The organism is Streptomyces sp. NPDC021020 (genome assembly GCF_044333285.1).
Classification (GTDB): domain Bacteria; phylum Actinomycetota; class Actinomycetes; order Streptomycetales; family Streptomycetaceae; genus Actinacidiphila.
Map to the genome: position 1 here is coordinate 563,954 of NZ_JBIRQQ010000005.1, position 52,238 is coordinate 616,191.

The 52,238-nt window shown below is 72.8% G+C and carries 45 protein-coding genes (1 of these 45 cut by a window edge); 25 read left to right on the forward strand and 20 right to left on the reverse strand.

The window, feature by feature from the left end:
• Positions 1-511 carry the 3' end of an NAD(P)H-quinone dehydrogenase gene (locus ACH4SL_RS17805; protein ID WP_398446353.1) on the forward strand. The gene continues 926 nt to the left of window position 1, outside the view, so 511 of the gene's 1,437 nt are visible here — the last part of the coding sequence; its start codon lies beyond the left edge, outside the window; its stop codon occupies positions 509-511.
• 107 nt (positions 512-618) lie between these two features.
• A complete protein-coding gene (locus ACH4SL_RS17810; protein ID WP_398446355.1) occupies positions 619-1,509 on the forward strand; it encodes a DeoR/GlpR family DNA-binding transcription regulator in 891 nt (296 codons plus the stop codon).
• A 40-nt stretch (positions 1,510-1,549) separates the two neighbouring features.
• Here ACH4SL_RS17810 and ACH4SL_RS17815 read toward each other — a convergent pair whose 3' ends face one another.
• Entirely contained in the window at positions 1,550-2,098 is a 549-nt protein-coding gene (locus tag ACH4SL_RS17815; protein ID WP_398446357.1) for a TetR/AcrR family transcriptional regulator, read from the reverse strand.
• A 165-nt stretch (positions 2,099-2,263) separates the two neighbouring features.
• Between ACH4SL_RS17815 and ACH4SL_RS17820 the strand changes: the two genes are divergently transcribed.
• The gene (locus ACH4SL_RS17820; protein ID WP_398446359.1) at positions 2,264-3,706 is read left to right on the forward strand and encodes an MFS transporter; all 1,443 of its coding nucleotides are present in this window, start codon (positions 2,264-2,266) and stop codon (positions 3,704-3,706) included.
• Positions 3,707-3,798: 92 nt separating this feature from the next.
• On the opposite strand, the gene ACH4SL_RS17825 is transcribed toward ACH4SL_RS17820, so the two are convergent.
• Positions 3,799-5,559, reverse strand: a complete 1,761-nt coding sequence (locus tag ACH4SL_RS17825) for an acetyl/propionyl/methylcrotonyl-CoA carboxylase subunit alpha (RefSeq protein WP_398446669.1) — start codon at positions 5,557-5,559, stop codon at positions 3,799-3,801.
• A gap of 456 nt (positions 5,560-6,015) precedes the next feature.
• On the opposite strand from ACH4SL_RS17825, the gene ACH4SL_RS17830 reads away from it, so the two are divergent.
• The gene (locus ACH4SL_RS17830) at positions 6,016-6,501 is read left to right on the forward strand and encodes a hypothetical protein (protein WP_398446361.1); all 486 of its coding nucleotides are present in this window, start codon (positions 6,016-6,018) and stop codon (positions 6,499-6,501) included.
• Positions 6,502-6,543: 42 nt separating this feature from the next.
• On the opposite strand, the gene ACH4SL_RS17835 is transcribed toward ACH4SL_RS17830, so the two are convergent.
• The 4 genes from ACH4SL_RS17835 to ACH4SL_RS17850 form a co-directional block, all read right to left on the reverse strand.
• Positions 6,544-7,182 (reverse strand): nucleoside triphosphate pyrophosphatase, encoded by a 639-nt coding sequence (locus ACH4SL_RS17835; RefSeq protein ID WP_398446364.1) that lies wholly within the window; start codon positions 7,180-7,182, stop codon positions 6,544-6,546.
• 117 nt (positions 7,183-7,299) lie between these two features.
• Entirely contained in the window at positions 7,300-7,437 is a 138-nt protein-coding gene (gene mmpB / locus ACH4SL_RS17840) for a morphogenic membrane protein MmpB (protein ID WP_398446366.1), read from the reverse strand.
• A gap of 152 nt (positions 7,438-7,589) precedes the next feature.
• Positions 7,590-7,805 carry an acyl-CoA carboxylase epsilon subunit gene (locus ACH4SL_RS17845; RefSeq protein WP_398446368.1) on the reverse strand — a complete coding sequence of 72 codons (216 nt, stop codon included), beginning with the start codon at positions 7,803-7,805 and terminating at the stop codon, positions 7,590-7,592.
• 48 nt (positions 7,806-7,853) lie between these two features.
• Positions 7,854-9,443 carry an acyl-CoA carboxylase subunit beta gene (locus ACH4SL_RS17850; RefSeq protein ID WP_398446370.1) on the reverse strand — a complete coding sequence of 530 codons (1,590 nt, stop codon included), beginning with the start codon at positions 9,441-9,443 and terminating at the stop codon, positions 7,854-7,856.
• 244 nt (positions 9,444-9,687) lie between these two features.
• On the opposite strand from ACH4SL_RS17850, the gene ACH4SL_RS17855 reads away from it, so the two are divergent.
• Both ACH4SL_RS17855 and ACH4SL_RS17860 read left to right on the forward strand, forming a co-directional pair.
• Positions 9,688-10,545: a biotin--[acetyl-CoA-carboxylase] ligase gene (locus ACH4SL_RS17855; RefSeq protein ID WP_398446372.1), complete on the forward strand. Its 858-nt coding sequence runs from the start codon at positions 9,688-9,690 to the stop codon at positions 10,543-10,545.
• 469 nt (positions 10,546-11,014) lie between these two features.
• On the forward strand, positions 11,015-12,076 hold the full coding sequence (locus tag ACH4SL_RS17860; RefSeq protein WP_398446671.1) for an adenylate/guanylate cyclase domain-containing protein: 1,062 nt from the start codon (positions 11,015-11,017) through the stop codon (positions 12,074-12,076).
• Between the two features lie 373 nt (positions 12,077-12,449).
• On the opposite strand, the gene ACH4SL_RS17865 is transcribed toward ACH4SL_RS17860, so the two are convergent.
• From ACH4SL_RS17865 to ACH4SL_RS17875, 3 genes are read right to left on the reverse strand one after another with little or no spacing between them, the layout of a single operon-like run.
• Positions 12,450-13,862, reverse strand: coding sequence for a condensation domain-containing protein (locus ACH4SL_RS17865; RefSeq protein WP_398446374.1), 1,413 nt, complete (start codon positions 13,860-13,862; stop codon positions 12,450-12,452).
• Positions 13,859-14,107, reverse strand: a complete 249-nt coding sequence (locus ACH4SL_RS17870; protein WP_398446376.1) for a phosphopantetheine-binding protein — start codon at positions 14,105-14,107, stop codon at positions 13,859-13,861. The genes ACH4SL_RS17865 and ACH4SL_RS17870 overlap by 4 nt, the downstream gene beginning before the upstream one ends.
• Positions 14,104-20,094 (reverse strand): amino acid adenylation domain-containing protein, encoded by a 5,991-nt coding sequence (locus ACH4SL_RS17875; protein ID WP_398446378.1) that lies wholly within the window; start codon positions 20,092-20,094, stop codon positions 14,104-14,106. Before ACH4SL_RS17875 ends, ACH4SL_RS17870 begins: the two co-directional genes overlap by 4 nt.
• 245 nt (positions 20,095-20,339) lie before the next feature.
• On the opposite strand from ACH4SL_RS17875, the gene ACH4SL_RS17880 reads away from it, so the two are divergent.
• From ACH4SL_RS17880 to ACH4SL_RS17915, 8 genes are all read left to right on the forward strand, one after another.
• Positions 20,340-21,824, forward strand: coding sequence for a class I adenylate-forming enzyme family protein (locus ACH4SL_RS17880; RefSeq protein WP_398446673.1), 1,485 nt, complete (start codon positions 20,340-20,342; stop codon positions 21,822-21,824).
• Positions 21,821-23,272: a condensation domain-containing protein gene (locus ACH4SL_RS17885; RefSeq protein ID WP_398446380.1), complete on the forward strand. Its 1,452-nt coding sequence runs from the start codon at positions 21,821-21,823 to the stop codon at positions 23,270-23,272. Before ACH4SL_RS17880 ends, ACH4SL_RS17885 begins: the two co-directional genes overlap by 4 nt.
• Positions 23,269-24,186, forward strand: coding sequence for a thiamine pyrophosphate-dependent dehydrogenase E1 component subunit alpha (locus ACH4SL_RS17890; protein WP_398446382.1), 918 nt, complete (start codon positions 23,269-23,271; stop codon positions 24,184-24,186). Before ACH4SL_RS17885 ends, ACH4SL_RS17890 begins: the two co-directional genes overlap by 4 nt.
• Complete coding sequence (locus ACH4SL_RS17895; RefSeq protein ID WP_398446384.1) at positions 24,183-25,163, forward strand: alpha-ketoacid dehydrogenase subunit beta; 981 nt, start codon at positions 24,183-24,185, stop codon at positions 25,161-25,163. The genes ACH4SL_RS17890 and ACH4SL_RS17895 overlap by 4 nt, the downstream gene beginning before the upstream one ends.
• Entirely contained in the window at positions 25,156-26,394 is a 1,239-nt protein-coding gene (locus tag ACH4SL_RS17900) for a 2-oxo acid dehydrogenase subunit E2 (protein ID WP_398446386.1), read from the forward strand. The genes ACH4SL_RS17895 and ACH4SL_RS17900 overlap by 8 nt, the downstream gene beginning before the upstream one ends.
• On the forward strand, positions 26,394-31,850 hold the full coding sequence (locus tag ACH4SL_RS17905; RefSeq protein ID WP_398446389.1) for an amino acid adenylation domain-containing protein: 5,457 nt from the start codon (positions 26,394-26,396) through the stop codon (positions 31,848-31,850). Before ACH4SL_RS17900 ends, ACH4SL_RS17905 begins: the two co-directional genes overlap by 1 nt.
• Positions 31,851-31,926: 76 nt before the next feature.
• Positions 31,927-32,739 carry an enoyl-CoA hydratase/isomerase family protein gene (locus tag ACH4SL_RS17910; RefSeq protein ID WP_398446391.1) on the forward strand — a complete coding sequence of 271 codons (813 nt, stop codon included), beginning with the start codon at positions 31,927-31,929 and terminating at the stop codon, positions 32,737-32,739.
• Between the two features lie 477 nt (positions 32,740-33,216).
• Positions 33,217-34,371, forward strand: coding sequence for a diguanylate cyclase domain-containing protein (locus tag ACH4SL_RS17915; protein WP_398446393.1), 1,155 nt, complete (start codon positions 33,217-33,219; stop codon positions 34,369-34,371).
• 4 nt (positions 34,372-34,375) lie between these two features.
• On the opposite strand, the gene ACH4SL_RS17920 is transcribed toward ACH4SL_RS17915, so the two are convergent.
• Entirely contained in the window at positions 34,376-34,984 is a 609-nt protein-coding gene (locus ACH4SL_RS17920; protein ID WP_398446396.1) for an NAD(P)-dependent oxidoreductase, read from the reverse strand.
• A gap of 78 nt (positions 34,985-35,062) precedes the next feature.
• Here ACH4SL_RS17920 and ACH4SL_RS17925 point away from each other — a divergent pair, with 78 nt between their 5' ends.
• The gene (locus tag ACH4SL_RS17925) at positions 35,063-35,395 is read left to right on the forward strand and encodes a winged helix-turn-helix transcriptional regulator (RefSeq protein ID WP_398446398.1); all 333 of its coding nucleotides are present in this window, start codon (positions 35,063-35,065) and stop codon (positions 35,393-35,395) included.
• A gap of 15 nt (positions 35,396-35,410) precedes the next feature.
• Here ACH4SL_RS17925 and ACH4SL_RS17930 read toward each other — a convergent pair whose 3' ends face one another.
• Complete coding sequence (locus tag ACH4SL_RS17930) at positions 35,411-35,962, reverse strand: hypothetical protein (protein WP_398446400.1); 552 nt, start codon at positions 35,960-35,962, stop codon at positions 35,411-35,413.
• Between the two features lie 101 nt (positions 35,963-36,063).
• Between ACH4SL_RS17930 and ACH4SL_RS17935 the strand changes: the two genes are divergently transcribed.
• Both ACH4SL_RS17935 and ACH4SL_RS17940 read left to right on the forward strand, forming a co-directional pair.
• A complete protein-coding gene (locus tag ACH4SL_RS17935; protein ID WP_398446402.1) occupies positions 36,064-36,720 on the forward strand; it encodes a TetR/AcrR family transcriptional regulator in 657 nt (218 codons plus the stop codon).
• A 109-nt stretch (positions 36,721-36,829) separates the two neighbouring features.
• Positions 36,830-37,726 carry a LysR family transcriptional regulator gene (locus ACH4SL_RS17940; protein ID WP_398446404.1) on the forward strand — a complete coding sequence of 299 codons (897 nt, stop codon included), beginning with the start codon at positions 36,830-36,832 and terminating at the stop codon, positions 37,724-37,726.
• 34 nt (positions 37,727-37,760) lie between these two features.
• On the opposite strand, the gene ACH4SL_RS17945 is transcribed toward ACH4SL_RS17940, so the two are convergent.
• Entirely contained in the window at positions 37,761-38,282 is a 522-nt protein-coding gene (locus tag ACH4SL_RS17945) for an RICIN domain-containing protein (RefSeq protein WP_398446406.1), read from the reverse strand.
• 349 nt (positions 38,283-38,631) lie between these two features.
• On the opposite strand from ACH4SL_RS17945, the gene ACH4SL_RS17950 reads away from it, so the two are divergent.
• Entirely contained in the window at positions 38,632-39,195 is a 564-nt protein-coding gene (locus ACH4SL_RS17950) for a Uma2 family endonuclease (protein WP_398446408.1), read from the forward strand.
• A 117-nt stretch (positions 39,196-39,312) separates the two neighbouring features.
• On the opposite strand, the gene ACH4SL_RS17955 is transcribed toward ACH4SL_RS17950, so the two are convergent.
• Positions 39,313-39,657 carry a putative quinol monooxygenase gene (locus ACH4SL_RS17955; RefSeq protein ID WP_398446410.1) on the reverse strand — a complete coding sequence of 115 codons (345 nt, stop codon included), beginning with the start codon at positions 39,655-39,657 and terminating at the stop codon, positions 39,313-39,315.
• 64 nt (positions 39,658-39,721) lie between these two features.
• Between ACH4SL_RS17955 and ACH4SL_RS17960 the strand changes: the two genes are divergently transcribed.
• Both ACH4SL_RS17960 and ACH4SL_RS17965 read left to right on the forward strand, forming a co-directional pair.
• Entirely contained in the window at positions 39,722-40,039 is a 318-nt protein-coding gene (locus tag ACH4SL_RS17960) for an ArsR/SmtB family transcription factor (protein ID WP_398446412.1), read from the forward strand.
• A gap of 233 nt (positions 40,040-40,272) precedes the next feature.
• Positions 40,273-41,532, forward strand: a complete 1,260-nt coding sequence (locus tag ACH4SL_RS17965) for an amidase (protein WP_398446414.1) — start codon at positions 40,273-40,275, stop codon at positions 41,530-41,532.
• A gap of 233 nt (positions 41,533-41,765) precedes the next feature.
• On the opposite strand, the gene ACH4SL_RS17970 is transcribed toward ACH4SL_RS17965, so the two are convergent.
• Positions 41,766-42,932: a methyltransferase domain-containing protein gene (locus ACH4SL_RS17970; RefSeq protein ID WP_398446416.1), complete on the reverse strand. Its 1,167-nt coding sequence runs from the start codon at positions 42,930-42,932 to the stop codon at positions 41,766-41,768.
• Between the two features lie 368 nt (positions 42,933-43,300).
• Positions 43,301-44,134, reverse strand: a complete 834-nt coding sequence (locus ACH4SL_RS17975; protein ID WP_398446418.1) for an MOSC domain-containing protein — start codon at positions 44,132-44,134, stop codon at positions 43,301-43,303.
• A gap of 272 nt (positions 44,135-44,406) precedes the next feature.
• Between ACH4SL_RS17975 and ACH4SL_RS17980 the strand changes: the two genes are divergently transcribed.
• On the forward strand, positions 44,407-45,663 hold the full coding sequence (locus ACH4SL_RS17980) for a hypothetical protein (protein WP_398446420.1): 1,257 nt from the start codon (positions 44,407-44,409) through the stop codon (positions 45,661-45,663).
• Positions 45,664-45,809: 146 nt separating this feature from the next.
• Here ACH4SL_RS17980 and ACH4SL_RS17985 read toward each other — a convergent pair whose 3' ends face one another.
• On the reverse strand, positions 45,810-46,022 hold the full coding sequence (locus ACH4SL_RS17985) for a DUF397 domain-containing protein (RefSeq protein ID WP_398446422.1): 213 nt from the start codon (positions 46,020-46,022) through the stop codon (positions 45,810-45,812).
• Between the two features lie 110 nt (positions 46,023-46,132).
• Between ACH4SL_RS17985 and ACH4SL_RS17990 the strand changes: the two genes are divergently transcribed.
• Positions 46,133-46,510, forward strand: coding sequence for a nuclear transport factor 2 family protein (locus ACH4SL_RS17990; protein WP_398446424.1), 378 nt, complete (start codon positions 46,133-46,135; stop codon positions 46,508-46,510).
• 37 nt (positions 46,511-46,547) lie between these two features.
• Here ACH4SL_RS17990 and ACH4SL_RS17995 read toward each other — a convergent pair whose 3' ends face one another.
• The 3 genes from ACH4SL_RS17995 to ACH4SL_RS18005 form a co-directional block, all read right to left on the reverse strand.
• Entirely contained in the window at positions 46,548-46,760 is a 213-nt protein-coding gene (locus tag ACH4SL_RS17995; protein WP_398446425.1) for a DUF397 domain-containing protein, read from the reverse strand.
• A gap of 62 nt (positions 46,761-46,822) precedes the next feature.
• Positions 46,823-47,035 carry a DUF397 domain-containing protein gene (locus ACH4SL_RS18000; protein ID WP_398446427.1) on the reverse strand — a complete coding sequence of 71 codons (213 nt, stop codon included), beginning with the start codon at positions 47,033-47,035 and terminating at the stop codon, positions 46,823-46,825.
• The gene (locus ACH4SL_RS18005) at positions 47,032-47,916 is read right to left on the reverse strand and encodes a helix-turn-helix domain-containing protein (RefSeq protein ID WP_398446429.1); all 885 of its coding nucleotides are present in this window, start codon (positions 47,914-47,916) and stop codon (positions 47,032-47,034) included. The genes ACH4SL_RS18000 and ACH4SL_RS18005 overlap by 4 nt, the downstream gene beginning before the upstream one ends.
• Before the next feature lie 216 nt (positions 47,917-48,132).
• Here ACH4SL_RS18005 and ACH4SL_RS18010 point away from each other — a divergent pair, with 216 nt between their 5' ends.
• The gene (locus ACH4SL_RS18010; RefSeq protein WP_398446431.1) at positions 48,133-48,447 is read left to right on the forward strand and encodes a hypothetical protein; all 315 of its coding nucleotides are present in this window, start codon (positions 48,133-48,135) and stop codon (positions 48,445-48,447) included.
• Complete coding sequence (locus tag ACH4SL_RS18015; protein ID WP_398446433.1) at positions 48,444-48,956, forward strand: ATP-binding protein; 513 nt, start codon at positions 48,444-48,446, stop codon at positions 48,954-48,956. Before ACH4SL_RS18010 ends, ACH4SL_RS18015 begins: the two co-directional genes overlap by 4 nt.
• Positions 48,957-49,092: 136 nt before the next feature.
• On the opposite strand, the gene xylA is transcribed toward ACH4SL_RS18015, so the two are convergent.
• Positions 49,093-50,271, reverse strand: a complete 1,179-nt coding sequence (xylA, locus tag ACH4SL_RS18020) for a xylose isomerase (RefSeq protein ID WP_398446435.1) — start codon at positions 50,269-50,271, stop codon at positions 49,093-49,095.
• Between the two features lie 102 nt (positions 50,272-50,373).
• Here xylA and xylB point away from each other — a divergent pair, with 102 nt between their 5' ends.
• The gene (gene xylB, locus ACH4SL_RS18025; RefSeq protein ID WP_398446437.1) at positions 50,374-51,813 is read left to right on the forward strand and encodes a xylulokinase; all 1,440 of its coding nucleotides are present in this window, start codon (positions 50,374-50,376) and stop codon (positions 51,811-51,813) included.
• The last annotated feature ends 425 nt before the right edge of the window (positions 51,814-52,238 follow it).

Sequence of the window (52,238 nt, forward strand, 5' to 3'; positions counted from 1 at the left end):
GACGGACAAGGTGTCGCGCACCAGCGCCTCGGGCGTGTACGCGGCCGGTGACGTCACGGGCGTCTTCGCGCTCGCGTCGGTCGCGGCGATGCAGGGCCGGATCGCGATGTACCACTTCCTCGGGGACGCGGTCGCGCCGCTGAACCTGAAGACCGTGTCGTCGAACGTCTTCACCGACCCGGAGATCGCGACCGTCGGCTACACGCAGGCGGACGTGGACTCCGGGCGGATCGACGCCCGGCTGGTGAAGCTGCCGCTGCTGCGCAACCCGCGGGCGAAGATGCAGGGCATCCGGGACGGCTTCGTGAAGATCTTCTGCCGTCCGGGCACGGGCATCGTGGTCGGCGGCGTGGTGGTCGCGCCCCGGGCCAGCGAGCTGATCCACCCGATCTCGCTCGCGGTGGACAACAACCTGACCGTCGAGCAGATCGCGAACGCCTTCACGGTCTACCCGTCGCTGTCCGGCTCGATCGCGGAGGTCGCCCGGCAGCTGCACAACCGCGGGAATTAGCGAACGTACGGTCGGTCCGTAGCACTTCGCGGTCTGTTTCGCGCGGAATATCGCGGTACTGGTGCAAAACGCTGAAAGCAGCGATCGAAGGGGTTACTGTCGGTTTCGTGTTCGCTGCAGAACGTCGCCAATTGATCCTGGAAATGGTGCGGGCCAACGGAGCGGTGTCGCTCCGGGAACTCGCCCGTGTCGTCCAGACCTCCGAAGTGACCGTGCGCCGTGATGTGCGGGCACTGGAGGCCGAAGGACTACTCGACCGCCGGCACGGCGGTGCGGTGCTGCCGGGGGGATTCACCCGCGAGTCCGGCTTCCCGCAGAAATCCCATCTAGCGACCGCGGAGAAGACGGCCATCGCCGATCTCGCGGCCTCGCTCGTGGACGAGGGCGAGGCCATCGTCGTCGGCGCGGGCACCACCACGCAGGAGCTCGCCCGGCGGCTCGCCCGGGTGCCGGGGCTCACCGTGGTGACCAACTCGCTGCTGGTCGCGCAGGCGCTCGCGCACGCCAACCGGGTCGAGGTCGTCATGACCGGCGGGACGCTGCGCGGCTCCAACTACGGGCTGGTCGGCAGCGGGGCGGAGCAGTCCCTGCAGGGGCTGCGGGTCTCCCGGGCGTTCCTGTCCGGCGCGGGCCTGACGGCCGAGCGCGGGCTCTCGACGTCCAACATGCTGGCCGCCAGCGTGGACCGGGCGCTCGTGCAGGCGGCGGCCGAGGTCGTCGTCCTGGCCGACCACACCAAGCTCGGCGCCGACACGATGTTCCAGACGGTGCCGACCGACATGATCACCCATCTGGTCACGGACGAGCCGCCGCCCGGCGAGGAGCGCGCGGCCACCGAGTTGCAGGCGCTCGCCGACCGCGGGGTGCAGCTCGTCGTCGCCCCGCCCCCCGGGGTGGCCCCGGAGGCGGCTCCGCGCGAGCCGCTGCCGGCGCCGCGCCGCCCGCACGGGCTGCGCCCGCCCGCCGTACCGCGGCTCGCGGACCTGCGGCCGCACTAGGGCCTGTCCCGGCCCCACCGGCCCTGTCGGTGGGGCCGGTTCAGGTGCCCCCGGAGGTCACGATGCCGCGCACCGCGAGGTCCATCAGGCGGCCGTAGGTGCCCCGGTCCTCCAGGTTCTGCTCGGCGATCGTGATGATGCCCGAGGTGAGCTTGAGCAGGTCGCTCATCGCGACGTCGGGCCGTACCTCGCCCGCGGCCTGGGCGCGGGTCAGCAGGGTGTGCCCCGCGTCGTGCAGCCGGGTCTTGCACTGGAGCAACTGCCCGTCGGAGTCGGCGAGGATCCGCGCGGACAGCCCCCGGTAGGCGGAGGCGTGCACCGCCACCGCCTTCAGCCACGCCAGCAGGGCGGGCAGCGGCTCCTCCTGCTCCAGCAGCTCCTGCGCGCGCGCGGCGAGCGCGTCCAGCTCGCGGACGAAGACCGCGTTCATGAGCGCCGACCGGTCGGGGAAGTGCCGGTAGAGCGTGCCGATGCCGACTCCGGCGTGCCGTGCGATGTCCTCCAGCGCCACATCCGTGCCGTGCACGACGAACGCCTGCCGTGCCTCCTCCAGCAGCCGGTCGTAGTTGCGCTGCGCGTCCGCCCGCATGCGGCCCTGCCTTCCGTCCCTGTGGGGTCGTTCCGGCGACGTCGTGTCGACCGCTGGGGGGATCTCCCCGAAAGCGATGGTAATTCCGGAGGTTGCCTCCGTATAGTTTCCGGAGGCAACCTCCGTTTTCCGCTGCCCGACCTCTCCGCTGGAGGCCACACAGCCATGCCCACGCCCGTCCTGAGCGACCAGGAGACGACCGGGCGCGCCCCGGCCCCCTCCGGGACGCACGCCTATCTGGCCCTCACCGTCATCGTCGGAACCCAGCTGATGCTGATGCTCGACCTCACCGTGGTGAACGTCGCGCTGCCCCGCATCGGCACCGGCCTCGACTTCTCGCCCACCGGCATGTCCTGGGTGCTCAACGTCTACTCCCTCGCCTTCGGCGGCCTGCTGCTGCTCGGCAGCCGTATCGGCGACCTCATCGGCAGGCGCCGGGCCCTGGTGTGGGGCGTCGCCGCCTTCACGCTCGCCTCGGTGCTCGGCGGCGTCGCGGGCAACGCGGCCACGCTGCTCACCGCCCGCGCCCTGCAGGGCGCCGCGGGGGCGCTCGCCGCGCCCAGCACCCTCGCCCTGATCGCCACCACCTTCCGCGAGGGCGCCGAGCGCAACCGCGCGCTCAGCGTCTTCTCGGCGATCGCGGGCGGCGCCACCGCGATCGGGCTCACCCTCGGCGGCATGCTCACCAGCTGGGGCTCGTGGCGCTGGGTCTTCTTCATCAACATCCCGATAGGCGCGGCCATCGTGCTGCTCGGCCCGCGCTGCGTCCCCGAGACCGCACGGCACCGCGGCGGCCGCTTCGACATCGCCGGGGCGCTCACCGGCACCCTCGGCACCACCTCGCTCGTCTACGCCTTCATCCGCGTCGGCGAGACGTCCTGGGGCGACGGCCGGGCGCTGGCCGCCTTCGCGGCCGCGGTCGCGCTGCTGGCGGCCTTCCTCGTCAACGAGACCCGGGTGGAGCACCCGCTCGTGGTGCTGCGGCTGTTCGCCGACCGCAACCGGCCGCTGGCGTACGCGGTGATGATGCTGGTGCCCGCCGCGATGGGCAGCATCTTCTACTTCTCCACCCAGTACCTCCAGCTCTACCTGCACTACAGCCCGATCAGGACGGGCCTGGCCTTCCTGGCGCTGGCCCTGCCGCTGCTGGTCGCCGCGCGGATCGCCCCCAGGGCGCTGGCCCGCGGCCGCAGCCCGCGGCTGCTCGCGACGACCGGGCTGACCCTGGCGCTGGCCGGGGCGGTCTGGAGCACCCGGCTCGGCGCGTCCGACGGCTACGCGCGCGGGGTGCTGCCGACGATGGTCGTCATGGGCTTCGGCATCGGCCTGACGATGATGCCGCTCAACACCGTCATCCTGTCCGGCGTGGCGCCCGCGGACGCGGGCTCGGCCTCCGGGCTGCTCCAGACGATGCAGCAGGTCGGCGCGAGCCTCGGCCTGTCGGTGCTGGTCACCGTCTACGGCACGGTCTCCCGGCACCACCGGCAGGAGCCGTTCATCCACGGCGTGGACGCCGCCTTCGTCCTCGCGGCCGCCTTCGTCGCGCTCGCGCTCGCGCTGGTGCTCGCCCTCCGGCTGCCGCAGCGCAAGCCGCTCACCGGCGGCTGAGCCGCTGACGGCCGGTCACGTACGGACGCGCGCGGCGCGGCACCCCCGGAGGGAGGCCGCGCCGCGCGCGTACACGTCAACCGGCTGCCGGGTCAGTCCTTGATCTCGCAGATGACCGCGCCCGACGACACCGAGGCGCCGACCTCGGCCTTGAGGCCGACGATCGTGCCGGAGCGGTGCGCGTTGAGCGGCTGCTCCATCTTCATGGCCTCCAGGACCACGATCAGGTCGCCCTCGGTGACCTGCTGGTTCTCCTCGACCGCGACCTTGACGATGGTGCCCTGCATGGGCGAGGGCAGCGAGTCGCCGGACACCGCCGCCGCCGCGCGCTGGGTGGCGCGCCGCTTGGGCTTGGCGCCCGCGGCCAGCCCCGTACGGGCCAGGGTCATGCCGAGCGACGCCGGGAGCGACACTTCGAGACGCTTGCCGCCGACCTCGACGACCACCGTCTCGCGCGGCCCCTGCGCCTCGTCGTCGTCCACGGCCCCGCCCGCGAAGGGCGCGATCGTGTTGACGAACTCGGTTTCGATCCACCGGGTGTGGACGGAGAAGGGGCCCTTCGGCGGCGCGAACGCCGGGTCCCTGACGACCACACGGTGGAAGGTCAGGGCCGTGGCCATGCCCTCCACCTGGAATTCGTCCAGCGCGCGGGCCGCCCGCTGGAGCGCCTGCTCGCGTGTCGCGCCGGTCACGACCAGCTTGGCCAGCAGCGAATCCCACGCCGGGCCGATGACGCTGCCGGACTCCACGCCCGCGTCCATCCGCACACCGGGTCCTGAGGGGGCGACGAACTTCGTCACCGTCCCCGGCGCGGGCAGGAAGCCGCGGCCCGGGTCCTCGCCGTTGATCCGGAACTCGAAGGAGTGCCCGCGCAGCGGCGGGTCGTCGTAGCCGAGCTCCTCGCCGTCCGCGATCCGGAACATCTCGCGCACCAGGTCGATCCCCGAGACCTCCTCGGTGACCGGGTGCTCGACCTGGAGCCGGGTGTTGACCTCCAGGAAGGAGATCGTGCCGTCCTGGCCGACGAGAAATTCGCAGGTTCCCGCACCTTCGTACTTCGCCTCGCGCAGGATCGCCTTCGAGGCCGCGTACAGCTGCGCGTTCTGCTCCGGCGTCAGGTACGGCGCCGGGGCCTCCTCGACGAGCTTCTGGTGGCGGCGCTGCAGCGAGCAGTCACGGGTGGAGACGACCACCACGTTGCCGTGCTTGTCGGCCAGGCACTGCGTCTCGACGTGCCGCGGCCGGTCCAGGTAGCGCTCCACGAAGCACTCGCCGCGCCCGAAGGCGGCGACCGCCTCGCGCACCGCCGAGTCGTACAGCTCCGGGACCTCCTCCAGCGTGCGGGCGACCTTCAGGCCGCGCCCGCCGCCGCCGAAGGCGGCCTTGATGGCGATCGGCAGGCCGTGCTCCTTCGCGAAGGCCACGACCTCCTCCGCGCCCGACACCGGGTCGGGCGTGCCCGCGACGAGCGGCGCACCGGCCCGCTGGGCGATGTGGCGTGCCGCGACCTTGTCGCCCAGGTCGCGGATGGCCTGCGGCGGCGGGCCGATCCAGTTCAGTCCGGCGTCCAGCACGGCCTGCGCGAACTCGGCGTTCTCCGACAGGAAGCCGTAGCCGGGGTGCACGGCGTCGGCCCCCGCTTCGGCCGCCGCCTTGAGCACCTTCGCGATGTCCAGATAGCTGGTGGCCGGTGTGTCGCCGCCCAGTGCGTACGCCTCGTCGGCCGCGCGGACATGCAGCGCGTCCCGGTCGGGGTCCGCGTAGACGGCTACGCTGGCGATCCCGGCATCCCGGCAGGCACGGGCGACGCGTACTGCGATTTCACCGCGGTTGGCGATGAGCACCTTGCGCACGATGGCTCCCTCCATGAAACAAGCCGAGTTTAGGTACTGGCCACACTCGATGCCGAGGCACCCCTGCACGTGAGGTTGCCCACACGGAGGGTGATCCGCGAACCACCGCACCCCGTGAACTCCAGCTCAGTCCACGGTACGGCCCTGCTCCCGCCCATGTCCCGCACTACCGGGCGCGGGTCGAATCTCGCTCGGAGTCGGTGCATGGAGTTGACGCTTCTTTGTGGGAACCCCACGAAGAGTCCGCGGAAAGTTTGCGGCCGGGTCCGTCCGGGCGGGTGAGGGCGCGCCGCCGGATCGCCGTCCCGGCGGCGGCCGCCGCGCGGCGCGCGGTCACGGTTGCGCATTGGTGGGCCGTCCGCCTGTCACGACCCTTGCCCGGCCTCTTACCCGTGAGTAGCCTGCGACCCCATGAGCGGGCGTCGGAGGGAGGACAGGGTGCGCAGAGGAATAGCCGTGGCCACAACGGTGGTCCTGGTGCTCGAAGCACTCGGGGTCGCCTTCGTGAACTGGGTGCTCGGCCTCGCCGTACGCCACCAGGACATGTCGCTCGGCGGTCTCGACCCGGACGCGATGGCGGTCGGCTCGTGGATCGCGGGCGGCGTCCTCGCGCTCTTCCTGCTGCTGTGCGCGTTCCTGACGGCCCGTGTCGCGGTGCGCCAGGAGCCCGCGTCCCTGGCCGGGCGGATCGTGCTCATCGTCTGCGCGGTCGTCCACGGGGTGCTCGGCGCGGTCGTCGTCGGCCTGGTGGGCTGGCTCGCCTTCGCCGCCCTGATGGTCGTCCTCGGGCTGCTCGTCGGCACCCTGCTGCTCTACGCGCCCGAGCCCGCCGAGGGCGCGCGGGGCGGCGCGGGAGGTACGGGGGGCAGCCCGACGCCGCCTCCGCCCGCCGCACCGCCCGCCGCACCGCCGGGCGCGCCGCTCCCGTCCGCGGGGCCCTGAGCCCCGGCTCCACCCGATCAGCCCCGGCGTCACCCGAACGGCCTACACCCACAGGTCGGTGACGCGCACGCCCAGCTCGCCCAGCAGGGAGCGCAGCAGCGGCAGGGACAGCCCGATGACGTTGCCCGGGTCGCCGTCGATGCCTTCGACGAAGGGCGCCGACCGCCCGTCGAGCGTGAAGGCGCCCGCGACGTGCAGCGGTTCGCCGCTCGCCACGTAGGCGGCGACCTCCGCGTCGTCCGGCCGGCCGAAGCGCACGGTCGTCGAGGCCGTCGCCGAGACCTGGCGGCCGGTGGCCCGGTCGATCACGCAGTGCCCCGTCTGCAGCACCCCCGCGCGGCCGCGCATCGCCTGCCAGCGGGCGGTGGCCTCCGCGGCGTCCGCGGGTTTGCCGAGCGCCTGGCCGTCCAGCTCCAGCACGGAGTCGCAACCGACCACCAGCTCGTCGCCGCCGTCGAGCATGCCGCCGCCCGCGACCGCCGCGGCCTTCGCCTCGGCCAGCACGCGCGCCAGTTCGGCGGGGCTGTCGGCCCGGATCGCCTTCTCGTCCACCCCGCTGACCACCACCCGCGGGTCGAAGCCCGCCTGCTTGAGCAGGCCGAGGCGGGCGGGGGAGGCGGACGCGAGGACGAGCACCCGGCGGGGCGCGGGCGGCGCGGCGGGGGAGGTCGGCGAGGTCATCGCACCATCGTAGGTGCGGCGCAGCGGCCGTACGGGCGGGCGGCGGCGGGACCGTACGGGCGGGCGGCGGCGCAACCGTACGGGCGCTGCGCCGCGTCCTCGCGGGGGAGGGGCCGCTCACACCCGCAGGGTCGCGATGACCATCAGCAGCGCCGCGACGAGCGCGGCCACCACCATCGCGCGGCGCAGCTTGCGCAGCGCCTCGCGGGCGTCCTCGGACGGTTCGTCACGTCGTTGATCGTCGGGCCAGAGCATGCCCACCAGGGTGCGCGCGGGGCGGGCGCGGCGCCTGAGTACGCGTACTCAAGCGGAATGGCCCGGTCGGCACTGCCCCACCCGGCCCATTCAGCCCATGAGCCCCGCGCGTGCGCCCGCCCTGCCCCTTACGTGCCCCGCGCGACTCTGCGTCAGAGGGACCGGGCCGACATCCGCCAGGCCCCCGCCGCCGGGCGCGGCATGGCCCGCGGCAGGTTGCGCTCCGGCGCCGACCAGCCCGAGGGCTGCGCCGCGGACGGCTCCGGCTCCTCCGCCCCGGCCGCCGCGGCCCGCGCCTGGACCAGCGCCACGACGGCCGCCAGCTCCTCCGGCGTCGGCCGGCCGCGCTCCACCTTGATCTCCACCACCGCTGAACCCCTTCTCCGGTCTCTCGGGTGACTCCGGCTCCGGCCCTGCTACAGCGGGATGTTGCCGTGCTTCTTCGGCGGCAGGCTCTCCCGCTTGTTGCGCAGCGTCCGCAGCGCCCTGACCAGCTGCACCCGGGTCTGCGAGGGCGCGATCACCGCGTCCAGGTAGCCGCGCTCGGCGGCGATGTACGGGTTGAGCAGCGTGTCCTCGTAGTCCGCGATCAGCCGGGCCCGCAACTCGTCGGCCTCCTCCGGCGTTTCGGCCTCCGCGAGGGTGCGCCGGTGCAGGATGTTGACCGCGCCCTGCGCGCCCATCACCGCGATCTGGGCCGTCGGCCAGGCCAGGTTGAGATCCGCGCCCAGGTGCTTGGAGCCCATGACGTCGTACGCGCCGCCGTACGCCTTGCGCGTGACGATGGTGATCAGCGGGACGGTGGCCTCGGCGTAGGCGTAGATGAGCTTGGCGCCGCGGCGGATGATGCCGTCCCACTCCTGGCTCGTGCCGGGCAGGAAGCCGGGGACGTCCACGAAGGTCAGCACCGGGATGTTGAACGCGTCGCAGGTGCGTACGAAGCGCGCGGCCTTCTCCGACGCCTTGATGTCCAGGCAACCGGCGAAGTGCAGCGGCTGGTTGGCGACCACGCCGACCGGGCGGCCCTCGACCCGGCCGAAGCCGGTCACGACGTTCTGGGCGTAGAGCGCCTGCGTCTCCAGGAACTCCCCGTCGTCCACGATGTGTTCGATGACCTTGTGCATGTCGTACGGCTGGTTGGCCGAATCCGGGATCAGCGTGTCCAGCTCCAGATCCTCGTCGGTGACGGCGAGTTCGGCCTGGGTGGCGAAGGCGGGCGGCTCCTCCAGGTTGTTGCCCGGCAGGTAGGACAGCAGCGCCTTGACGTACTCGAAGGCGTCCTTCTCGTCCGCTGCCAGGTGATGGGCGTTGCCGGACGTGGAGTTGTGGGTGCGCGCGCCGCCCAGCTCCTCCATGCCGACGTCCTCGCCGGTGACCGTCTTGATGACGTCGGGCCCGGTGATGAACATGTGCGAGGTCTGGTCGACCATCACCACGAAGTCGGTGATCGCGGGCGAATACACCGCGCCGCCCGCGCACGGCCCGGTGATCAGGCTGATCTGCGGAATCACCCCGGAGGCAAGGGTGTTGCGGCGGAAGATCTCGCCGTACAGGCCCAGCGAGACGACGCCCTCCTGGATGCGGGCGCCGCCGGAGTCGTTGATGCCGATGACCGGGCAGCCGGTCTTCAGCGCGAAGTCCATGACCTTCAGGATCTTCTCGCCGAACACCTCGCCGAGCGCGCCGCCGAAGACCGTGAAGTCCTGAGAGAAGACCGCGACCGGGCGGCCCTCGACGGTCCCGTAGCCCGCCACCACACCGTCCCCGTAAGGGCGGTTGGCCTCCAGGCCGAAATTCGTGGAGCGGTGCCGCGCCAGCTCGTCCAGCTCCGTGAACGAGTCGTCGTCCAGCAGGAGTTCGATCCGCTCGCGGGCGGTCAGCTTGCCCTTCGCGTGCTGCTTCTCGACCGCGCGCTGCGAGCCCGCGTGCGCCGCCGCCTCGATACGGTGGCGCAGGTCCGCGAGCTTGCCCGCGGTGGTGTGGATGTCGTAGTCCGGCTCGGCCATGCTCGGCGGGTCTCCTGCTCTGCGCTGTCTCGGCGGCTCACTGCGGTGCGGGCGGTCTTCTCGACGGGACGGTCTTCTTAACCGGTCAGTAACGCTGTGCTCGGTAGCGTAACGGCGACTCTCCGGTACGGGCACTGCGGCGTTCACCACACTGCACCACCATGGCCCGTACCGCCCGCCCCGCGGCACGGGTGGCGCGGGCGTGTCCCGGGTGCGCGCGCCCGCGGATCGTAGGGTGGGGCGCATGACGACAAGCCGCTGGTCCGACCTCGACCGACCGCCGCTCAACGAAGCCGCACTGCGCCGGGCCGTCGTCGGCTCACCGCTGTGGACCTCGCTCGACGTCGTCGAGGCCACCGGATCCACCAACAGCGACCTCGCCGCCCGCGCCGCCGCCGGGGCCGCCGAGGGCGCGGTGCTCGTCGCCGAGCAGCAGACCGCCGGGCGCGGCCGCCTCGACCGCCGGTGGAGCGCCCCGCCGCGCTCGGGGCTGTTCTTCTCCGTCCTGCTCCGGCCGGGCGACGCCGGGGCCTTCGGCGCGCCCGTGCCCGCGCACCGCTGGGGCTGGCTGCCGCTGCTCGCCGGGGTCGCCACCGCGACCGCGCTGTCGCGGACGGCGGGCGTCGACACGGCACTCAAGTGGCCCAACGACCTGCTGCTCACCGTCGACGACGAGGAGCGCAAGGCGGGCGGCATCCTCGCCGAGCGCACCGGCGAGAGCGGCGTCGTCATCGGTATCGGCCTCAACGTGTCGCTGCGCGAGGACGAGCTGCCCGTCCCCACCGCCGCCTCCCTCGCCCTCGCGGGCGCCGCCACCACCGACCGGGACCCGCTGCTGCGGGCCGTCCTGCGCTCCCTCGCCGACTGGTACGAGGCCTGGCGCTCGGCGTCCGGCGACCCCGACGCCTCCCGCCTGCGGCAGACCTACGCGGCGGGCTGCGCAACCCTCGGCCGCCAGGTCCGCGCCGAACTCCCCGGCGACCGCGAGCTGTCCGGCACGGCCGTCGGCATCGACGACGACGGCCGCCTCGTCATCGCCGGCCCGGACGCCGAGCAGGCGGTAGGAGCGGGAGACGTGGTGCACCTGCGCCCGTCCGCCTGAGCGCTGGCGCTGGCGAGGGCGGGGCGGGGGCGGTGGGTGCGCCGGTGCCGCCGGGTGCCGCCGGGTGCCGCCGGGCGGCCGGGTGCGCTGGGTGCGGCCGGGTGGCCGGTGAACTGGGGGCCGCCGGTGTGCGTCGGCGTAGCGGCGAGATCCGGCTGCCGGTGAGAGTGAGCTGCGGCACACCTGCCGTATCGTGGACTCGCTGCGTCGTCTCGATGATCGGAAGGGCTGTGCGCAGGGATTCCACAGGGGCCGTACGGTGAGCGCTGACGACCCAGGCCCCGCCCAGGAGCCGGGCCGCGCCGCGGGCTCCCGTGGCGACCGCGACACCGGGGAGCGCGCCGCCCGGGGCCGCGAGCCCGGACCGGACGAGGACGCCGAGGCCGCGGGCGAGCCGGAAGAGCCCTCCGGCACGCTCGCCGTCGAGTCCGCCGAGCCCGAGCCCGTACGCGCCCCCGGCGAGCACGGCATGCCCGCCGCGTACGGCAGGGCGGGCGAGGCCGCCGCGGAGGCGGGCGAGCACCCGCTCGCGCTGCGGCTCGAACAGCTCATCCTCGGCGCGCCCCGCCGCTACACGCCCTTCCAGGCCGCGCGCACCGCGGGCGTCTCCATGGACCTGGCCGCGCGCTTCTGGCGCGCCATGGGCTTCGCCGACATCGGCCAGGCCAAGGCGCTCACCGAGGCGGACGTCCTGGCGCTGCGGCGGCTCGCAGGCCTCGTCGAGGCGGGCCTGCTGAGCGAGTCGATGGCCATCCAGGTGGCCCGCTCCACCGGCCAGACCACCGCGCGGCTCGCCGACTGGCAGACGGACTCCTTCCTCGAAGGCCTCACCGAGCCGCCCGAGCCCGGCATGACCCGCGCGGAGGTCGCGTACCCGCTGGTCGAGCTGCTGCTGCCGGAGCTGGAGGAATTCCTCATCTACGTGTGGCGCCGCCAGGTCGCGGCCGCCACCAGCCGGGTCGTGCAGTCCGACGACGAGGAGGCCGTGGACCGTCGGCTCGCCGTCGGCTTCGCCGACCTCGTCGGCTTCACCCGGCTCACCCGGCGGCTGGAGGAGGAGGAGCTCGGCGAACTGGTCGAGGCCTTCGAGACCACAGCCGCGGACCAGGTCGCCGCGTACGGGGGGCGGCTCATCAAGACCCTCGGCGACGAGGTGCTCTTCGTCGCCGACGACCCCGGCACCGCGGCGGAGATCGGCATCCGGCTCATCGAGACGATGACGGGCGACGAGATGATGCCCGCGCTGCGCGTCGGCATGGCCTTCGGCACGGTCACCACCCGGATGGGCGATGTGTTCGGTACGACGGTCAACCTCGCCTCCCGGCTCACCTCGATAGCGCCGCGCGACTCCGTCCTCGTGGACGGCGACTTCGCGGAGGCGCTCGGCGAGGCGGGGGACGCGCCGCTGTCCGAGGCGGATGCCGCTGACGCGGCGGAGGGGGCGAAATATCGGTTCGCCCTTCAGCCGATGTGGCGGCGGCCCGTGCGTGGCCTTGGCGTCGTCGAGCCTTGGCTGCTCACGCGGCGCTAGCGGGAGCGTGCGCGTGCCGCGCGCTTTTAGGGGCGCGGGGAACTGCGCGGCCCGCCCCCACCGGCCGGTGGTCCGGAGCGGACCGGGTTGCCCCTTCGGGTCGGTGGCGACGCGCCGGGTGTGTTGTGGCTGGTCGCGCAGTTCCTCGCGCCCCCGGTGTCACCCGGCGTGGCATCGCGCGCCTGCGCGGTGGGTGGGGTCGGGGGCCACTCCGGGGGTACCTCCTCGGAATGCGCGTCTGACCTCATACGTATCCGCGACGGAGTCGCTGCGCATTCCTGCGGGGGCACCCCCGGATCGTCCCCCTCCCGGGGGGCGTGGGCGGCTGCCGGCCGGTGGGGGTGAGGGATAGCGCGCCCGGCGGGGCATGGGCTTAGGCGAGGCCCAGCGCTGGGGGGATCGCGGAGAGTGGCAAATTCGAGGTGGCCGCGTCGCACAGGGCGGATTCGAGTCCGGAGAGGAGTACCGGGATCGCCGGGGCCGGGAGGAGTCGGGTGTCGGCCAGGAGGGAGACCTGGCAGTCCGGGCCCTGCTGGGCGAGGACGAGGCAGAAGGCCATGTCGTTGACGTCGTAGCCGCGTACGAAGGCCGGACCGCGGTCCGAGCGGGCGTACGGGCCCGGGCCCGGGGGGAGCTGCCAGTCGCGGCTGAGGCGGGCGTCGTTGAAGTAGCCGGTCAGGTCGAGCGGGTGGGCGCGCGCGCCGTCCAGTTCGGCGGTGAGGGCGGCGAGGGAGGACGGGTCGAAGGAGGCCCGCAGGTAGGAGGTCGCCGAGCGGCGGTAGACCGTGCGGACGGCGTCGTCCAGGGTGCCGTCCGCGCCGGCGTCGTGGACGTACAGCCCGTCCTGCGCGGTCGCGGCCATGTAGCGCTGCTGCCGCTCGGTCACGCGGTTGCCGGTGATGAGCAGCAGCGGCACCGTGGGGCGGCCGCGCAGTGCCGCCAGCGCGGTCGCCGCGAGCGTGAGCATCACCGCGGAGCTGGACGTACGGGTCCGCTCGGCCACCGCGACGGAGGCCGCGGCCAGGGCGGTGGAGGTCAGCCACCACTGCTGGATCGGCGGGGAGGCGGGCGCGTGCGGTGGGAGCGGCGCGGTGTCGGGCACCTCCGCGAGCCGCGCCCGGAAGTGCCGCATCGCGCGGGCGTCGTCCCGCAGGCCCCGTTCGGAGCGTTCGTACGCGGCCTGGTCGAGCGGCTGCCACTCCGGCGCGGTGGCGCGCGCCCCGGCGAACAGGCCGCGCAGCGCCTTGCCGACCAGGTCGGCGGACCAGCCGTCGAAGGTGAGGTGCGAGCAGACGACGGCGACGGCCCGCACCTGCCCGCCGCGGCACACCAGGCTGAAGCGCACCGGCCACTCGTGGCTGTGCCGGAAGGGCTCGGCGGCGAGCTTGCGGGTCCGCCGCTCCGCGAAGGCCGCGAGCGTCCCGGCTCCCGCGTCCGCCCCCAGCTCGCAGACCTCGACCAGATGCGTGCCCTCGGCGGCCGCGGTCTGCCGCGGTTCCCCCGCGCGGTCGGCGAAGCGGGTGCGCAACACCTGGTGCGTTTCGACGAGTTGGCGGATCGCGGCCAGCGCCTGCGGCACGTCGGGGCCGGACGCGGGGAGGGCGATCACCTGGCGCAGGCTGAGCGTCGCGAAGGCCGCCTTGTAGCGCAGCATCGGGTGCCACATGTGGAACTGCCCCCAGGCGAGCGGCCCTTCGCCGCCCTCGGCAGTGAACGGTACGGGCTCCCACGTCACGTGCGGCGCCGTGGGTCGGCCCGCGGCGGGGGTGGGCGGCGCCTCGGTCACCGGGACTCCAGGTGCGCGGCGAGGGCGTCGAGGTTGTCGAGCAGGTCCCAGCCCGCGCCGTCGAGGTCGATCTCGACGTCGTACTCGTCCTCCACCGCGTCGACCAGGCGCATCCGGGACAGCGACGACAGGCCCAGGTCGGACAGCGGCACCGTGCTCGCGAGCGCCTGGCCCGCGGTGATCGCGCCGTCCGAGGACTCCGCGACGAGCTGGGCCAGACGTTCCTTGGTCACCGGGGTGGTCATGCTGTTCCGTCCATTCCGCCGAGCAGTTGGTCGGCTTCGGCGTCGGTGAGCTGGTCGAGTTCTTCGAGGAGGGCGTTTTCGAGGGCCTGGGCGAGGGCTTCGACGGTGGCGTGGTCGAAGAGGGTGCGGATGGGGAGGTCGATGTCGGTGGCGGTGCGCAGGCGGGCGACGGTCTTGACGGCGAGGAGGCTGTGGCCGCCGAGGGCGAAGAAGTCGTCGTGGGCGCCGACGGTGTCGGTGCCGAGGACGTCGGCGTAGACGGCGGCGACGAGGGTCTCGGCGTCGGTGCGCGGGGCGGTGGTGGTGCGGGTGCGGGTGGGGGCGGGGAGAGCCTTGCGGTCGAGTTTTCCGCCGGGGGTCAGGGGGAGGGCGTCCAGCTCGATCCAGAGGGTGGGGACGAGGTGGGGCGGGAGGTTCTTGTGGAGGGTGGCGGGGAGGTCGTCGGCGGGGCCCGCGGTGTAGGCGACGAGGGTCTCGTTGTGGATGGCGACGGCGCCGCGGCCCGCGAGGTGGGTTTCGATCTCGCCGGGTTCGATGCGGTAGCCGCGGAGTTTGACCTGGTCGTCGAGGCGGCCGAGGTATTCGAGGTGGCCGTCGGGGCGCAGGCGGGCGCGGTCGCCGGTGCGGTAGTGGCGGGTGCCGTGGTGGGTGGGGAAGCGCTGGGCGGTGAGGTCGGGGCGGTTGTGGTAGCCGGTGGCGAGTCCGGGCCCTGAGATGCACAGCTCGCCGGGGGTGCCGGGGGGTACGGGTTCGCCGTGGGGGCCGAGCAGGGTGACGCGGGTGCCCGCGAGGGGGCGGCCGATGGGGGGCAGGCCGGTTGCGCCGGGGGTGAGTTCCGCCGCGGTGGCGATGACGGTGGCTTCGGTGGGGCCGTAGGTGTTGATGAGGCGGACGCGGTCGCCGAAGTGCTCGTGCCAGCGGGTGAGGGCGGATTCGTGGGCCTGCTCGCCGCCGAGGATGACCAGGCGGAGGGTGTCGGGCCAGGGGGTGCGGTCGATGTCGTCGACGAGGTGGTGCCAGTAAGCGGTGGGCAGGTCGAGGACGGTGGTGCCGGTGAGGTGGTCGGTGAGGGTGAGGGGGCCGTCGGGGAGGAGGTCGACGCGGGCGCCGGAGGCCAGTGCGGGGAAGATCTCCTCGACGTGGGTGTCGAAGCTGTGGGAGGCGAACTGGACGATGCGGTCGCCGGGTTGGAGGCCGTACTCCTGGCGCATCCAGGCGGTGCGGGTCGCCAGCGCGCTGTGCGGGACGGTGACGCCCTTGGGGGTGCCGGTGGAGCCGGAGGTGTAGATGACGTAGGCGGCGTCGGTGGTGGTGGGCGTGGTCGCGGTGCCGGGGACCGGTCCGTCCGGGGTGAGGACGAGGGCCGCGCCGCTGTCGTCGGCCATGTAGTCCAGGCGGGCCTGGGGGTAGTCGGGGTCGAGGGGGAGGTAGGCGCTGCGGGCGTACCAGGCCGCGATCATGGCGGCGATCGCGTCGGTGGTGCGTCCCAGGCGGATCCCGACGACGCTGCGGTGGGGGAGGGCGCTGGCCAGTTCGCGGGCGCGGGCGTCGAGTTGGGCGTAGCTGAGGTGCTGGTCGCCGCAGGTGAGGGCGACGGCGTCCGGCCTGAGGCGTACCTGCTCGGCGAACTCGTCGAGGAAGGCGGGGGTTTCGGCGAGGGGCGGGCCGTCCAGCACGGTGGTGTCGTCAGGACCCAGGATCGGGACGGCCGCGAAGGGCGTGCCGGCGTGGCCGGGCAGCGCGCGCAGCAGGGTGCCGAAGCGGGCGGTGAGGCGTTCCATCGTGGCGGCGTCGAAGATCTCGGCGTCGTGCACGAGCGTCACGAGCAGCCCGTCCTCGTCCTGCCAGGCCTCCAGCATGAGGTCGAACTTCGCCTGCTCGAAGCCGCCGTCGTAGCCGGTGGTGCGCAGGCCCGCGAAGGCGTCGGCGGCGTGCTCGGCGTCCTCGGTGTGGAGGATGGCCATGGTCTGGAAGAGAGGTGTGCGGGCGGGGTCGCGGACGACGCGCAGGCGCGCGGCCAACTCCTCGAAGGGGATGCCCTGGTGGGCGAAGGCGGCCAGGACGTCGTCGCGGGTGCGGTCGAGGAGGTCGCCGAGGGTGGGGTTGTCGGTGAGGTCGGCGCGCAGGACGAGGACGTCGGTGAGGTAGCCGATGGCGGGTTCGAGTTCGAGGCGGTCGCGGCCCGCGGTGACGGTGCCGACGAGGATGTCGTTCTGGCCGGTGTGGCGGGCCAGCAGGGCCTGGTAGGCGGCCAGCAGCACCATGAACATCGTGCTGCCGTGCTCCCGGCCGACACGGGTGAGGGCCGCCGTCTCCCGCTCGTCGAGCCGCAGCGCGGTCAGGGCGCCGCTGCGCTTGGGCACGGCCGGGCGCGGGCGGTCCAGGGGCAGGCCCAGGGTGGTGGGGTCGGCGAGGCGCTGCTGCCAGTAGGCGAGTGCGTCGGTGGTGTCCTGCTGCCGCTGCCAGAGCGCGATGTCGCCGAACTGGACGGGCAGTGGCGGCAGTTCGCGGCCGGAGTAGAGCGCGGCCAGCTCGTCGTAGAGGATGTTGAGGGACCAGCCGTCACCCAGGATGTGGTGCATGACCAGCAGCAGTACGTGGTCGTCCGCGCCGACCCGGATCAGGCTCGCGCGCAGCGGCGGCGCGGAGCCGAGGTCCAGCGGCGTGTTGGTACGGGCCGACACCAGCTCCGCGGCCGCCTGTTCGTCCGCGGCCGTGAGCAGCTCGACGGGTACGGGTGACGGCGGCTCGACGAGGGCGGTGGGCTCGCCGTCGACCTCGGGGAATCGGGTGCGCAGGATCTCGTGCCGGGCGGTGACGGCGTCCAGCGCGCGGCGCAGCGCCGCCTCGTCGAGGGGGCCGCGCAGGCGCTTGGCCATCCACATGTTGTACGAGGCGTCGTGCGGGTCGAGCCGGTGCATGAACCACAGCCGTTCCTGCGCCGGCGACAGCGGCGGCTGCGTGCCCGCCGGGCGCGGCACGGGTGCGGAGACCGTACCGGGGGCGGCGGCCTCGACCAGCCGCGCGAGGTCGGCGACGACCGGGTGCCGGAAGACCTCGCCGATGGGGATCGCGGCGCCGCTGCGGGCGCTGAGGCGCGCGGTGAGCATGGCGGCGCGCAGGGAGTGGCCGCCGAGCGCGAAGAAGTCGTCGTCGGCGGCGACCCCGGCGGGGTCGCCGATGTCCAGGACCTCGGCGTAGATCTCCGCGACGAGCTGCTCGGCCGCGCTCTCGGGCGCCCGGCCCTGCCCGCTGGGGCGCTGCTCGGCGCCGGGGCGGGGGAGGGCCTTGCGGTCGACCTTGCCGTTGGGGGTGAGGGGGAGGGCGTCGAGTGCGACGTAGCCGGTGGGGACCATGTAGCCGGGCAGGCGCGCGGCGAGGTGGGCCTTCAACTCGGCCGGGTCCTGGTCGGGTTGGGCCGGGACGAAGTACGCGAGCAGGTTCTCGTCGTGGACGGTGACGACGGCCTGGCGTATGCGGGGGTGGGTTTCCAGGGCGGTGGCGATCTCGCCGGGTTCGATGCGGTGGCCGCGGAGCTTGACCTGGTCGTCGGTGCGGCCGTGGTAGTCGAGGGTGCCGTCCGGGAGGCGGCGGACGATGTCGCCGGTGCGGTAGAGGCGCTCGCCGCCGAGGGTCGTGAAGCGCTGGGCGGTGAGGTCGGGGCGGTGGTGGTAGCCGTCGGCGAGCCCGGCGCCGCCGATGAGGAGTTCGCCGGGGACGCCGACGGGGGCGGGGGCGTCGTGGGTGTCCAGGACGCGGACGGTGGTGTTGGCGAGGGGGGTGCCGATGGTGATCCGGTCGGGGTGCTCGGGGATGTCCGAGGCGGTGGACCAGATGGTGGTCTCGGTGGGGCCGTACATGTTGAGCAGGCGGCTGGTGCGGGCGCGCAGCTCGGACGCCAGGGCCAGGGGGAGGGGTTCGCCGCCGCACAGGGCGGTGACCTCGGGGAGGTCGCCGGTCAGGAGGAGGCGCCAGCCGGAGGGGGTGGCCTGGACGTGGGTGACGCCCTCGTCCCGGACCAGGGCCGCGAGGGCGGCGGCGTCGCGGCTGGTCCCGGTGTCGGCGATGACGACGCGGCCGCCGGTGACCAGGGGGAGGTAGAGCTCCAGGCCGGAGATGTCGAACGACAGCGAGGTCAGCGCGAGCCACCGGTCCTGCGCGGTGGAGCCGACCAGATCGCGCATGGCCAGCAGGAAGTTGGCCAGCGCGCGGTGCGGGACGACGACGCCCTTGGGGTTGCCGGTCGACCCGGAGGTGTAGAGGACGTACGCGGTGTCGGCGGGCTCGGGGCGCGGGAGGTCCGTCACGCCCGCACCGTCCAGGTCGTCGAGGACCCCGTCCAGGTCCGCGTCGGTCAGGACGAGCGCGGCCCCGCAGTCCTGGACGACGTAGTCGATCCGCGCCTTCGGGTATTCCGGGTCGACGGGCACGTACGCGGCCCCCGACATCGCCACCCCCAGCAGCGCGACCAGCATGTGCGCCCGCCGCGAACTGAGCACGGCCACCCGGCTGCCGGACCCGGCGCCCCGCCCTCGCAGCTCCGCCCCCAACCGGGAGGCGGCCGCGACGAGTTGGCGGTAGGTGAGCACGGTCGTGCCCGACACCGCCGCCACCGCGTCCGGCGACGCCTCCGCCCGCTCCCGCACCAGGTCCACGAGCGTCACCGGCGGCAGCTCCACCACCGGGCCGTCCCACGACGCCAGCAGCTCCCGCTCCGCCGCTGGCAGCAACTCCATCTCGCTGAGCGGCAGTTCGGGTGCGGTCGTGGCGGATGCGAGGAGGCGGAGGAAGCGGGCGGCCATGCGCTCGGCGGTCGCGCCGTCGAAGAGGTCGGTGCTGTGGATGAGGATGCCGACCGTGCTGCCGTCGGGCTGCTCGTAGAGGTCGAGGGTCAGGTCGGTGCGGGCGGAGTGCCAGCCGAGCGGGAAGGGTTCGGCGTCCAGGCCCGGGAGGGGTTCGGCCACGGTGCCGTGCGTGTGCAGTGCGAAGAGGGCCTGGTAGATCGGGGTCCGGCTCAGATCCCGGGCGACGCCGAGGGCGCCGACGAGCTGCTCGAAGGGCACCTCGGGGTGGGCGAGTCCGGACAGCACGCTGCGACGGGTGGCGCGGACGAGGTCGGTGAAGGCCGGATCCCCCGCCAGGTCGCAGCGGAGCACCATCGTCGTCGACAGGTAGCCGATGACGCCCTCCAGCTCGGGCCGCCCCCGCCCGGCGGCCGGGGTGCCCACGCAGAAGTCGCTCTGCCCGCTGTGCCGCGCGAGCAGCACCTCGTACGCCGCCAGCAGCACCATGTACGGCGTGCAGCGCAGCTGCCGGGCCAACGCCCGCACCGCGTCGGCCAGTTCCGTGTCGAGCGTGAAACGCACCTCGCCGCCCCCGGAGGTGCGCTCGGCGGGGCGCGGCCGGTCGGTGGGCAGCTCCAGGTCCGGGGCCCCGGCCAGTTGGGCGACCCACCAGGCGGGGTCGGCCTGGGTGTCGCCCGCGGCGGCGACCACGTCGGCGTACTGCAACGGCGGTGCGGGCAGGGGCTGTCCGGCGTAGTGGGCGGCGACCTCGTCGCGCAGCAGGTTGAAGGACCAGCCGTCGCTGTTGATGTGGTGCGTGACCGCGCACAGCACGTGGTCGTCCGGCCCGATGCGTACCAGGGTGACGCGCAGCGGGGGTTCCGCGGTGAGGTCGAAGGGCGCGTTGGCGCGGGTGGCGACGATGCGCTCGGCGTCCTCGGCCGACTCCGCCGGCGTGACCTCGACGCGCACCGGGCGCGGGTCCTCCACGACCGCCAGGGCCGTGCCCTCCGCGGCGGTGAAGCGGGTGCGCAGCGCCTCGTGCCGGGCGACCACGGCGGTGAAGGCCGCCTCCAGCGCGGGGACGTCCAGCGCGCCGCGCAGCCGGTAGGCGTAACCGGCGTTGTGCGAGGGGTCCTCGGGGTCGAACTGGTGCAGGAACCACAGTCTCTGCTGCCCGAACGAGAGCGGTCCGGTCTTCACAGGTCTCTCCCCGTGCTGTGCTGAGCGGTACGTGTGCGGGTACGCCCGAAAGGCGAATGCGGTGCGTGTCCGTGCGGAGCGGGCACAGCTGCGGGAGGTGACGCGGGGTGGCGGTCCCGGGGCAACTGTGACTGATGCGGCGGCGGTGAATTTCGTAAACTCGGCCGACACATTTTCGAGGGTTGACGGTTCTGGGTGACGATGCCAGGGTGAGGCCCGCTCAGTCAATGAGCGTATTTCGGGGGATGCGCTGCGCCGCGCTGCGGCGTCGATCCCCTCAATTGACCGGCTATTGCCCGGTTTTGGCACAGGGGGATCAGCACGTGAGTACGATCCTTTCCGAATTGCTGCGCGCTCGCGCGGTAGCGGAAGCCGATCGTCCGGCTGTGAAAGTTGCGGGGGCAGGAAACCTTACTTTCGAAAGCTGGTGGCGCCGCTCGGACGCTGTCGCCGCAGGTCTGCTGCGCCGCGGTGTCACTCCCGGCGACCGTGTAGGGCTCGTCTTCGGCAACGCCGACTGGATCGACTACGCGGTCGCCTTCCTCGGCACCCTCAAGGCCCGCGCCGTCGCCGTACCGCTGTCCGACCAGCTCGGCGCCGCCGACATCGACGCCCGGCTCGCGCACTGCGGCGCCGCGCTCGTCCTGCGCGCCGCCGAACTGCCCGCGGTGGAGGCGGAGGTGGTCGCGGACCTCGTCCCGCCCGCGCCCGGCGACCTGGCCCAGATCCTCTACACCTCGGGAACGACCGGCCGCCCCAAGGGCGTTGCCGCCACCCACGCCAACCTCGGCCACGGCTGGGGCGGCCGCCGCAAGCCCTTCACGCACTCCGAGACGCTCGCGCACGCCTTCCCGATCGGCACCCAGGCCGGACAGTGGATGCTCGCCAACGCCGTCGGCGCGCACCCCACCGTGGTCACCCTCGGCCGCTTCACGCCCGGCCGCTTCGCCCGCATGATCGAGGAGCACCGCGCGGGCACCGTCTTCCTCGTCCCCACCATGGCGATCGAACTGCTCAGCAGCGGGGCGCACCTGAAGGCGGACCTGTCCAGCGTGCTGCTGCTCGGCTCGGCCGCGGCGCCGCTGCCCGCGCGGATCGCCGGTGAACTCGCCACGGCCTTCCCGCGCGCGACGATCGCCAACTACTACACCTCGACCGAGGCCGCGCCCGCGCAGACCGTGATGCTCTACAACTCCGGCCGCCCCTCCAGCGTCGGCCGCCCGGCCTCCGCCGGGGACGTCCGGGTGGCGACCGCCGAGGGCGAGCCGCTGCCCGCGGGCGAGACCGGCGAGGTGTGGATGCGCTCGCCCACCGCGAGCCGCAGCTACTACGGCGACGCGGCCGCCTCCGCAGGCGTCTTCCGCGACGGCTGGGTGCGCATGGGCGACCTCGGCTACCTCGACCCGGACGGCTACCTCTACCTGGTCGACCGGGAGAGCGACGTCGTCAAGTCCGGTGCGCACAAGGTCTCCACGCTGCACGTCGAGGAGGCCGTCTACGAGCACCCGGACGTCGTGGAGGCCGCGGCCTTCGGGGTGCCGCACCCCGCGCTCGGCACCGCGGTCGCGGTCGCCGTCGTCGGCACCGCCGACCACACCGAACTGCGTGCCTTCCTCAAGACCCGGCTGGCGTCCCACGAACAGCCGCACCACCTGATCACGCTCGACGCCCTGCCGCGCAACCACGGCGGCAAGGTGGACAAACGCGCCCTGCGAGAGGTCGTCCGATGAAGCGCCAACTCTCCTTCAGCCAGCACGGAATGTGGATCGCCGCGCGCATGGGCGCCGCGACCGCCTACCACATGCCCGTCGTCATCGCCCTGGACGGCGACGTGGACCACGGCGCGCTCGCCAAGGCCTGCCACGCCGTCGTCGAGCGCCACCCGCTGCTCGGCTGCGCGCTCAGCGACGAGGACGGCGACCCCGTGCTCGTCCCCGCCCCGCGGCTGCCCGCGCTGGAGGAGGCCGGCACCGTCGCCGAGGCCGTCACCCGGCCCTTCGACCTGCACACCGGCCCGCTGGTGCGCTTCGTGCTGGTCGGCGGCACCACGCTGGTGGTCGTCGCGCACCACCTCGTCTTCGACGGCGCCTCCAAGGACCTGCTGGTCGCGGACCTCGCCACGTACTACGAGGGCGGCATCCCCGCCGAGCTGGAGCACGCCGACCACGCGGCCGCCCAGCGCGAGCGGGTCGCCGAACTCCTGCCGCAGGCCGCCGACTTCTGGGCCGGGCGATGGCACGAGCCCGCCGCCACCGCCGTGCCCGGCGGCTCGCTGCGCTCGCGCGGCGCCGCCGACGCCGACGTCCTGGAGATGCCGCTGCCGCTGCCCCGCCTCGACGGCCTGACCTCCTTCGAGGTGCTGGTCGCCGCGGTGCACGTGCTGCTCGCCTCGTACGGCAACGCCGAGGTCGTCACCGCCCTCGACCTCGCCACCAGGACCGAGGCGGAGGCCCCGCACATCGGCGCGTACGTCAACGAACTCCCGCTGTTCTCCCGGCCGTCCGCGCAGCAGCCCTTCGCCGACTTCGCCGCCGGGCTGCGCGCGGAGCTGCGCGAGACCTACCGCTACCGCGAGGTGCCGCTCGCCCGCGCGGTGCCGGGCCTGCGCCCGCACGCCGCGCTCGCCCCGGTGTCGATCAGCTACCGGCGGCTGCCGGACACCCGCAGCCCGCTCGGCGACGTCCAGTGGCTCGCCTTCAACCACAGCGTGCGCGGCGCCCTCCAGCTCCAGATCGCGCACGGCCCGTCGGGCGCGGTCGCGAGCCTGCGCTACGACCCGCTCGAACTCCCCGCAGCCGGACGCCTCGTGGACGACCTGACCCGGCTGCTCACCGCGGTCGGCCGCGACCCGCGGCAACGGCTCGCCGACCTGGTCGACTTCACCGCGCCGGTCGCCGAGCCGGAGGAGCCCGCGGACGAGGCCCCCGCGGCCGTACCGGCCGACGAGGCGCCCGCCGCCGGGGACCCGCTGGTCGCGCAGGTCCGGGAGATCTGGGAGCAGGTGCTCGGCATGGAGTCGATCGGCCTGCACGACGACATCTTCGACCTCGGCGGCCACTCGCTCACGATCACCCAGATCATCGCCCGCATGCAGCAGCAACTCGGCGTGGAGATAGGCCTGGACGACTTCTTCGACAACTCCACCGTCGCGGGCGTGGTCGCGGTGATCCGCCGATGACCGTGTCGAGCACACTCTGGGAGCGCTCCCACACGGTGGGCGACGTCCCGTCCGACGACGACCTGACGCAACTGCTCACCATCCGCGCCTTCGAGCTGAAACTCCTCGACCTCTTCGACCGCGGCATGCTCAACGGGACCACCCACACCTGCCTCGGCCAGGAGTACGTCCCCGTCGCCCTCGACGCGCTGCTCGGCCCCGCCGACCACGTCTTCAGCAACCACCGCGGCCACGGCCACTACCTCGCCCGGCACCGCGACCCCGAAGGCCTGCTCGCGGAGATCATGGGCCGCCGCGGCGCGGTGTGCGGGGGTGTCGGCGGCAGCCAGCACATCAGGCGCGACCGCTACCTGTCGACCGGCGTCCAGGGCGAGAGCCTGCCGGTCGCCTGCGGCGTCGCGCTGCACCTCAAGCGCACCGAACCCGGCGCGCTGGCCTGCGTCTACATCGGCGACGGCACCTGGGGCGAGGGCGGCGTCTACGAGGCGCTCAACCTCGCCGCGCTGTGGGAACTCCCGCTGCTGGTCGTCGTCGAGAACAACGGCATCGCGCAGTCCACGCCGACCACCCGCACCATGGCGGGCACCATCGCCGGGCGCGCCGCGGCCTTCGGCGTCGACCACGTCCGGACCGGCTCCACCGACCTGGACGAGATCCGCACGCTGCTCGCGCCCGCCGTCGCGGGGGTACGCCAAGGGCGCCCGCTCGTCGTGGAGTTCGCCACCCACCGGCTCGGCCCGCACAGCAAGGGCGACGACACCCGCGGGGCCGACGAGATCGCCGCGGCGCGCGCCGCCGACTGGTATCCGCGGCTCGCCGCCGCCGACCCCGAGCGCTTCGCGCGCCTGGACGCGGCCGCCCGCGCCCGTGTCGACGCCGTCGCCGAGGACGTCGCCGGGAGGGAGCCGGTATGAGGGTCGCCGAGAACCTGAACGCCGCGCTGCACGGCCTCATGGAGCAGCGGCCCGAACTCCACGTGCTGGGCGAGGACATCGCCGACCCGTACGGCGGCGCCTTCAAGATCACCCGCGGGCTCTCCACCCGCTTCCCCGGGCGCGTGCTGTCCACGCCCATCAGCGAGAACGCCATCACCGGCGTCGCCGCGGGGCTCGCGCTCGCCGGGGACAGCGCGATCGTGGAGATGATGTTCGGCGACTTCACCGCCCTGGCCTTCGACCAGTTGGTCAACTTCGCCGCCAAGTCCGTCTCCATGTACGGCTCCACGGTGCCGATGCGGATGGTGCTGCGCTGCCCGGTGGGCGGCGGGCGCGGCTACGGCCCCACCCACAGCCAGAGCCTGCAGAAGCACTTCGTGGGCGTGCCGAACCTCGCGCTGTACGAGGCCTCGCCCTTCCGCGACAGCGCCGCCGTCCTCGCCGAGATGCTCGAACGCGGCGAGCCCGGTGTGCTGTTCGAGGACAAGGTCCTCTACACGCAGCGGATGTACGCGGTCGAGCCGCCCTTCGCCCTCGCCGAACGCGACGGCGGTACCGCGGAGGTCTCGCTGCCCGGCGAACGCCCCGACTGCGTCGTCATCGCGGCGGGCGGCGTCGCCCACCGCGTGCTGGCGGCCATGCGCACCCTGCTCATGGAGGAGGACATCGCCTGCACGCTGCTCGTCCCCTCCCGGCTCTACCCCTTCGACGCGGACGACCTCCGACTCCCCGACGTCCGGCGGATCTTCGTCGTCGAGGAGGGCACCGCGGGCGGCACGTGGGGCGCCGAGGTCGCGCACGTCCTGCACCGCCGCCTGTGGTCCCGCCTCGACGGCCCGGTCACCCTCGTCCACTCCGCCGACTCCGCCATCCCCACCGCCGCACACCTCGAACGCGCCGTCCTCGTCGGCGCGGAGGGCGTGCACCGCACGATCCTGGAGACGCTGCGTGGCTGAGCTGCTCGTACCCAAGCTCAACAACAACGACACGGAGTACGTCCTGACGGACTGGCTCGTGGACGACGGCACGCACGTCGCCGCGGGCGACCCGGTCGCGGTCGTGGAGACCTCCAAGGCCGCGGAGGAGCTGGAGGCGACCGCCTCGGGCGCGCTCCGGCACGCGCTGACGGCGGGTGCGGTGTGCCGCCCGGGCGACCGCATCGCCGCAATCGACGACGGTACGCAGGCCGCGCCGGCCACGGCCGCCACTGCCGAGGAGGCCGCCGGGCAGCTCGTCACGCGGCCCGCGCGGCAGCTCATGGACGAGCTGGGCGTCACAGCGGCGGAGGTGGCCGCGCTCGGGCGGGCCGTTGTGCGACGGGAGCACGTGGCGGCGCTGCGGCCCGGCGGGTCGGCCGTGAGCGCACCGGCAGTGCCGACTCCCGCGGCAGGCGGGCTCGTCCTCGCCGGGGGTGGCTCGGCGGCGGCGCCCGGCGTGCCGGCGGCCTCCGCGGCAGGCGGCCTTGCCCCCGCCGGAGGCGGCGTGGCGACCGTAGGCGCCGGGCCGGGTGGTACTCCCGCCCCCGCCGCCGGCGGGCCGGGGACGGACGACCCCGGCGTCACGCGCCACGAACTGCCGCGCGTGCAGCGCGGGGTGGCGCGGGCCGTGGAGATCTCGCACCGGACGATTCCCGCCGCCTACACCGTCGTGGCGATGGACCTCGGGCCCGCGCTCGCGTATGCCAAGCGGGTCACCAGGGAGGTGCGGCGGCCGGTCGGGGCGGGGGAGCTGTTCGTACGGGAAGTCGCCCTGCTGCACGCGGACTTCCCGCGGTTCTTCGCCTCCGTCGAGGGCAGCACCGCACTGCTCGCGGACGCCCCGCACATCGGGGTGACCGTCGACCTCGGGGAGGGGCTGTTCGTGCCGTGCGTACGGGACGCCGCCGGTCTGTCGATCGGGGAGATCGCGACGCGGCTCATGAAATTCCGGGTCGCCGCGACCACCGGGGCGTTCCGCGAACACGACCTCACGGGTGCGAACTTCACCGTCACCCTGCACACCGACGCCGACGTGGTGCTCGCCGTGCCGTTCGTGCTGCCCGGCACGGTGTGCGCGCTCGCGGTCACCGCGCCCGCCGACGGCTCGCCCGCCAACATCGGACTCGCCTACGACCACCGGCTGATCAACGGGCGTGAGGCGACGCTCTTCCTGCACGCGCTCAAGAACTCCATGGAAAGGCTCGCCTGATGACGTCGGCCGTCGAACTCTCCGCGGCGAAGCGGGAATTGCTCAGGCGCAGGCTCAGCGGCACACGGGAGGCGCAGGGTATCCCGGTGCGGCCCGCGGACGCGCCGCCGCTGCTCGCGCCCGCGCAGGAGCCGCTGTGGTTCATGGAGCAGTACATGCCCGGTACGGGCACGTACACCATCGCGCTCGCGGTGCGGCTGACCGGGCCGCTGGACACCGCGCGGCTGGAGGCGGCACTCGCCGAACTCCCGCGCCGGCACGACAGCCTGCGGCACCGCTTCCCCGCCGACGACGAGGGCCACCCGGCCGTGCACGTCCTCGACGAGGCGCCCGTGCCGCTCGCCCGCGCGGAGGCGGCGAGCGACGAGCAGACCCGCGCGCTCATCGGCGAGGAGTGCGCGATCCCGCTGGACCCGGCGGACGGCCCGCTGCTGCGGGCGCTCTTGGTGCAGCGGCTGGACGGCGCGGAAGGCGCCGCGCCCGAGCACGTCCTCGCGCTGCTCGTCCACCACCTGGTCGCCGACGGCCAGTCCGCGCAGCTCCTCGTACGCGACCTCGTCGCCCTCTACCGGGGCGAGGCCGCGCCCGCGCCCGCGGTGCGCTTCGGGGACATCGCCGCCTGGCAGCGCGACCGCACCCTGGAGCGCGAGAGCGCCTACTGGCTGCGGCAGTTGGACGCCCTGCCCCGGCTGGAGCTGACCACCGACCTGCCCCGCCCGGCCCGGCAGCGCTTCGAGGGCGCCTCCACCGTGCGCCTGCTGGACGCCGAACTGACCGCTCGTGTCGACGCCTTGAGCCGCGAGCACGGCGCGACCCGCTTCATGGTCATGCTCGCCGCCTTCGAGGCGCTGCTCTCCCGCTCCACCGGGCAGCGGGAGTTCGGCGTCGGCACACCCGTCGCCGGGCGGACCAGGCCGGAATTCGAGAGTGTCGTCGGCATGTTCGTCAACAGCCTCGTGCTGCGGGCCGACATGTCCGACGACCCGGCCTTCACCGAGCTGCTGACCCGCACCCGGGACGTCGTGATCGACGCCCTCGACCACCAGGAACTCTCCTTCGCCCGGCTGGTCGAGGAGCTGAACGTCCCGCGCGACCCGAGCCGCCAGCCGCTCATCGACGCGCTGTTCTCGATGCACGACTTCCCCGCGGCGACCGGCGACGACGGCGGCGCCGAGGTCCGCGTCGCCGACTTCCCGCTCACCCCCGGCTCCTCGCGCCACGACCTGGAGCTGTACGTCGTGCCCTCCGGCGACGGCGGCCTGGCCTGCACCTTCACGTACAAGACGTCGCTGTTCACGGCCGCGACCGTGGAGCGGCTGGCCGGGCACCTGGAGACGCTGCTGCGCGCCGCGCTGGACGCGCCGGGCACGGCCGTCAGCCGCCTGCCGATGCTGGACGGCGCCGAACGCGCCCTGCTGGACGGCTGGAACGACACCGCGGCCGACTTCCCCGCGGACGCGACCTTGCACGGCCTCGTCGCCGACCAGGTCCGCCGCACCCCCGACGCACCCGCCGTCACCTTCGACGGCGCCACCCTCAGCTACGCCGAACTCGACGCCCGCGCCGACCGGATTGCGCACCGGCTCGCCGCCGAGGGCGTCGGCCCCGGCTCGCTCGTCGCCGTCTGCGCCGAGCGCTCCCTCGACCTGCCCGCGGCCCTGCTCGGCGTGCTGCGGACGGGGGCCGCGTACGTACCGCTGGACCCCGAATACCCGGCCGAGCGGCTGGAGTTCATGCTCCAGGACGCCGAGGCCCCGGTCGTCCTGACGCAGGCACGGCTGCTCGACGGCACCGCGCAGGGCGCCCTCGGCGAGAGCGCGGGCACCGCCGAGGCCCTCGCCGCGAGCAGCGCGACCGTCCTCGTCCTGGACGACCCGGCGGTGTGGGAGGGCCAGCCCCGTACCGCCTTCCCGGCGACGGGCGAGCCCGGCGCGGCCGCGTACATGATCTACACCTCGGGCTCCACCGGGCGCCCCAAGGGCGTGCCCAACAGCCACCGCGGCATCGTCAACCGGCTGGACTGGATGCAGAAGCGGTACCAGCTCACCGCCGCCGACAGCGTGCTCCAGAAGACCCCGGCCGGATTCGACGTCTCCGTGTGGGAGTTCTTCTGGCCGCTGACCGCGGGCGCCCGGCTGGTACTCGCCGAGCCCGGCGGCCACCGCGACCCCGGCTACCTGCGCACACTCATCGCCGAACAGGGCGTCACCACCGCGCATTTCGTCCCGTCGATGCTCGGCCTCTTCCTCTCCGACGACTCGGTCGCCGACTGCGCGGGCCTGCGCCGCGTCATCTGCTCCGGCGAGGAGCTGCCCGTCGACCTCGCCGCCCGGTGCCTGCGCACCCTCCCCGACGCCGAACTCCACAACCTCTACGGGCCGACCGAGGCCGCCATCGACGTCTCGTCCTGGCAGTGCACACCGGAGAAGCTGGAGGGCCGCGCCCGCGTCCCGATCGGCAGCCCCATCCAGAACGTCACGCTGGACATCCTCGACGAGCACGGCGAGCCCGTACCCGTCGGCGTCCCGGGCGAGTTGACGATCGGCGGGGTCGCGGTCGCGCTCGGCTACCACAAGCGGCCCGAGCTGACCGCCGAGCGCTTCGCGGGCGGCCGCTACCGCACCGGCGACGCGGCCCGGCGGCTCCCCGACGGCGCGATCGAATTCCTCGGCCGCCTCGACAACCAGGTCAAGCTGCGCGGCCTGCGCATCGAACTCGGCGAGATCGAGGCCGCGTTGCGCGACAAGACCGGCGCGCGCGAGGCGGCCGTGGTCGTCAGCCCCGACCAGCGGCTCGTCGCCTACCTCGTCGGCGGCCCCGACGACCCGGCCGACGCGCGCGACGCCGTACGCGGCTACCTGCCCGACTACATGGTGCCCTCGCACGTCATCGCCCTGGACGCGCTCCCGCTCACCCCGAACGGCAAGCTCGACCGCAAGGCGCTGCCCGAGCCGGAGGTCACCACCGCCGAATACCGCGAGCCCACCACCGAGGTCGAGCGCGTCATCGCCGCGGTCTGGGCGGAGGTCCTGGAAGCCGAACAGATCGGCGTGGACGACGACTTCTTCGACCTCGGCGGCCACTCGCTGCTCGCCATCCAGGTCGTCGCCAAGCTGCGCACCGCGCTGCCCGCGGGCGGCCGCCCGGTCGGCCTGGTCGACATGTTCTCCAACCGCACCGTCGCCGAACTCGCCGACTTCGCCTCGGAATCCGCCCCCGAGGGCCCGCGCCCGCTGCTCCAGCGCCTCACCCCGCGCCGCAAGTCCACCCGTGTGACGTACGTGTGCGTCCCCTACGGCTCCGGCAGCGCGATCGTCTACCAGCCGCTCGCCGACGAACTCGCCAAGGACGAGGCCCTGTACGCCCTGTCCATCCCCGGCAACGACATCGGGCTCGACGAGGAGCCGATGGAATTCGACGAGCTGGCCGCCCGGACGACCGAGGAAATCCTCGCCATCGACGGCCCGTTGGTGGTCTACGGGCACTGCGGGGTCGGCGCCGCGCTCGCCGTCGAGCTGTCGCGGCGCGTCGAGGCCGCCGGGCGGGAGCTGGAGGCCTGCTACATCGGGGCGATCTTCCCGTTCGCCAAACCGGCGGGCATGTGGCGCAAGCTCGTCCGCCCCGACTTCTTCGAGCGGCTGCGCAGCAGCCAGAGCGACCTGGACTCGCTCAAATCCCGCGGTGTGGACCTCGACGAGCTGGACCCCGCCGTCGCCGACCGCATCATCCGCACGATGCGGCACGACTCCAAATCCGCCGAGGAATACTTCACCAAGCTCTTCGACCAGCCCGACCGCCGCAAACTCCGCGCCCCCATCGTCTCGTTGATCGGCGAGCGCGACCCCGCCACGCAGATGTACGAGGAGCGCTACAAGGAGTGGCGCGCCTTCACCGACACCGCGGCGCTCGTCGTCCTCGACGAGGGCGGCCACTTCTTCCTGCGCTACCGCGCCGCCGAGGTCGCCCTCGCGCTGCGCACCCACACCCAACTCCCGGACCCGCCACGGCGGGTGGACGGCGACACCTGGTGGGTCGAGGACGTCGCGACCCCGGAGTCCGAGAAGGCCCTGAAGGCCGACGCCGACCGGGTCCGGCCCAGCATGGGCCGCTTCCTCACCATCGCCAGCGGCCAGCAGATCTCCCTCATCGGCTCCGCGCTCACCGGCTGGGCACTGCCGCTCACCGTGCTCGTGGACAACAAGTCCCTCGCGCAGTTCTCCCTCATCGCCGTCCTCAACCTCGCCGGGCTGCTCATCTCGCCGCTCGCGGGCGCGATCGTCGACCGCGGCGACCGGCGGCGCGTCATGCTGTGGGCCGACGCCGCCTCCGGCATCATCGAGGCCATCCTGTGGGCCCTCATCCTCACCGACGGCATCCACGTCTGGCAGATCTACCTGCTGGTCACGGCCCTGTCGATCAGCACCACCTTCCAGCGCCTCGCCTACGGCTCCGCCGTCCCGCAGCTCGTCCCCAAGCAGTACCTGGGCCACGCGATCGGCGTCACCCAGATGACCAACGGCGTCGCCCAACTCGTCGTCCCGCTCATCGCGGCGGGCCTGCTCAGCGTCATCGGGCTCGACGGGATCGTCCTCATCGACGTCGTCAGCTACGCGTTCGCCGTCGCCGTCGTCATCTTCGTCCGCTTCCCCAACACCCTTCCGTGGCGCCCGCGCGAGCCGCTCACCACCGAGATCGCCAAGGGCTTCAGCTACACCTGGAACGACCGGGGCCTGCGCTCCGTCCTCACCTTCTTCGCGGTGCTCAACCTCTTCATGTCGCCGCTGCTGCTGCTCGTCTCGCCGCTCGTGCTGTCCTTCGGCTCGCTCGCCGACGTCGGCCGCGTCTCGGTGGTCAGCGGGCTCGGCGTGATGCTCGGCGGCACGACGATGGCCCTGTGGGGCGGGCCGCGCGTCAAGCGCTTCCGCGGGGTGCTGATCACGACCGTGTGCATGGCCGCGGGCGGCTTCCTCGTCAGCCTGCGGCCGTCGCTGTGGCTCATCGGGGCGGGCGCGTTCGCCCTGACGTTCTTCCTGACGATCATGAACTCCGTCTACACGACGATCGTCCAGCTCAAGGTGCCGTACCGCTACCACGGGCGGGTGTTCGCCCTCAACACGCTGGTCGCGTGGTCCACGCTGCCCATCGGCATGGGCCTCATCGCCCCCTTCGGCTCCGACCTCTTCAACCGGCTGCTCAGCGAACACGGGGCGCTCGCGTCCACCGCGGGCCATGTGGTCGGTACGGGACCGGGCCGCGGGGTCGCCTTCATGTTCCTGCTGTGCTCGGCGGGCATGGCGCTGGTGGTGCTGGGCGCGCTGCGGATACGGAGGCTCGCGCGGTTCGACGTCGACATGCCGGACGCGGTCGCGGACGATCTGCTGGGGGTGGAGGCGCTGGCGGAGAAGTCGCGGGCGGCGACTTCTCCGGAGGAGCGGGAGCCCGCGGCGGTCGGGTGACGCCGTCCCGGTTGTCGGAGCCCCGTGGCAGGATGAGGGTCACGGGGTTCACGGTCGTTAACCGGGAGGCGGTCCGATGGGTTCGCAGCAGGACGGGGTGCGGTACGGCGAGTGGGTGCGGGTCGAGCGGCCCGCGCCCCGGGTCGCCGAACTGGTACTGGACCGGCCCCGGGCGATGAACGCGGTTTCCTCCGCCATGGCCGAGTCCATCGCGGGGGCGTGCGCCGCGCTGGCCGCTGACGCGTCCGTGAGCGTGGTCGTCCTGACGTCCTCCAACGAGAAGGCCTTCTGCGTCGGAGCCGACCTGAAGGAACGGAACGCCCTGTCGGACGCGGAGCTGGTCGCGCAGCGCCCGGTCGCGCGGGCCGCCTACACCGGTGTGCTGGAGCTGCCGATGCCGACAGTCGCGGCGGTGCACGGGTACGCGCTCGGCGGGGGCTACGAGCTGGCGCTCTCGTGCGACGTGATCGTGGTGGATGGTACGGCGGTGGTCGGCCTGCCCGAGGTCTCGGTGGGCGTCATCCCCGGCGGCGGCGGCACCCAGCTCCTCCCGCGCCGGGTGGGCGCCGCGCGCGCCGCGGAGCTCGTCTTCACGGCCCGCCGGGTGGGGGCGGTCGAGGCGGTGGGCCTCGGGATGGTCGACGTGCTGGCGGAGGAGGGCACGTCCGCGCGGGACGCTGCGCTTGCCCTGGCGGGGCGGATGGCCGCGAATTCGCCCGTGGGGCTGCGGGCGGCGAAACGCGCGCTGCGGCTCGGGCACGGGCTGGACCTCCGTACCGGCCTCGACATCGAGGACGCGGGCTGGCGCACGGTCGCGTTCTCCGGCGACCGGGCGGAGGGGGTGGCGGCGTTCAACGAGAAGCGCGAGCCGAAGTGGCCGGGGGTGTGACGCTCCGGGGTGCCTCTTGCGGTGGTCCGCGCGACCTTCTGCCGGTGGTGGGCTGAGCGCGCAGTTCCTCGCGCCCCTGTTGTTACCCGGCGGGGCATCGCGCGCTGTGTGCGGTGGGTGGGGTCGGGTGCCGGCACGGGGCACCTCCTCGGAATGCGCGTGTGACCTCATGCCGTAGGTGGCGGGTCCTGCGTGCGCATTCCTGCGGGGGCACCCCGCACCGTCCCCCTCCCAGGAGCGTTGGCGGCTGCCTGCCGGTGGGGGTGGATGTCTTGGGGACTGCGGCTCGCCCCCGACGGCGGTGCACCCCCACAGGGAGACCGCAACTTTTGCTCCTACCCGCACGGGTGGTGGGGGTGGGAACACCCCGCGCCGCAGGCGCGGGCACTCCCCACGGCGGGAAAGCCGCAAGCCGACTGAACGGCCGTTCGGAGTATTCAACCCCCGCGGGGGCGAAAAGCTTTCTAGCCTGGGGAGATGGAGGACGGGACGGCCGATCGACGGCTCGCGGCGGTCGTCGAACTGGCACAGGCGCTGGCGACGGCGCAAACCCCGCAGGAGGCGGCCCGCGCGGGCGCGCGCGGGGCGCGGCATGCGATGGGCGGGTCCTTCGCGGCGGTTTCCGCGTGGGAGCGGGAGACGGGGCGCCTGCGGGTGCTGGTCAACGACGGGGATCTCGCCCCGGGCGAGGAGCCGGAGCCCGCGGACGAGTCGTATTCGGTGCACGATTTCCCGGAGGTCGCCGAATTCCTGCACGGCAGCTGGGCCCGCGGCGGCGCCCCGCACGCGTGGGTGGAGACTGCGGAGGGTACGGGCGCGTCGCCCGGCGGCAGTTCGTGGGGGAGGGCGGCGGCGCTGCGGCGGCGGGGCCGGGGGAGCTGTGTGGTGGCGCCGCTGGTGCTGCACGGGCGGGCGTGGGGCGAGGTCTACGTGGCCCGGCGGGCGGGTGAGCCGGTTTTCGCACGGCCGGACGCGGATTTCGCGACGGTGCTGGCCGCGGTGCTGGCGTCGGGTATCGCCCAGACGGAGCGGCTCGCGGAGGTGCAGCGGCTCGCGTTCACCGATCCCCTGACGGGGCTCGGCAACCGGCGGGCCGTGGACGTACGCCTGGACGAGGCGCTGGAGCGGCACCGGGCGGACGGCACGCCCGTGAGCCTGGTGGTGTGCGACCTCAACGGTCTGAAGTCGGTCAACGACCGGCTGGGCCACGCGGTGGGCGATCGGCTGCTGGAACGGTTCGGCTCGCTGCTGAGCCTGTGCGGCGCGATGCTCCCGGGGAGCCTGGCGGCCCGGCTGGGCGGTGACGAGTTCTGCATCGTGGCGGTGGGCAGCTCCGCGGACGAGGTGGTGCACGCGGCGACCGAGCTGTGCCTGCGGGCGGCGAAGCTGGACGTGGGGGAGGGGGTGGCCTGCGGTGTGGCGTCCACGGGTGACCCGATCGGTCCCGTGCGTTCCGCCCGGCGCCTCTTCCGCCTGGCGGACGCGGCCCAATACCGGGCGAAGGCCCTCCGGGCGGCGTACCCCGTCGTCGCCGGGCGCGAGGGCCCGGAGGACCCGGTCCTGCACCTCGCGGACGCGCCCCCGCCGACGGATCCGACGGAGCGCCGCCACATCCGCGGCCACCACCCGTGAGCGGTCAGCTGCTGATCGCCGGGGCCCGGCGTACGTAGGTGTCGTCGGAGACCTGGGAGAGGAGGAAGGCCGCCATGTCGGCGCGGGTGAGGGACAGGCCCACGACCCCGTGGCCGTAGTTTCCGACCTTGACGTCTCCGCGGGCGGGCTTGTCGTTGAGCTTCGCGACCCGGACGAGCGTCCAGTCGAGAGCACTCGCGCGTACGGCCTCGGCCGCGGCGCGCACCTCGGCGTAGGGGTGGGGCGCGGCGGTCTTCACGAAGCGGACCAGGGCTTTGAACTTGGCGTCCGGCAGGTCGTCCGGGTCGGGGACGCTGCAGGTGGACACGACCACCAGCCGTTTCACCCCCGCGGAGCCCATGGCCGCGATGATGCGGCGGGTCGCGGCGCTCTCCGAGCCGACGCCCTCGATCACGGCGTCCGCGCCGCGTACCGCGTCGGAAATGGCGGCGTCGTCGTCGAGCTGTCCGGCGACGACGGACAGGCGCGGGTGGGTGATGCGGAGTTTGGCCGGGTTGCGGGCGTAGGCGGTGACGTCGTGCCCGGCGTCGAGGGCCAGCTGTGTCAGCAACTGCCCCATCCGGCCCGTGGCGCCGAATAACGTGATCCTCACGGTGGCGGAACCTTTCTGTCGACCACTAAAGATTCTTTACCGCTAAAGCTAGCATAGCGTTCGAGCGTGGAAGGCGTCATGGAGCAGACGAACGATCCCCAAACGGCGCGGTGCATGGAGATCCTGGCGCTCATCGGCGACCTGTGGACGCTGGCGATCGTCATGGCGCTCCAGGAGTCGGAGCGGCGCTTCAACGAACTGCAGCGGGCGATCCCGAAGGCCAACGCCGTTACTCTCACCAGCCGCCTCCGCAGGCTTGAGGAGGCCGGAATCGTCAGCCGGGTCACCGAGTCGAGGGGCAAGCAGTCGACGGTCTACGGACTCACCGCCTTCGGGCGCAAGCTGACACCCATCGTCGATGCGGTGCGGGCGGTGGCCCTCGACCTGGAGCGCTCGGGCGAGGCCCCGTGACGGGTGCCGCCCGGGTCACCCCCGGCGGGGCAGGCGGATCGCCGAGGTGAGGAAGAAGATGCCGCCGAGCGCGGCGTATCCGGCGAGGGCCGTCAGGGACGGGTTGTCGGCGGCGGCGCTGCGGACGAAGGACGCGCCCGCCAGGACCGAGATGCCGCCGCTGGCGATCATGGCCCACTGGCCGCCCATCGGACGGCGGACGACGCCCACGAGGAGCTGGACCAGGCCGGAGACGATCGCCCACGCCCCCCAGACCCGTAGGACGGCGGGGGTGCCCGAGGTGGTGGCCAGGGCGATTCCGACGGCGGCGAGCGTGCTGACGGCCATGTTCGCGTAGAGGCCCTTGAGCGGGCCGGTGCCCCGGGCGGACCGCGCGTCGACGACGGCCGCGGCGACGTCGAAGGCCGGGTAGACGATCAGCAGCACCTTGGCGGCGGTGGTGAGGTCGGAGCCGGACGCGAGCAGGAGTGCCGCCCACGCGGCAGCGAAGACGAACCGGGCGGCGTAGAGCGCGCGGAGGGTGGGTGCGGCGGCGGGGGCGGGCTCGGTGGATGCGGTGGATGCCATGGTCTGCTCCTGGGGGGTAGAACGTTCTCTCTCTTTTTGGAGCGTGGCACACTTTCGCCGCCGAAACAAGAGAGAACGTTCTCCCTGCTAGGCTGGACGGTATGACGCAAGCCACCGGGAAAGTCTCGAAAGCGCGGGAGCGGCTGCTCGCCACGGCCGGGCAGCTCTTCTACGCCGAGGGCATCCACACCGTGGGCGTCGACCGCCTGGTCGCCGAGGCGAAGGTCACCAACGCGACCTTCTACCGCCACTTCCGCAGCAAGGAGGAGCTGGCGGTCGCCTACATCGGCAGCGTCGACCACGCGATCCGCACCCAGATCGGCGCCCTGACCGCCGCGGAGGCCCCGCCCGACGCGATCCTGCGCGGCATCGGCGCCTCCCTCGTCGAGCAGATCCGCTCACCCGGCTACCGCGGCTGCGCCTTCCTCAACGCGGCGGCGGAATTCCCCGACCCTGAGCACCCCGTCCACCGGGCCGTCGTGCAGCACCGCGACTGGTTCCTGACGACGATCACCGCCCTGTTCGCCGAGATCGCCACCGATTCCGCCGACCACGCCGGCCGCCACTTCGTCATGCTCCGCGACGGCGCGATGAGCGCGGGCTACCTCGGCGACCCCGTCCTCGCGGGCGAGACCCTGCTGCGCGGCATCGACGGCCTCCTCCGCATCCACGCCACCCGCAGCGACACCCCGGCCGCCGCCCCCTCACCCCCCGCACCGCTCCCCGGCATCGACTGCGCGCCGCCGCCCGGCGAGTAGTGCGGGCCCGCCTGTTGGGGCGCTGTTGGCGGGCTGTTGGTGGGGGGCTCTACCGTGCGCGTCGCTGATCCGCCGCGAGGCGGGGGACGACGACGGGAGGGCGCCGCCGGTGGAGTTGCGGGACATCGAGATCTTCTTGGTGCTGGCGGAGGAACTGCACTTCGGGCGGGCCGCCGAGCGGTTGTACGTGTCGCAGGCGCGGGTCAGTCAGGCGATCGCCAAGCAGGAGCGGCGGCTCAACGCCGTGCTCTTCGACCGGGGGAACCGGCGGGACGTGCGACTCACCGCGGTGGGGCGGCAGTTGCGGGACGACCTGCTGCCGGTGCACGCGAGCATGCAAGAGAGTCTGGAGCGGGCGCGGGTTGCCGCGCGCCGGGCCAGCAACACCGTGCGGGTGGGCATGATCCCCGGGAACGTGCACTATCTGCGGGGCTACTGGCGGGAGTTCCGCTCCCGGCATCCGGAGGTGGAACTGGAATTCCGGCACGCCCCCTTCACCGATCCCTTCGCCGTCCTGCGGGCGGGGGAGCTGGACGTCCTGGTCACCTGGCTGCCGGTGGAGGAGGAGGACCTCACGGTCGGGCCGACGCTCTTCGTGGACGAGCGGGCGGTGGCGCTCTCGTCCGACCACGAACTCGCCGACCAGGAAAGGGTGTCGGTCGAGACGCTGGCCGACTTCCTGCTCACCAGCGCGCAAATGCCCCTCTACTGGGGCGAGACCCTCGTCCCCCTGCACACCCCCGCCGGGCGGCTCATCGAACGCGGGCCGCTGGTCACCGACATGGGGCAGCTGCTCTCCCGGATCAGCCACGGCGAGGTCTTCCACCTCCTGCCCGCCCACTCCGTCCCCTACTGGTCCCGCCCCGACATCACCTGGCGCCCGGCCGTCGGTCTCCCCCCGCTGCCCTTCGCCATGATCTGGCGCACCGACGCCGAGGGCGACGCCATCCGCTCCCTGGCCCAGGTCGCCACCGACCTGGGCCGGCTCCCCGTCACGCCGGTATGAGCGCGGCCGCCGCGCCACCCGCGGACGGGCGAGGTCACCGGCGGTGCCAGGTCTCCTCGTCGTAGTTGCCGTTGCACGTGGACTGCACCGCGTTCACCCCGAGGCCGTAGTCCCAGACGGCGAGGCACTGCTTGCTGTTCCGGTTCACCAGAATGCTCTCCGGGGAGTCGGGGAAATCCCACTTCTGGTTGGCGCCACCGTGGCAGTCCCACTGCCGGGCGGGGGCGCCGTCGTCGGTCCGCCAGTCGGCGATCTCCAGGCACTTGCCGCTGTTGACGTTGACGTAGGTGTGGTGCCCGCCGGAGTCGGTGGTCTCGTACCACTTCTGGTTCGCCCCGTCGCTGCAGAACCACTGCCGGGCCGGGGCGCCGTTGTCGGTGCGCCAGTCGGCGATCTCCAGGCACATGCCGGTGTACTTGTTCCAGAACTGGACCACGCCCCCACTCCCTTCCGGCGGCAGCACACTCGCGGACGCGGTCGAGGCGCCGGTGAACGTCGCGGCACCGATGAGCCCCGCTGTCGCGGCGGTCATTGCCAGGGTCTTGCGGATGAGCATCTTTCCCCCTTGGGTCACGGACCGGATCGCGGTCCCGTCGTGGTGCGGCGCGCCGGAACGGTTGGTCAGGCCGTCCGGACGCGCCGTGATCAACCCTCTCCCGGCGGCGGAAGCCGATCAACGACGGTTTCGCGGGGGCTGCGATCACCCGCGCTTATGACGCTGCCGCGCGCACTCGGACCCGGAGGGCGAGCCCTGCGGAATGACGCCACTGATGCGGAGCGTCACCCTGGGTGGTGACCCTCGGTGAGAATGTCGTGTACCGGTGCGTCCGGCCCCCGTATGCTGGCCCTGTACCGCCTGCCGGGGCGTCCCACGGCTGCCTGGCGGGCGAGGAGGTGAACGGGACATGAGCGTTGCCATCGATCACACAGGGCCCTGGACTGTCGCCGACGTCCTCGCCCTGCCGGAAGACCGCACGACTCGCTATGAACTGCTGGGGGAATCCCTCGTCATGTCCCCCGCACCAGGTGTCCGCCACCAGCGGGCTTCTTTCCGTCTCCACGTGGCCCTGGAGACCGCGGCCCGGGCCGTGGGCGCGCCGGTGGAGATCTTGGAGGGCGTCAACGTCGTTCTGCCCTCAGGCCTGGTCGTCCCTGATCTGGTCGTGGCCGACTCCGGTGCGACCGCGGACGACCCCGTGGCGGTGGATGTCGAAGCAGTCCGGCTCGTCGTCGAGCTCGTCTCTCCCGGCAACAGCACCATGGACCGCAAGGTCAAGCCCATGCTGTACGCGGAGGCCGGGATCCCGTACTTCTGGCGGCTGGAGTTCGACCCCGCGCCCATGCTCGCCGTGTACGAGCTGACGGGCGGCCGGTACGTGGAGCGGACGACCGCGCTCGCGGGGGCGACCACCCGCCTGGACGCGCCTTTCCCCCTGGCCATCGACCCCGCCGGGCTCGCCCGGCAGTAGTCGGCGGCGCGTCCGGACGGTGGGTCTCCAGGAGTGTCCGGACGCGCCGTGATCAAGGCTGGCCCCGGGGCGGAAGCCGATCAACGCCGGTTTCGTGGGGGCTGCGATCACCCGCGCTTATGACGGGCGGGGGGCGGCCTCGTCCGCGCTGAGGGGGGCCAGCCAGTGGATTTCCAGGTCCTCGCGCAGGTAGTCCATGCGGGTCTCGCCGAAGCGGGCGAGTTCCGGTACGGCGAGGTGGCGGCGCAGGTCGTCCGCCGAGCGCCACAGCTCGTAGAAGACGAGGGTCGTGGGGTCGGCGGCGTCGCGGTGGACCTGGTACTGGAGCGAGCCCGGCTCGCGCCGGGTCGGCTCGACGAAGGACAGCAGCAGCTTCTCCAGTTCCGCCGCGCGCTCGGGGCGGGGGCGGGCGAATCCGTACAGGCCGACAGGGCCCGGGGCCTCAGGTATGACGATGTTCATACCTAGCGACTTTAGGCCGCCCCTTGGTACGATGCAAGCCGTACCTGTCGAGGGGAGGCTGACCATGGAGCTGGGAAAGGTCCTCGCGGCGCTGGCCGACGACCGCCGCCGCCGCGTCGTCGCCGAACTCGCCGCCGGCCCCGACGGCGAGGAGCGCGCCTGCGGATCCTTCGACCTCCCGGTCGGCAAGGCCACCCGCACCCACCACTACCGCGTCCTCCGCGAGGCGGGCCTCATCGACCAGCGCTTCCACGGCAACGGCAGCGCGGTGTCCCTGCGCCGGGAGGCCACCGAACAGCGTTTCCCGGGCCTGCTGGCCCTCCTCGTCGGCGAACTCCGCGAACACCCCGAACCTCGTGGGGGCGGCGCGGACGGGGCCTGAAAGCGGTGACCGTCCGGGCGGGTGCCGACCTGCTCCTCGCCTCGCTCGGCAACCCGAACACCGTCCGGAACCACGGCATCGCTCACGGGAAGATCCGCATAGCTCACCAGCCTGTCGGCCCCGGGCGACGGCCGTCGCTGAGCGGCACCAGGGGGATAGCGGCGGGCTACTCCCGCTCTGCCAGGGTGGGCAGGGTGAAATCGAGAACGTACGAGGCAAGTGGTCGGCCGTCCGTGCCGGTTGACACGCTGTGCGACCGGATCGATGAGATGGACCGTGTCATCCATGCCTTCGTCGCCGAGTCAGAGACGGGTGCTGCCCGGCGGGAGCGCGTTCGTGGGGAGCTTCAGTCGGTCCACGAGCGTTGGCCGATGGCTGGGGCTCGGCCGCCGTTGTTCGGCATCCCGGTCGGGGTCAAGGACATCGTGAACGTGGACGGACTGCCCACACGTGGTGGTTCGTTGCTGCCTCCGGAGGTGTTCGAGGGCAGGCAGGCGGGAGTCGTGGACAGGCTTCGCGATGCCGGAGCCCTGATCGCGGGGAAGACCGTGACGGCAGAGTTCGCCATGACCGCACCGGGGCCGACACGCAATCCGCAAGCCCGCGACCACACTCCTGGCGGCTCCAGCAGCGGGTCGGCAGCGGCTGTCGCGGCGGGAATGGTGCCGCTGGCCATCGGTACGCAAACGGTCGGATCAACGATCCGTCCTGCGGCTTACTGCGGTGTCGTGGGGTTCAAGCCGACTGCCCGTCGGACTCCGCTCGACGGCGTGATCCCCAACGTGCCGACACTCGACACCATCGGCGTCTTCGCAGCGACGCTGTACGGGGTGGCGACGGTGGCAGCCGTCCTGTGCGACGACTGGCAGCCGGTGCGGGACGCCGAACGGAAGCGCCCAGTGCTTGGCGTTCCTGACGGCCCCTACCTGGAGCAGGCTGGAACGGAAGCGCGCGCCGCGTTCGAAGGGCAGGTGGCGCGGCTGTCGAGCTCGGGCCTCCGCGTGCGCCGCGTCCCCATGTTCCCGGACCTCGCTCACGACGCGGAGGACCTGTACACGGTGAACCGCTATGAAGCCGCACGCAGCCACGCCGAGTGGTTCCCCCGGTACGGGGCTCTCTACCGGCCGCAGTCCGCGGCCACGGTGCGGCAAGGGCAGACGATCTCCCGGGGCCAGTACGAGCAGGGGCTACGACGGCGGGAAGCCTTCCGGACCACCCTGTCACAAGCGACCGACGAGGCAGACGTCGACATCTGGATCTGCCCCGCGGCCACCGGCCCGGCACCGCACGGCCTGGCCGACACCGGCAGCTCCGCCATGTGCCTGCCCTGGAGCTATGCAGGCTGGCCCTGCCTCTCCGTCCCCGCCGGGCAGGCCGAGAACGGCCTGCCGCTCGGCCTACAGTGCGTCAGCCGCGCCGGGAGCGACGAGCACCTGCTGGACTGGGCAATCGAAGCACTGATGTCCCCGGCGGGCTCACCGACCCACAAGTGACGTCCATGCGTCTGCGGCATCGCCCCGCTCCAAGAGCTCCGGTACCCGATCAACCTCCGTGTCGAGAGATACCACCCCTCGGTGCAGGGTGCTCCGACGGCCGTGTCCGTCGTCTGCTTCTGCACGGCCGGACTGCTCTGGCCGCCGTCTACGCGGGCCCGAACTCGCCTTCGGCGGCGGCACGGTGGAAGGCAGTTCACGCCCCCGCCGTGAAGACGAGGGCGGGGCCGGATTCAGGCGGGGGCCGCGGGCCGTGGGAGGGGGCGAGCTGCCGGGACCGGGTGGTGAGAGGTGTCGAGCCAGGTTGTTTCGGTGGTGGGTGTGACCGTGAGGCCGAAGCGGGTGGGGTCGGGGCGGGCGGAGTCTGTCCACCATTGGTGGGCGGCGTGGAGGTCGTTCCACAGGAGGCGCGGACCGCCCTGGTGGACGGTCGAGGTCGGCTGGTCGTCGGTGAGGACGGTCGCGGCCCAGGAGCGGTCGGTGATCCCGTAGAGCCAGAACGCGACCTGCGGGCCGCGCCGTTCCCAGGCGCTGACGCAGTCGTGGCCGGTGATCAGGCCGGCGGCGAAGGCGAAGTCCGGGGCGGTGAGGTCGGCCGCGGTCAGGTCGGTGGTGGTGGTGCGGTCGGCTGCCGCGACGACGTCTCCGCCGGGTACGTATTCGGTGTGGGGGGCGCGGCCGCGGCGGTGGGAGCGGGCCTTCATGAACTCCACGGGCCGGATGAAATGCCCCTCCGCGCGGCTGTGGTCGTCGGCGACGACGAGGCGGGCGAGCGCGTCGGCGTTCGAGTAGTGCGTCCCCCAGGGCGTGACCAGCATCCCGCGCGGGGCGGTCTGCCGCACCCAGGCGTACGGCACGGAGCGCACCGCCATGGTGCTCACCACCCGGTCGTACGGGGTGCGTTGCGGGTATCCGAGCAGTCCGTCGCCGACGATGAGCGTCGGGGCCGTGCCGGCGTCGTGGAGAGCGGTTGCCGCCGCCGCGGCAACGGCGGGGTCGATCTCGATGCTGGTGACGTACTCCTCGCCGAGGCGACGGGCGAGCAGCGCCGCGTTCCACCCGGTGCCGGTGCCGATCTCCAGGACCCGCATACCGTCATGGACGTCCAGCGCGTGCAGCATGGCGGCGACCACGGTCGGGGCCGAGGCCGAGGAGGTGGGCACGCGGCCCGGTGCCGGGCCCTGGTGGCGGCCGTCGTCCCACTGCGTGGTGAGGGGCACGTCGGCGTCGGCGAAGCCGAACCACGCGTCGGGGTCGTCCGCCCGGCTGACGGCCGTGCTCGTCCTGGTCGTCATGTCGTACGGCCACATCACCGGCGGCAGGAACCGCGCCCGGTCGACGTCCTCGAACACCGCCGTCCACGGTGCGGCCAGCACGCCCGAGTCGGCCAGGGAGCGCACGAGTTGTGCCCAGCCCGGCCGCCGCGACACCTGCTGATGACCGGGCGGATTCACCTGCGGTGCGTGCCGTCACCGGGCGGTGTGTCGCTGTCCGGGGACGGCGGCTCCTCGGGGGGCGTCCACGGGGTGCCGGGGTGCCCGTCCCCGCCCCGTGCCGCACAGGTGGCGAAGCCCATGACCCGCACAGTCGCTCCCCTCACATCCGCGATGAACAGCATCGTGCGTGATTACGCTACGCATATAGTCGGTGACGCACAAGGTGTTTCTGTTTCGGCCGGCGAGCCGGAGGCCCTGCCGGGTCCGTCCGGAGATGAACTCGCCGTTAGCGGCGACGCGTTGTGGCCGAACCCGCGGCCGGCCGTGAAGGCTCAGAACCGGACGCTGTCGCCCGGCTGGATCCAACCGGGCCGCAGCACCTGCGCGTAGACCCCGGCGCAGGGCTCCGGGTCCCGTCCGGGCATCGCGGGGACGCGGTTGTGCTCGGCAAGCACCCGCAGGGCGGCGGGGTCCCGCGGCAGGTCGCCGTGCGCGAGCGTCGGCACCGCGCAGCGCGGCGTCGAGGCCACCACGCGCAGCGTGAGCCGGTCGCCGATCCGCAACTCCTCGCCGACCCACTCCTGTTCAGCGAAGCCCACGCCGGTCGTGTCGATCACGAGGTTGGGACGGTACCGCTCCACTTCGACGACCCCGCGGGGGCTCAACGCGGCCACCTGGTCCACCGTCGAAGTGGTGACCAGGTGGAGGGGGGCGAAGTCGAAGAATGTCCCCGGCGGCGAACCCGAGCCGAACTGGACGACGTCGGCCTCCACTTCGGCGTCCAGCCCGTCCTGGAGCACCTGCTCGGGCCGGGACCGGTCCAGCGTGCCCGACTCCGGAGGAGTGTCGGACAACGTGACCGCGCGGCCCACGATCGCCGACAGCGCGTCGTCGATGCCGTGATCGGTACTCCAGCAGACCTTGCCGTCGGGTCCCGTGATCCGGACCTGATCGTCCACGAGCACCGCGGCACACGTCAGCAGCGCCCGCCACAGCCGCGGGCTCTTGGCGCTGGCGACCTTTCCCGTCTCCCGGTCGATCACCGCGAGACGCCGGTCCCCGGCCAGCCCGCGCTCGGTCACCTCGGCGCCGGAAACCCGCCCGCCCAGCATCGACTTGACCGGATACCGCCGCAGCGCGCCAACCGTCCCCAGCGCGTCCCCCACACGAACCCCCACCAGCGCGAGCAAGATCCACCCGCCCGGCAGTCTCATCAGGCCCGGCGAACGCATGGGCCCCGCGCACACGGGCGCTCGTGCTGTGGCCGGCCCGGCCTGACGTGCGGGTGGGTATATCCGGTTGAGGGCGGGTTGAGGCGCTGATACCGTCCGCCTGTCTTTCTTCGGTACAAGCCGAAGAGGTACCCAGGGGGGGAACCGTGACATTTCGTCGCTCTTTGCCGGCGCTGGCCGCGGCAGTGGTTGCCGGCAGTCTGGTGATGGCCGGTACGACGGCCGCGGAAGCGGACACCGGTATCACCGTGGTGGAAGCCCACAACGACTGGACCAACAACAGCAAGCTCGTCCTGACCCTCGACGCGCCGACCGCGGTCAAGGACCTCAAGGTCAGCCTCCGCTCGGTTGACACCCAGGAGACCGTCGCCACTCTCACGGACTTCGATCTGGTCTCCGGCACGGCGGAAAACGGGACGTGGACCAACCATCGACGCGTCCAGCTTCCGGACCTCGGCAGTTACCGGATCGACGTGTCCGCCGCCGACGAGGGCGGGGACGTCCTCGACGCCAGGAGCGTCGGTTACTTCTCCTACGCCGTCCAGACGAATCTCAAGGATGTCCGGGTCGACCGGACCAGGGTCGACTACGACCACCGGAGTGTGACCATCCACGGACACCTCATGGGCCAGTGGCCGGGCTCCGGTGCCGTCACGCCCATGGGCGGGTTCCCCGTGGGCGTCACCTCGTACATGGAGTACACGGACGTCACGACCGCGGAGGACGGCAGCTTTTCCGCCACGCTTCCGGTCACCAGCGACTACCAGAACAGCATCCAGGCGATGTTCTCCTACGACCCGAACCACATCTTCTACAACCAGTCGAGCTCGAAGTCCTTTCCGATCACCCTCAAGAAGACCGCCACCAAGATCGTGGTGAAGCCGAGCACCGGCAAGGTCCCGTTCCAGGGCGTCGTGGACTCGACCAGCGCCACGCTCCTGTGGGACTCGCCGACCGGATGGCAGCCCCTGGTGGGCAAGACGATCGGCTCCAACGCCTTCGGCGACAACTCCCAGCGCACCACCGACGCAACCGGAACCGCGTTCTTCCCGGCGACTCAGCCGCTGTGGAGCAATTTCTCGATCGACGTCGGGTGGCCCAGTGACGACGTCTTCCTGGCCGACGCCTCCGCGAGCCGGGAGATCCTCGTGGTGCAGCCCGCCGCCTTCGAGTCCTTCAGCGCCACCCGTTCCGACGCGGGTAGCGTCGCGGTCTCCGGCGATCTGAGCTTCGACGGCAACTGGACGCCGGCCCCGATCCCGGTGGACATCCAGTTCTCCGCGACCGGCAAGGGCAATTGGACCACCGTCGCCACCGCGTCCTCAGCCAACTGGGACGGCTGGGGCTACGGCTTCGCCGAGACCGCCCCCGGCACCGGCGCAGGCTACTGGCGGGCCCGCTTCACCGGCGCACCGCAATACGAGAACGCGGTGAGCCCGGTCGTCTTCGTCGCGGCTCCCTGAACTGTCGGCTCTTGGGTCCCTTGGGCCCTCGGGCTTCCGGCGGCGGTCCGGCAGCCCGCCCGGTAGACCGCTGCGACAGCGTGGCCGAGCGCCGCGCACACCATGAAGCGCCCCAGCCAGTAGCCGTGGGGCGCTCGTGGTGTCGCTTACGCGGGCGTGAACTCGCCTTCGGCGGCGGCGCGGTGGAAGGCCGTCCAGGCGGCTGCCGTGAAGAGGAGGGCGGGGCCTGTGCCGTGGTCCTTGCTGTCGCGGGTGGCCACGTAGCCGTCCGGGAGGAGGGCGACCTCGACGCACTGGCCGTTGTCCGCCGAGTGGCTGGACTTGCGCCAAGCGGCGCCCGTGAGATCCGAACTCATCATCGCCGGTGCTCCCTTGCTGGTAGACAGGGATCGGACTCTCAGGTTACGGACGGGGCGCCGCCGTGTCGCTCGTACGGGGGGCTGTCAGACCGCCGTGGGAAGCTCCGGCCATGGAACCTTCGAAGGTGATCGAGACGCTGTGGGGCCGGATTCAGGAGCGGGACTGGGCGGGCGTCGCCGAGCTGATCGCCGAGGACGTCGTCGTCGAGTGGCCGATCAGCCTCGAACGCATCGTCGGCCGGGAGAACTTCGTCGCGGTGAACCGTGAGTATCCGGATGGCTGGTCGATCCGGGTGCTCAGGGTGGTTGCCGAGGGGGAGAACGTCGTCTCCGAGGTCGAAGTGCCACACGACAGCATGGGCGTCTTCCGCGCGGCATCGTTCTGGACGGTCCGTGACGGGCAGGTCGTCCGGGCGACGGAATACTGGACGAGCCTGGGAGCCGAGCCGCGGCCCGAATGGCGGGCCGCCCTCGCCGAACCGATGTAGCGCACAGGGGGCGCCACCGGGCGCGTCTCGTCGGCGGCTACGCGGGCGTGAACTCGCCGTTGGCGGCCGCTCGGTGGAAGGCCGTCCAGGCGGCGGCCGTGAAGAGGAGAGCGGGGCCGGTGCCGTGGTCCTTGCTGTCGCGTGTGGCCACGCGGCCGTCGGGGAGGAGGGCTACCTCGACGCACTGGTGGTTGTTCGCTGAGTGGCTGGACTTGCGCCAGGCGGCGCCCACGAGGTCCGAACTCATCATCGCTGGTGCTCCCTTGGGGGCTCTGCGGGATCGGACTTCTATGGTGGGGCGCCGCCTGGGAATTACGCAGAGGCGAACTCGCCATCCAGGACGCCGCCGTGGAACGCGGCCCACTCCGCTGATGTGAAGACGAGTGCGGGGCCGGTGCCCTGGTCCTTGCTGTCGCGCATCGCTACGCGACCGTCAGCGAGGAAGGCGACCTCGACGCACTGGTGATTGTCCGCCGAGCGGCTGGACTTGCGCCAAACCGCCCCTACCAGGTCGGAACTCTTCACTTCCGTAGCTCCCTTGCTGCTTGCTGAATGAGGCGCGTTGTTTCTTCGTCTCCCAGGCAACGGCCCCAGATTGCTTGGAACGCCCCGTCGTAGCGCTCGATCTCGTTCGGCTTGTCGAGGTAGAGATCCCCGGTGAAGCCACCGACGTAGACCGTGGGTGGTTCGGTCGGCTGACCGTCGCCGCCGAGCGGGAAACGGAGCATCGTGAACGACCCGGACATCAGGCCGTAGTGCAGACCCGCGTCGTACGGCACGACTCGGATCGAGACGTGGGGCAGAGCCGCCAGTTCGACCAGGTGGTCGAGCTGGGCGGCCATGGCCTTGCGACCGCCGACCGGCCGACGCAGGACGGCTTCGTTGAGGGCCACTTCCATCGTAAGCGGACTGGTGACCCTGGTCAGCAGCGTTTGACGGGCAATCCGTACGTGGACGCGCCGCTCAAGCTCCTCGTCTTCTACGTCGGGGTATCCCTCACGGATCAACGTGCGTGCGTACTCCGGGGTTTGAAAGAGCCCGGGTACCAACTCCGCGCTGTACTGCTGCACGCGCTCCGCCGCTTCCTCCAGCCCGATGTAGAGGTCGAAGTTCTCCGGGATCACGTCACCGTAGGCGTGCCACCAGCCGCGGCCCTTCGTCTCCTTGGCCAGGCCCATCAAGCCCTGCGTCATCTCGGCGTCCGCGCCGTACACCCGGCACATGGCCTCGACATCCAGGCTGCGCATGGACGTTTGACCGGTCTCGATGCGCCAGATCTTCTGGTCCGACCACTCCAGGGCCGTGGACGCCGCGCGCACGGTCAGTCTCGCCTTGCCGCGCAGCTCACGCAGGTGTCGGCCCAGTTGACGTCGGGGCACGGTCGAACCGCTTGCCGTCTCCACCACTCGGTGTACCTCCGCTCTGGAATCCAGCCTACATCCGGAATGGAAGCACCCAACTCCCCTTTTTGGAATGGGAGATGGATGTTCGAATATCGCGTCTCCGGATTTCCGATCTGGAGTGTTGCATATTCGACTCTGACGGTGCTTCACTCGTCACATCACGCACGGCGTAAGGAACTTGACGCCCCGTGATCGGTACATCCACCGCGAGGAGGCGGGATGAAGCGAGCCGTCCACGGCTACATGCGGGTCCACGCAGCGACGCCCGACGTCGAGGTGCGGCGGGACGAGTTACGGCTGCGGTGCTGGGCGGAGCGCGAAGGGTTCGAGCTCGTGCGGATCTGGCAGGAGGAGCGGGAGGGCGGGATCGCCGTGCTCGGCGGGCTCATCGAGGAGTTGAGGCGCAGCCCCGCCGCCGCCGTGGTCGTGCCGTCGCTGCGGCACTTCGGGGAGAGTCCCGTCCTGCGGGAGCATCTGGCCGCGCACCTCGTCGACCGGGCGGACGTGGACATCTACGAGGTGAGGGACGAGTGAACGTACCGACGCCGAGCGTCCTCTACGTCGCGAGCATCCGGCTCGCCGCCGCGTTCGCGGCCGTCAGCCTCTCGCGGGAGTTCATCCGGCGGACGCTCACCGCGTGGGAGCTTGCCGAGCAGATCGACGGGGCGCAGCTGATCGGGTCCGAACTGGTCACCAACGCCGTGAAGATGAGCGGACCGGCGGGCAGCCACGTCATCGGGGTGCAGCTGCGGGCGGCGGGTGGCAGCCTCTACGTCGAGGTGTGGGACCGCGACGGCGGCACTCCCGTCATCCCGGAGCAGAGCGCGGACGCGGAAGGCGGGCGCGGGCTCTTCCTCGTGGAGGCCCTGAGCGCGCGGTGGGACGTCTTCTGCCCGGCCGCGCCCGGCAAGGTCGTGTGGGCCGAACTGCCGCTCGGGCAGAAGGCGGAGCCGGTGTACGACGCCGAATGGGCCCTGGCGGAGGCCGCGTTCGGGCAGCGGGTGCTGGACGGCGTACGGCCCGTACCCCTCGGTCTCGGGTGAAAAGGGGCGCGGGGCCCCGCGGACCGGCCCCCCGGACGGGGGGACGACGTTGACAGGACGTCGTACGTAGGCCGGTCGCGCGGGACCCCGCGAGCCTGGAGGAGCGTCACCCGCGAAGGGGTGGACCCGCGAGGGGTCAGACGCCCAGCAGGTGGTCCATCGCCAGCTGGTCCAGCGCCTCGAAGGCCATACCGCGCTCGGCGGCGGCGTCCACGTCGAAGTCCTCGAACGCGGACTTGTCGGCCAGCAGACCGGCCAGGCCCTCGCCCTCGGCGACGGTCGGCTGGGCCAGCTCGTCGAGACGGGCGGCGCGCAGCGCCTCCTGGACGGCCGGGTCGGCGCGGAAGGCGGCGGCGCGGTCCTTCAGGATGAGGTAGTTGCGCATGCAGCCGGCCGCGGAGGCCCAGACGCCGTCGTAGTCCTCGGTGCGCGGGGGCTTGAAGTCGAAGTGGCGCGGGCCCTCGTAGTCCGAGTTCTCCAGCAGGTCGACCAGCCAGAAGGCCGAGCGCAGGTCGCCCGCGCCGAAGCGCAGGTCCTGGTCGTACTTGATGCCGGTCTGGCCGTTGAGGTCGATGTGGAAGAGCTTGCCGTGCCACAGGGCCTGCGCGATGCCGTGCGGGAAGTTCAGCCCGGCCATCTGCTCGTGGCCGACCTCGGGGTTGAGGCCGACCAGCTCGGGGCGCTCCAGGGAGTTGATGAACGCCAGGGCGTGGCCGATCGTCGGCAGCAGGATGTCGCCGCGCGGCTCGTTCGGCTTCGGCTCGATGGCGAAGCGGATGTCGTAGCCCTTCTCCGTGACGTAGTCACCGAGCAGGTCGAACGCCTCCTTGAAGCGGTCGAGGGCCACGCGGACGTCCTTGGCGGCGCCGGACTCGGCGCCCTCGCGGCCGCCCCACGCGACGTACGTCTTCGCGCCCAGCTCGACGGCCAGGTCGATGTTGCGCATGGTCTTGCGCAGGGCGTAGCGGCGGACGTCGCGGTCGTTCGCGGTGAAGCCGCCGTCCTTGAAGACGGGGTGGGTGAAGAGGTTGGTGGTGGCCATCGGCACGACCAGGCCGGTCGTGTCGAGGGCGGCGCGGAAGCGCTTGATGATCGCGTCACGCTCGGCGTCGGACGACCCGAAGGGGATCAGGTCGTCGTCGTGGAAGGTCACGCCGTACGCGCCCAGCTCGGCGAGCCGGTTGACGGACTCGACCGGGTCGATCGCGGCACGGGTGGCATCGCCGAACGGGTCGCGCCCCAGCCAGCCGACCGTCCAGAGGCCGAAGGTGAACTTGTGCTCCGGCCCCGGGGTGAGGTTCGTCTCGGAAGTCATGAGGGCTCGCTCCTATTCGTCAGACTGTTGAACAAATTAGTATGCGAGGCCGATGATGGGAAGTGGCAGCTCGCGACGGGCTCCGGAAGGGACAGGAATCACATGGGGCAGAACGGGGCGCTCGGGGCGTCGTCCGGGGCGGTCGTCCTCGGGATCGACAGTTCCACGCAATCGACGAAGGTGCTCGCCGTCGACGTCGAGACGGGCGCTGTCCTGGCCTCCGGCCAGGCGCGGCACACGGTCAGCACCGGCGCGGGCCGGGAGACCGACCCCGAGGTGTGGTGGACGGCACTCCAGGACGCGCTGAGCCAGACGGGTGAGTTCGCCGCGCGGGCGGAAGCGGTGTCCGTGGGCGGGCAGCAGCACGGGCTCGTCGTCCTCGACGCGCAGGGCGCGCCCGTGCGGCCCGCGATGCTCTGGAACGACGTGCGGTCCGCGCCGCAGGCCGCCGCGCTCGTCGAGAAGTACGGGGCCGAGCACTGGGCGCAGCGCTTCGGGTCCGTGCCCGGGGCGAGCTTCACCGTCACGAAGTGGGCGTGGCTCGCCGAGCACGAGCCCGCCGCGGCCGCCGCCGCGAAGGCGGTGCGGCTGCCGCACGACTTCCTCACCGAGCGGCTGTCCGGCGCGGGGGTCACCGACCGGGGTGACGCGTCCGGCACCGGGTGGTGGCGCTCCGACACCGAGAGCTACGACGAGGGCCTTCTCGACTCGCTCGGGCTGCCGGTGGGGCTGCTGCCCAAGGTGCTCGGGCCCGGCGAGACGGCGGGCGTCGTACGGGACGGGCTGCCGCTGCGGGCGGGCGCCCTCGTCGCGCCGGGGACGGGCGACAACGCGGCCGCGGCTCTCGGGCTCGGGCTCACGCCGGGGCGGGCGGCGCTCAGCCTCGGCACGTCCGGGACCGTCTACGCGGTGTCGCGGCAGCGGCCGACCGATCCCAGCGGGGTCGTCGCCGGGTTCGCCTCCGCGGACGGCGGGTGGCTGCCGCTCGCGTGCACGCTCAACTGCACGCTGGCCGTCGACAAGGTCGCTGCGCTGCTCGGGCGCGAGCGCGAGGACGTCGAGCCCGGCGGCTCGGTGGCCTTCCTGCCCTTCCTCGACGGCGAGCGCACGCCGAACCTGCCGTACGCGTCCGGCCTGCTGAGCGGGCTGCGGCACGACACGACCGCCGGTCAGGTGCTTCAGGGTGCTTATGACGGGGCGGTTTACGCGCTGCTGGGCGCGCTGGAGGAAGTGCTCGCCGTGGACGGCGGGGCTCCCTCCGACGAGCCGCTTCTCGTCATCGGCGGTGGCTCGCGTGGCACGGCGTGGCTGGAGACGGTGCGGCGGCTGTCCGGGCGGGCGGTGCAGGTGCCCGAGGCGGGCGAGCTTGTTGCCCTCGGGGCTGCGGTGCAGGCTGCCGCCGCGCTCACGGGGGAGGCTCCTGCGGCTATCGCCGCGCGCTGGAACACGACCGCTGGGCGCGTGCATGAGGCTCTTCCCCTCGACGAGGGGGCGCGTGCGCGGCTGGCCGCCGCGATGCCGCTGGCCGCGGCTCAGCGGTAGGGGTTCGCTTTGGGCTGCCGCCCGGGGTGGGCTGCGCGATCTTCCGCCGGTGGGTGGTTGCGCGCGCAGTTCCCCGCGCCCCTGGGTGGCTGCCACTTGCGGTGGCACATCGCCTTTCCCCCGGTGGGGGCTGGTCGCGCAGTTCCCCGCGCCCCTGCGGGGCCCGTCCCCTCGCGGGTCGGCTTTCCGCCGGAGGCGGGCGCTTCGGGCTGCCGCCCGGGGTGGCTGCGCGATCCTCCGCCGGCGGGTGGCTTGTCGCGCAGTTCCCCGCGCCCCTGGGTGGCTGCCACTTGCGGTGGCACGTCGCCTTTCCCCCGGCGGGGGTTGGCCGCGCAGTTCCCCGCGCCCCTGCGGGGCCCGTCCCCTCGCGGGTCGGCTTTCCGCCGGAGGCGGGCGCTTCGGGCTGCCGCCCGGGGTGGCTGCGC

Bases quoted from the DNA above. Each gene is read 5' to 3' on its own strand.
- ACH4SL_RS17815 (WP_398446357.1), bottom strand. From the start codon at position 2,098: ATGCGGGCGGACGCGCAGCGCAACTACGACCGGCTGCTGGAGGAGGCA.
- ACH4SL_RS17820 (WP_398446359.1), top strand. From the start codon at position 2,264: ATGCCCACGCCCGTCCTGAGCGACCAGGAGACGACCGGGCGCGCCCCG.
- ACH4SL_RS17835 (WP_398446364.1), bottom strand. From the start codon at position 7,182: ATGACCTCGCCGACCTCCCCCGCCGCGCCGCCCGCGCCCCGCCGGGTG.
- mmpB (WP_398446366.1), bottom strand. From the start codon at position 7,437: ATGCTCTGGCCCGACGATCAACGACGTGACGAACCGTCCGAGGACGCC.
- ACH4SL_RS17850 (WP_398446370.1), bottom strand. From the start codon at position 9,443: ATGGCCGAGCCGGACTACGACATCCACACCACCGCGGGCAAGCTCGCG.
- ACH4SL_RS17855 (WP_398446372.1), top strand. From the start codon at position 9,688: ATGACGACAAGCCGCTGGTCCGACCTCGACCGACCGCCGCTCAACGAA.
- ACH4SL_RS17860 (WP_398446671.1), top strand. From the start codon at position 11,015: ATGCCCGCCGCGTACGGCAGGGCGGGCGAGGCCGCCGCGGAGGCGGGC.
- ACH4SL_RS17870 (WP_398446376.1), bottom strand. From the start codon at position 14,107: ATGACCACCCCGGTGACCAAGGAACGTCTGGCCCAGCTCGTCGCGGAG.
- ACH4SL_RS17880 (WP_398446673.1), top strand. From the start codon at position 20,340: ATGCGCTGCGCCGCGCTGCGGCGTCGATCCCCTCAATTGACCGGCTAT.
- ACH4SL_RS17885 (WP_398446380.1), top strand. From the start codon at position 21,821: ATGAAGCGCCAACTCTCCTTCAGCCAGCACGGAATGTGGATCGCCGCG.
- ACH4SL_RS17890 (WP_398446382.1), top strand. From the start codon at position 23,269: ATGACCGTGTCGAGCACACTCTGGGAGCGCTCCCACACGGTGGGCGAC.
- ACH4SL_RS17895 (WP_398446384.1), top strand. From the start codon at position 24,183: ATGAGGGTCGCCGAGAACCTGAACGCCGCGCTGCACGGCCTCATGGAG.
- ACH4SL_RS17905 (WP_398446389.1), top strand. From the start codon at position 26,394: ATGACGTCGGCCGTCGAACTCTCCGCGGCGAAGCGGGAATTGCTCAGG.
- ACH4SL_RS17910 (WP_398446391.1), top strand. From the start codon at position 31,927: ATGGGTTCGCAGCAGGACGGGGTGCGGTACGGCGAGTGGGTGCGGGTC.
- ACH4SL_RS17915 (WP_398446393.1), top strand. From the start codon at position 33,217: ATGGAGGACGGGACGGCCGATCGACGGCTCGCGGCGGTCGTCGAACTG.
- ACH4SL_RS17925 (WP_398446398.1), top strand. From the start codon at position 35,063: ATGGAGCAGACGAACGATCCCCAAACGGCGCGGTGCATGGAGATCCTG.
- ACH4SL_RS17930 (WP_398446400.1), bottom strand. From the start codon at position 35,962: ATGGCATCCACCGCATCCACCGAGCCCGCCCCCGCCGCCGCACCCACC.
- ACH4SL_RS17935 (WP_398446402.1), top strand. From the start codon at position 36,064: ATGACGCAAGCCACCGGGAAAGTCTCGAAAGCGCGGGAGCGGCTGCTC.
- ACH4SL_RS17945 (WP_398446406.1), bottom strand. From the start codon at position 38,282: ATGCTCATCCGCAAGACCCTGGCAATGACCGCCGCGACAGCGGGGCTC.
- ACH4SL_RS17950 (WP_398446408.1), top strand. From the start codon at position 38,632: ATGAGCGTTGCCATCGATCACACAGGGCCCTGGACTGTCGCCGACGTC.
- ACH4SL_RS17955 (WP_398446410.1), bottom strand. From the start codon at position 39,657: ATGAACATCGTCATACCTGAGGCCCCGGGCCCTGTCGGCCTGTACGGA.
- ACH4SL_RS17960 (WP_398446412.1), top strand. From the start codon at position 39,722: ATGGAGCTGGGAAAGGTCCTCGCGGCGCTGGCCGACGACCGCCGCCGC.
- ACH4SL_RS17980 (WP_398446420.1), top strand. From the start codon at position 44,407: ATGGCCGGTACGACGGCCGCGGAAGCGGACACCGGTATCACCGTGGTG.
- ACH4SL_RS17985 (WP_398446422.1), bottom strand. From the start codon at position 46,022: ATGATGAGTTCGGATCTCACGGGCGCCGCTTGGCGCAAGTCCAGCCAC.
- ACH4SL_RS17990 (WP_398446424.1), top strand. From the start codon at position 46,133: ATGGAACCTTCGAAGGTGATCGAGACGCTGTGGGGCCGGATTCAGGAG.
- ACH4SL_RS17995 (WP_398446425.1), bottom strand. From the start codon at position 46,760: ATGATGAGTTCGGACCTCGTGGGCGCCGCCTGGCGCAAGTCCAGCCAC.
- ACH4SL_RS18010 (WP_398446431.1), top strand. From the start codon at position 48,133: ATGAAGCGAGCCGTCCACGGCTACATGCGGGTCCACGCAGCGACGCCC.
- xylA (WP_398446435.1), bottom strand. From the start codon at position 50,271: ATGACTTCCGAGACGAACCTCACCCCGGGGCCGGAGCACAAGTTCACC.
- xylB (WP_398446437.1), top strand. From the start codon at position 50,374: ATGGGGCAGAACGGGGCGCTCGGGGCGTCGTCCGGGGCGGTCGTCCTC.